Below are 49,038 nucleotides of genomic sequence, written 5' to 3'. Positions count from 1 at the left end.
GTGATCACGCCGACGCGCAGGCGGGTTGAGCTGGGTCCTTCGATCAGGCGAACCGGTGCGAGTCGTGGATTGCGGTAGTAACTTTCGGCCGCTGACATCCATCGTGCGGTGTCGCGAACCGTGCGGGTGACGGCGCCCTGAGAGATCAGCCGGATCGGCATCGACTTGTCGGCCGGATCGGCGATGGTACGGCCGCGAGTGGGTTTGAGTCCGACCAGTCCGCAGGCAGCGGCGGGAATGCGAATCGATCCACCACCGTCGTTGGCGTGCGCGATCGGGAGGACTCCGGCAGCAACCAGTGCAGCAGCGCCACCCGAGGAAGCGCCCGACGAGTAGGCCGGGTTCCACGGGTTGTGCACGGGTTCTTCCGTCATGTACTCGGTGGACGCACTGAATCCGAACTCGGGCAGTCGGGTCTTGCCGATCGAAATGGCCCCGGTGGAGAGGAACTGATTCGCGAAATCGCTGTCAGCCTTGGCGGGGACTGCTGTGAAGGCGGTGCTGCCCTGCTGGGTGGGAAGGCCGGCGCTGTCGGTGTTGTCCTTGATCGCGGTGGGGACGCCGGCGAAGATGCCCGCGGCCGGCCGGTTGCTCCTGGCAAGGGCGCGCTCGAAGTCTGTGCAGGCCAAACCGTTCAATTGCCCCTGCACTACCTCGGCGCGCGCGATCGACGCCTCCATGACTTCCCGTGCGGTCACCTCGCCTGATTCGATCCGGGCGGCGACGCCGGTGGCGTCGAGATCGCCCAGGGCGTCATCGGTGAATGCGTGGACGGGGGTGTTGGGGCTCATGGGGATCCTTGTCAGGCGGAGGCACTCAGGTCGTCCGTCCAGCATATTGGACGGACGACCCCTGAGTGGCGCTATCTGTGGATTGCGGTATCAGCTACCGAAGATCGTCACAGCCTGCTCTGCTGCCTGCGGTGCCTGCTGGAACAGGCCCTGAGGGATGAACTGCTGGGGAATGAACTGCTGGGGATCCAACTGCTGGAAGTTCGTGACCATCGGGTGGATGACGTTGTTGAATACATCGTTGAACATGTGTTGTGTCCTTCGGTTACAGCGTTTTTCGAACTTCTGACTCCATCGACACTAAGCACGGTTCGGGTGGATTTCAACGAAAATCACTGATACACAGTCAAGTTCAAGTTCATTGCCAGCTAGGGGCCAGGAATCGGCGTTTCTTCACAGCTTCGACGCGGTGCCGTGCAGATTCTTGGCTGTCGGGGACGTCTCGACGGATTTTGGATCGGGGTACGTGCCCAGTACGCGATCGGCCGTTCCCGCGGTGGTGACGGTGAACCAGTAGTGCTCGTTCTTGAAGTGATGGTTGCGATGGTTGCGCCAAACCGACCGGTAGAGAGCAGTTTTCGGCTTGTAGTCACTGTGGATGAGGAAATGAGTCCACTCGTAGCCGAGGCCGAGTACGGAAATACAGGTCAGGAAGGTCAGACCGAGTTCGACGCGGGGAAACGCCTGGAGTGCGACGGCAGTCAGGACGGGAATCACGATCAGGAGCGTCTGCCACGGAATGAAGATGAGTGAGATGGTTCGCGGGGCGAAATGGTGCTCCCGATGGCTGCGCGCCAGGCGTGAATCGAGGGTGACGCCAGCAATGGTCCGCGGCTTCCAATGGAGAACGAAGACGTGAATAATCCACTCCACGAAGGGGAATGCGGCAAGCATCACGAGCGGAACAAGGGCGTCGGTGATCTGCCAGTTGCCCAGCGTGAAGCGCGCTGCCGCAGCGACCACCAACATGGTGCCGATCATCCACGGCGTCGGTGACTTGCGGAACGTCCGTGCTGCGTCGGACAGAGTGAGAGGCTTGCTCATGGTTTGAGTCCTTCCAGGAAGGTGAGAGCATCGCCGATTGCCGTCGTACCGGTGTGAAGGAGCTGTGCGGCTGACGCCTCGGCAGTTGACTCGTCGTGTGAAGTGATGGCGGAGGCCAGTTTTCGATACAGGTCGGTCTGGCCGACTTCGGCGACCATGACGGAGGCAAGTGCAGTCATGGCCGGTTCGTATGCAGCGCGCAGGCTGTTGAAGATCAAACGGAAGGCAATGGAATCCGCGCTGTCGACGACGACGTCCCAGAACGCCAGAGCGCGGTCTTGCAGCTCTACCGGATCTTCGGTGGCGCCTAGTTGATCCACGGCCGTGTCGAGTTCTCGGGCGGATTCCGCGGAGATGCGACGGGCGGCCAGCACCGCGATCTGCGGTCCCATCAACTCGCGAGTTTCCAGGACGCTGCGCACCACGGTCAGGTCGGGGACGCCGTCTCGAACCAACAACTGGGGGAGAAGTTCGGGTCCGGCCTGGCGTCGAAAATCTCGCACGGACGTGGACTCGCCCTGGCGGACCTCGACGAGCCCGGCCTGGGCGAGCTTCTGAATTGCCTCGCGGACTGCGGGCCGCGAGACACCGAATGCCTCGGCGAGCTTGCGCTCGCTGGGTAGCGCCTCACCCGCGGCCAACTCTCCGGCCAGCACTTTCACTGAAATCTGGTCGAACACTGCGCCGGAAGCGGAGGTACGTGCAACGGGTTGGAACATGTACCGACCGTAAACGCTAACTGGTGAGAGGTCAAGTGGTATGACCAGTTATCGTCACTGCAGGTTGCGAGTGGTGTCCGCCAACTTGTTCAGGAAGTCCGTGTAGGTGAGTGCGAATCCCACCTTGTCGTCGTAGTCGAGCGGTGCAACATTGCCGGCGGCCACGGCTGGAACACGATCCCACGCCGGGTTGCCCGGCCAGGAGTCGAGATTCTGGGCGACGACGACATCGGCGTCGGCGAGCACATCCGCATTCTCCCAACCGAATTCGGCGCTGTAGCCGCCGATCGCGGCCGACTGGGCGGCGGTGATCGCGTCGTTGGACAAGATCGTGTAACCGAGTGACGACGCTACGTCGACGGTCAGGTTGTTCGGGGTGTTGAACACGAAGAACTTGTCCTCGATCAGCGATACGAAGGCGATCGTCTTGGTCTGCGCGACGGAACCGACGTCGTCGCGGGCAGTGGCGAGAGCGTCTTCGTACCGCGCCTGTGCTGCCGAGGCGGCGTCGGTCTTGCCCAGTAGTGCCAGTTGCTCGCCCATGAATCCCAGAGGCCCGCCGAGTGATTCGGTCTCCTTGTCGGGCGAGCTGCCGTCCTGGATCACCAGAACCGGTGCGATGTCCTCGAAAGTGAGGTTCTGTGACTTGTAGCTCTCGTACCAGCCGACGGAGATGAGGATCAGGTCCGGGTTGTAGCTCAGCACGTCCTCCTTACTGAGATTGCCGCCCAGATGCCCCGCATCGGCAGGGACCTTGGATGCGAGATGGCTCGACTCGTCGTAATCGAGGGCGACGATCGGGTAATCGGCGAGAAGTGCGAACTCGAGGGACGTCCGGGAGTCGATGACAACCACTCGCTGCGGGTCGGCAGGTATCTGGGCGGAGTACCCCGCGAAGCTGTAGTCGATGGTCTCGGCCGAAGGCGAGGGCTGGTCGTCGGACGAGCTGCACGAGGCGAGCGTGCCGATCAGGATCGCGCCGACCGCGAGCGCGATAGACCTGGCAAAACGGCGGCGGTGGTGCATCTGTGGTGTTCTCCAACGTGTTCGGGCAACATGGTTTGCCTTGCCTAACAACGCTAACGTGTCACCCGTGCGGGTTTGGTGCCATTCTGATGCGGTTTCATGACAGGTGAGAACGAGCGGAAGTACGCGGCGGGGGTGTGGCCGATGACCTGCCTGAACAGGTCGATGAACGTTCCAGGGTTGGCATACCCGAGGCCGCGGGCCACGGCGACGACAGGTTTGCCTGCGGCAATCTCGATCAATGCAACGCGGACGCGCACCAGAATTCGCCATTGAGTGAGCGTCGTGCCGGTGTCGGCCTGGAAGCGGCGCATCAAGGTCCGGCCACTCACGCCGATGGTGCGAGCCCAGTCGGAAGTGGTGCGGTCGTCCGCCGGATCGGCGATGATCTGCTGGGCAATCGAAAGAAGGTCAGGCGTTCTCGGCAACGGAATGTCGAGACTCGCGGCCTGAACGGGATGGATGAGGTCGATTGCCACCTGCTGTAGCCGTAGTCGCTTCAGGTCGGGCATGGCGTTGTTCTCGTTGTGTAACAACACCTCCCGAAGTGCACCGGTCATGGGTATGCCGACTATCGAGTCCCAATCGGTGTCGATTCGATCCGGCGTCAGGTACGTCGCGAAGATGACGGCACCGTCGTCGGAGCGGACACGGTGCGCAGTGCCGGCAGGAATCCAGATGCCGAGCATCGGCGGAACCATCCAGAGGTGTTCGGACGCTTCGAGGGTGACGGTCCCACCTGCCGACCACAGCAGTTCATGTTCGCGGTGGGTATGGAAATCCCAGACGCCAGTTGCCGTGCTCTTGAACCGGATGGTGCTGACGGACCACGGCTCCGCGACGATCCGGTTCGGGGTGGACACCGGCTCGTTCCACGTCGACGGTTCCAGGGTCGGCGCTCCCCACAACATGATGCCGGGGAAGTCCTGTCGCGAAGGCGTCACGAACCAAGAACGTACCGGCTTCCGGCCGTCGACCGAGGGGGTGCGCGTATCGATGGCTCGATCGAAACAGTGGTTGGCCATGACGCTTCACCGTAACGGTGCAGGTGAGAGTAATTTTAGGTAGCCCTAATTCGGATACCGTCAGGAAACCCATGACATCACTTCTCTTGCCTACCGCTGATACCGATGCCGAGTTCGCTCGCATCACCGCAGCACTTACCCGACGCGGTTTCTTCGGGGCTGGTGCCTTGGCGGGGATCGGATTGCTCACGGCCTGTGGAACCAGCTCCAGTGAATCGGCCGAGGGCTCGATGCGCACCATCAACACGGCACTGGGGCAGGTGGAGGTTCCCACCAACCCGCAGCGAGTGGTCAGCGCCGATTACTACACGGGCCCCGCGATGTTCGACGCCGGATTCACGCCCGTCGGATTGCCGGTGGACTACGAGAACGCCGACGGTGTCCCGGAACCGTATGCGTCTGCCCTGCGGTCTCTTCCGAAGGTGGGACGCTGGTACGAGCCCAACGCCGAGGCGATAGCGGCTTTGTCTCCCGACTTGATCGTGATGACCAACCTCCTTTCGGAGAACAACCCGGATCTTTACGAGCAGATCCGGTCGATTGCACCGACCGCAGTTTTTGCCGAAGACGGCCAGTACGCGTGGAAGGAGCGCGCCCTCGGGGTCGCGGACGCACTCAACCAGAGTGCGAAGGTTCAAGAGTTGGCAGACCGGTACGAGGCGCGGATCGCGAAGTTCCGCAGCGACAATGCTGACGTGTTGAGCAAGGTGAAGGTCGTCTACACCACGTACTTCGAGGAGAGTGGTTTCTCGCTGTACTCGCCGACCAAGTATCAGACGACGGTCATCAGCGAGGCCGGGTTCCAGTTCAACGACCGCTCACTCGCAATTCCTGCCGGCAGCAACGAGTGGTTCCCGAAGGAGCAGTTGGAGCTACTCGACGAAGCCGACGTCATCATCACCAACAGTGGCAAGGGCCCCATCAACGAGAAGTTGGCGAACGACACCATCTTCCAGCGTCTGCGCGCCGTCAAGAACGATCAGGTGTACTCGTTCGACTACGAGGGCGTCGCGTCGTTCGGTTGGGCCCTGACGTTCCTCGAGCAGTTCCAGCCGATTGCTGAGGAGATCAGAGCCAAGCTCTGATCTCCTCAGCAATCACGAGGAAGCCGGCGCCACCACGTCCAGCCTCGGTTGATGCTGGTCGGTGTATGCCCACGGGCGGATCTTCTCCAGTGCTTTGCCGATCCGGAACACGGTCGGTTCGTCGTACGTATGGCCGACGATCTGGACGCCCGTGGGAACGCCGTTGTGTGCGTGTCCACTGGGCACCGCTAGTACGGGGCACCGATTGGCGACGTTGAACGGCAACGTGAGAAGTGCTTCGGCGGTGGTGTTCACGTGCTGGCCCGCAACCGTGAGGCCGTCGAGCAAAGACTCGCCTGCCGGGAAGGCGATGGTGCCCGAAGTCGGGCAGATCAGCGCATCGAATGGAGCCATCGCCTCGGCGAGCTCTCGTTGCATCTGGGTTTCTTTGCGAAGGCCGTCCAGAAATGACATTTCTGCAGCGCCCTTCGACGTGATCGCGACGTTGTCGAGCGTGTAGTCGGCAAGAAGATCACCGTGGACGCGAGCAACTTCCGCGACGGATGCACCCATGATCGTTCCGAAATGGACTTTCACCGCTGCTGCCATCGAATCACGAGTCCACGGCAACTCGATCTCCTCGACGATCGCGCCGGCATCGACCAACGACTGTGCGAGAGCCCGGGTGTTCGCCTCGATGTCAGGCTCGATGGGGAAGTCACCGAGCCGCAGGCACAGGGCAATGCGCATTCCCTCGACCGACGGGTACTCGTGTGGCAGCGTGATCGCCGGCCTGAGGGAAGAATGGTCACGCGGATCCGGCCCGATCAGAACGTTGGCCAAAAGAATTGCGTCGTCGACAGTTCGGGCCATCGGACCGTCGCCACGGTAGGAATCCATGGACAGCGGGGCGACCCCGGGAATGCGGCCGTACGACGCTTTGAGCCCGACGGTGCCGGTGAAGCCTGCCGGGCCCCGCGTCGACCCGCCGATATCGGATGCTGTTGCCAGAGTGGTAGTTCCGGCAGCGAGGGCGGCGCCCGCGCCTCCGGATGAACCGCCGGGACTGTAATCGAGGTTCCAGGGATTGCGAGTCACGCCCCACAGTGGAGAGTGCGTGAACGCCGCAACACAGAACTCCGGCGTCGTGGTGCGTGCGTGAATCAAGCCGCCTGCTGCCAGAACTCGATCGATCACCGGTGCGTTCTCGCGGGCGATGTTTCCGCGCGCCGCCAGCGAACCTTCGGTCAGAGACTTTCCGGCAATAGCGTGTTTTTCCTTGGCAGCTACCGGAATTCCCTCCAGCGGCCGCGGATCGGGTCCGTGGCCGAGATATCGGCTCTCAGCTTCCCGAGCGCCGATGAGTGCCTCCTCGAACATCTCTTCGGTGAAGGCATTGATGTGAGGTTCGAACTTCTGGGTTCGGTCGACGACTGCTTGTAGCAGCTCGACCGGAGACAATTCTCGCGTGCGAAAGTGTGCAATAGCTTCGGTGGCGCTGAGGTAATGCAGGTCGTCTGACATGGCGTTATCTCCCTGGAGAAGTATGTGTAGGAATCACGCGCTTCGCGCAAGGGCGCCCAGTGCGGCCGCAGTCATAGCCGTGACACCTTCGGGTAGTGCCGCGGCCGGATCCGGCGCGAAGCGCGGTGAGTGATTCGAGGGTGTGCCGGGAGGAATCCGTCCCTCGGCGAGTGCGGCGAGAGCCCTTTCGTCGAAACTCCGAAGCGCCGTCCCGCCGAAATGCCAGAATACGGAGGGGCATTGGGCAGCAGTGCCGAAGACTCCGAAGTCCTCGCTGCCTGAAAGCGGTTGCGGCAGGGTGTGCATTCCCAATCCGGCCCGGCGTAGGTCGGACATCACCGTGGACGTTGCGTCCGGAGTGTTGACCGTGGCCGGAAAGCCGTTGTACGCATGAACGTCCGGCGCGTCGGTGGCGCCTGCTCCGTCCGCTTCTGCGCGAGCGATCCGGCCTACAGATTCGAGCATGTGTTCTCGCGACGATGCACTGAAAGTTCGCAGACTGAGTAGTAGTTCGGCGTCGTCGGCAATGATGTTCGCAGCTGTGCCGGCGTGCAATGCTCCCACCGTGAGCACCGGTGCTGTCGGGGTTGCCGCTTCATGAGCGACCAGACTTTGAATGCGCAGCGCGAAAGATGCTGCCATCAACAAGGGGTCGATGCACGCGTACGGCGATGACGCATGTCCACCACGGCCGTGAAAAACCACTCGAATCGTGTCGGATGCTGCCATCAAGATGTCGGGTTTGCTGACCAGCATCCCAGCCGGAGTCGGACCCACGTGTTGTCCCAGGCAGAGGTCCGGTCGCGGGAAACGGTCGAAGATTCCGTCGTCGACCATCGCACGAGCGCCGGACCCGGTCTCCTCGGCAGGCTGGAAGACCGCGACAACAGTGCCGGTGATCGACGTCGGATCCGCGGAAAGTGCTGCGCACGTGGCAAGTAGCGCGGTGACGTGGACGTCGTGGCCACACGCATGCATGACGCCATCCGTCTTGGAGGCGTATGACAACCCGGTGTCTTCTGCGACCGGCAACGCGTCCATGTCGGCGCGTAGCAGGATCACCGGCCCGCTGCTCCCTTGGAGAACACCGACGACACCCGTGCCGCCGACTCCGATCGTGACGTCCCAGCCGCCGATCCGCCGAAGCTCTTCGGCAACAAGTGCGGCAGTGCGAGTTTCGTTGCCGGACAACTCGGGGTGTGCGTGCAGGTCCCGGTACAGATCGAACCAGTGCGGCTCGACGGTTCGCAACCGCGACGGGTCTCCGAATTCAAGATTCGAAAGCAGTTGGTTCATGGTCGATCTTCTTTCGGTTGGTGATGATCAGTTGGCGGTCTTCAGTTGCACCAGGTTCAGCATCTTTTCTCGGGTCTGCGGTGCTGCCATTACCGCGATGATCGCCACGACGGGCCCGAGCGCGAGCGATACGAATGCCGCTGACCAGGAGAGATGGTCCACGATGAATCCGAACACCAGCGGCGCGACAATCCCGGCGACCATGCCGCCGAAAATGATCATCGACGAGGCGGCTCCGACCACCGAAGAAGGCAGGCTACGAAGTGGGAGTGCAAAACACGGCATGAAAGCGAAAGAGGCAGCGGCAGATCCGAGGGTGACGAGAACGACGAACAAGGCCGTGTTGGAGGCGAAAGGAACTGAAACGAGCATCACGATGCACGCGAGCATGGACGGCACTACGACGATGCGGCTGTTGCCTGCCAGTCGATCCGAGATTCGGCCGCCGATGACGGTGGTCACGGCGGCCACCACGGTTGCCGGGATGAGAAGGAGGCTCGCACTCGAGAGGGCGATTCCACGTTCGTCATGGAGGTAGGACGGAACCCAGGACGACATCCCCCAGATCACGAAGTCGTAGCCGAAGAACATCAAGGCGAAGAGCCACATCGCGCGGGAGCGAAGTACGGTGCGCATGTTGTCCCAGGAGGAATCCGGACCGTGGTCGATCTCCGCCGGAAGTGCGGGCGGGAGCCACAACTTGATGCTGACGAGCGAGAGTACGCCGAGCGCCGCGACGGCCAGAAACATCCCACGCCAGCCGATCAACGGGAGAAGCGCTGCCGCAACGACAATGGCGAGAAGCGTACCGACGGCGTTGGAACTGTTCATCCATCCGGTTGCGGTGGCACGTTGCTCCAGGATGCTGCGTTCGGCAACCAGCTTTACTGCGGCTGCCGGAAACACGCCCTGTGCGAGACCGAAGAGAAAGCGAACAACCAGAAGCGTCCCGAACGACCACGCAAGGGCGGTGAGGCCGGTGAAGACACTCCACGCCACCAACCCGATCAGAGCCATCCGGACTGCGCCGTATCGATCGGCGAGCAGTCCACCAGGCAGTTGGGCCAGTGTGTATGCAATGAAGAACGTGGAGATGATCAATCCACGCTGGGAGTAGTCGAGATCGAACTCCTCACCGAGCAAAGGGAGGGCGAGGTTGATCGCCAGCCGATCTATGTAGTCGATCGCGTAGGCGACGAACAGCAGCGCGACCGTGACTTTGGTGGAGCGAAGCACTGGGCCTCCAAGTGGTGAACCTGTGAAGTGATTCACATATCTTCGGCAAACAGGCAGGGATCACCGGCCAGAATGCAGTAATCCAGCAATACTTGGCAGATGAAGCCGGAATCCGACGCATTTGTGATCGCGGAATCTGATCTGGAGATCATCAATGCACTCCAACTCAACCCCCGCGCGTCGTGGACACAGTTGTCGTCGGTACTCGACATGGATTCGACGACGATCGCCCGCCGGTGGCGTCGCCTCGTCTCGAACGGTCATTCGTGGGTCAACGCGGTCGCAATCGGTCGAACCCACATATTCGGCTATCTCCTGATCAGGACCACTCAGGATGCGGTTGCCGACGTGGGGGAGCGGTTACGTGAGCTGGCCTGCGCTTATCTGTTGGCCAGGACGGAAGGTGAGTACGAGTACTTCGTCGGAGTTGTGGCCGCCGACCAGAAGAGTTTGGACGCCTTGGTGTGTGAGCACCTTGCTGCCGATCCTGGAATCTTGTCGATCAGAAGCCGGGTCGGGGTGAAGGTGTACCGGGACGGCTTCAGTTGGGAGCCGGGCGCTCTGGGGCAAGCAGGTCGCGCTCAGCTGGCAACCGCTGCGGCGCCGGCAGATCCGACAGTGTTCCGTGAGTCCGACGGTGCCCTGTTGGAGGCGCTCGGCCGTGACGGACGTGCCAGCTATGCGCGTCTCGCCGCGATTTGTGGAACGAACGAGACTGCGATTCGACGGCGCTTGGCCCAGCTGACTGCCTCGCAACAGTTGATTTTCCGCTGCGATGTCTCGCAACAGGCTGTCGGTTCACCGTTCGAAGTGATCTTCGATGTCGCTGTGGACGGTTCCACCGACGAACTCGGCAATCTTGTGTCGAGTTGGCCGGAGATCAGATTGTTGGTGGCGACTACCGGAACAGCGAACATGTTGATCAGCGTGTGGCTGAGCAGCCTCGCGCAGAGTCTTGTCGTCGAGGATCGACTCCGCCGAATCGGTAGTGTGCGGATCCTCGATCGACGTGTCTCGCTGTACCCGATGAAGCGGTTCGGGCAGCTACTCGGACCGAGCGGAGTGGCGGAAGGTCATGTCCCGGTCGCGATTTGGGGCGCCGGCGACGTTATTCGTTGAGCGTCAGTCGATCGGCGTCCGATTGTCGTCGACGAGGTGTGTATCGGAGTCGGTCGCACGGGAGCGCTTCCAGATCATCCGAGCCAGCGCACCCAGTACGGACACTGCCAGGACAACGCCACCGCCGATGATGCCGGCCGACGAGTCGGGGAAGATGCCCTCGAGCAGCAGCCAGACACCGAAGACGAAGAACAGCACCGCGGCGCCGATCTTGATGAATCCGTCTGGGAGGTGCTTGCCCAGTACCGAGCCGACGATGATGGCGAGAGCGTCGGCCGCCACCATGCCTACCGTCGACCCGATCCAGACGCCGATCCAGTCGTTGTCGGTCGCAAGGGTGATGGTGGCGAGCATGGTCTTGTCGCCGAGTTCTGCCAGGAAGAAGGCCGACGCGACGGCGATGAAGGCGGATCGCGTGACGCGACCGGCCTTGTTCTGCTCGTCGTCGGTGAGATCGTCACCGCGCAGGGTCCAGAGGCCGAAGATCAGGAACGCGATCCCGCCGACGATGGAAATTGCCGCGGTGGGGAGTGCGACGCCCAGGTAGTGGCCGACGGCGACCGAGACAAGGTGAACAAGGGTGGTGGCGACGGTGATTCCGCCGAGAACGACCCACCAGCGATATCGCAAGGCAAACGTCATTGCCATCAGTTGCGACTTGTCGCCGAGTTCCGCGACGAAAATGACGCCGAAACTCAAAAGTGTTGCGGCAAGCAAGGTTTACTCCTCCGGTCGGTGTAGGTCGGAGGAAAAATGCGAGCCTCCGGCCTGGGCAGGCGCATAGTGCGCTTGTCCGGCCGAAGGTCTCGCCCACCGAGGCCACAGGACCTTCGGTTCGCCAGGCCGGGTGCTTCGCGATCCGCACCAGGCGGAACGCGTCGAACCAGTATGTCGACACAGGCGATTGGGGGCTACTCCCCTTCGTTGCTACCCACATTAGCGCGGTCGGCTCGAATTGGCAAAGCGCACAGCAAGTTTGGGAGTCCAAACTTATTGCTTGCCGCGGCCGTCACGAAGCGAGGAGCATGGCCAAAACAGCGGTGTCGGGATCGCTGATCAAATCGATGCCGACGCGGCTGATCATGGAGACGACCGTGCCGTCCGGCTCTGCCTCCACCCAGGCCGCACGATGCTCCAAGCCCAGGTAGGGAAGTCCTGGCAGTAGTACGCACCCCGACGCGCTTCCCTCGCATTCCGGCAGGCTGGGGGTAGTTTCCGACGGCGGGTGCAGCATGATCAGTGCCGGCGGCTGATGGTCGGAGAAACGGCCGGGTGTCAGTGCAAAATCGCCGAGCACCGGACCTTCGGCAACCACCAGACCGACGGTGCCGGGTTGCGGATCCTCGGGAACGTCCTCACGCACTCCGAAGACCGTCGTCGTCGGCAACAATCCCGGCATCGAGGCCACTCGGACAGCCAGGGCGAGAAGCTGCGCCCACTCCTGGGTGGTGTCCGGCCAACGGCCGGAAATGACGAAACCCTGCAAAGACCCAGCGGCTTGGAACGGAGAAATGCCTATTGCTTCGTTTCTGTTCATTTCTGTTCCTCCCTCGGTGCTGGGGCAAATCTCGGTCTGACGCGCATGCGTCGGTCCGGCACACCTCGTTGGGTAATCGAAATATGCACCTATTCGGTACTGGCACACAAGACAGGGAGAGTGCCAGCCAGGTTTGCGCTGGTGAGAGCGGTGGTATGCGCAGGCATGACTCTGTCGAAGAACCGTTCTCGGCTCGAAGACCTGGCAACGCAGGCGTGGATCTTCGGGTATCCCCTGTTGATTGCGGCGGTATCGCGTGACGTCATGACGGCGACGCCGACCCCGGTGGCGATGAAAGCCCCGCTCAACCAGTTCGCTTATGCGCGTACGACGCCCGACGCGAGCTTCACCGATGTCGTCTCGCCCAACGCGGATACTCTTTACTCGTCGGGGTGGCTGGACGTCTCGACGGAACCGCAGGTGCTCTCGCTGCCGGACTTCGGCACCCGGTACTGGTTGGTCCCCATCCTCGACGCGTGGAGCGACGTCTTCACGGTGCCGGGATCTCGGACGGTAGGACGCACCGGGGGGCCGTACCTGGTGGCCGGACCGAATTGGAAAGGCAACGTGCCCAAGGGTTTGACGCTGCTGCGGTCGCCGACGGCGATGAATTGGATAGTCGCCCGCTACGCGACGTCAGGGGGAACAGACCTGGCCGAAGTGCACAGCCTGCAGGACCGGACGCGGCTCACACCACTGTCGGAGTGGACAGGTGATCCGCAGGACTACACGCCCGGAGAAGTTCCGGTGAACTCTGCTGTCGATACGCGCACACCGCCGGTGGACCAGGTGGCAGCAATGGACGGCGAGGCCTTTTTCACCACGCTCGACGCACTTCTCGACGACAATCCTCCGCGTCCGGAGGATACCGAGATGATGAAACAGCTGTCCGACATCGGAATCGGCTCCTCGTTGCCCTGGAAATCGCGTCCGCAAGAGGTGCGTGATGCCCTCGACCGAGCTGCGCGAACCGGAATGGACGTGCTGAGCGAGATCGCCAAGGAGGCGGAAGGCAACCCGAAGAACGGCTGGACGATGCACCGCGGCTTGGGGCATTACGGAACTCATTACGCTCAGCGGGCGCTGATCGTCTGGCTCGGTTTCGGGGCCAACCTCGACGCAGATGCCGTGTACCCGCACGCCACCACCGACGTCGACGGTAAGCCTCTGACCGGTGAGAAGAAGTACGTACTTCATTTCGAGAAGGACGAGCTCCCGCCGGTCGAGGGATTTTGGTCGCTCACGATGATGAACGAGCGACAGTACTTCGTGGACAACCCGATCGATCGATATGCCATCGGCGATCGAAGTGATCTGGTGTTCGCCGACGACGGCTCGTTGGACATCTATCTCCAGCACGAGTCGCCTGGTGGCGAGAAGGAGCGGAACTGGCTGCCGGCTCCGTCCGGTGACTTCAACGTCTTTCTGCGCCTGTACTGGCCGAAGGCTGCAGTGCTTTCGGGATCGTGGACTGCGCCCGGTATTCGGGAAGCAAGTATTCGGGAAGCAGGCTGAAAGTCCCCTCGCTTCGTACCCGAAGAGCACAACTCGGTATCAGCCGCGCGTTTCGATGGGCGGAAAGGTCACGATAGCCATACGATCTGTCGGTATTGCCCTGTTTGAAAAGCTGTTGAATCGGTCAGAGACACCCGCTTGCTTCGGAGGCTACTGATGGTCACGCAGAATCCGTTCGTGCAGTACGGCAAAGAGATCTGGTGGATGATCCTGATCCGCGGAATCTTCGGCGTGATCTTCGGAATCATCGCGCTCGTGTGGCCGGGAATTACCGTGGTGGCCTTGGTTTTCCTGTTCGGTATCTACTCCATTGTCGACGGCTTGATCACGCTCGTTCGAGCCATCCGGGACCGCGAACACCTGAGTTCGTGGGGATGGTGGGTGTTCACCGGCGTCGTTTCGGTGGGAGCCGGTATCGTCGCGCTGGTCTGGCCAGGCATCACGGCGCTGGTACTTCTGTACATAATTGCCTTCTACGCCATCATGTTCGGAATCTTCGGAATTGTCGGCGCCTTCAAGATGAAAGCGCTGCCCGGATCCAGTTGGGGATGGCTGCTCGCCGCATCGGTGCTCGCGGTCATCTTCGGCATCATCCTTCTGATCGCACCAGGCGAAGGCATCATCAGCCTCATCTGGCTGTTGGGTTGGTACGCAATCTTGTTCGGCCTCTTCATGATCGTGGGCGCATTCCAGATCAGAAGCCGGGCAAAGGAAGCCGGTGTTCTCTAGGAAGGGCAAGCCGGCCGCCGCGGCTCCCGCTCCGATCCCCACGCTTTCCGGTAGTGAGAACTGGTCGATCCCGCGCGGTCTGATCGTCCTGCTCGGTCTCGCGGCCACCGTGGTTGCCGTCGGCGGAATGAAGGTGTTCGGCGGCATCCTCGGACCGGTATTCCTGGCCCTCGTGCTGACGATTGCCGTTCAGCCCATTCAAGATTGGTCACAGCGCCGAGGGTGGCCCAAGTGGGTCGGGATGCTCGGCTCACTGGTCACCGTGTACCTGATTCTGCTCGGGTTGGCGGCGTCGTTGATCGTGTCGACGGCCCAGTTGGCGACAATCCTGCCTCAATACTCCGAGGAGATGACCAACCTCCTCAACGAGGGCCGCGACAAGTTGGCCGACTTCGGAGTCAGCACCGAACAGATCCAAAGCACACTCAGCAGTATCGATCTCACGAAGGTCGTGGGCGTACTCGAAAGTGGGCTGGAGGGTCTGCTCGGCATTCTGTCGGATCTGGTGTTCATCCTCGCGCTGTTGCTGTTCATGGCTTTCGACGGCATGAGTATCCGCTCACGGTTGAATGTGCTGTCGGAGCAACGTCCCGAAATCTCCTACGCGCTCTCCACCTTTGCCGCCGGCACTCGCAAATATCTGGTCGTCTCGACGGTCTTCGGCCTCATCGTGGCGGTACTCGACGGTGGCGCGCTGTGGCTGATGGGCATTCAGCTGCCCGTCCTGTGGGCGTTGCTGTCCTTCATCACCAACTACATCCCCAACATCGGGTTTGTCATCGGCGTCATCCCACCGGCGCTCCTGGGACTCCTGCAGGGCGGGCCGTGGCTGATGCTGTGGGTGATCGTCGTCTACTCCGTCATCAACTTCGTGATCCAGTCCATCATCCAACCCAAGTTCGTCGGCGACGCCGTGGGGCTGTCGGTGACGATGACCTTCCTCTCGCTTGTCTTCTGGGCGTGGGTTCTCGGAGCACTCGGAGCATTGCTGGCGATTCCGCTCTCGTTGCTGGTGAAGGCCGTCCTGCTCGACATCGACCCGGCCACACGCTGGGCGGACATCCTGATCAGTGGTCCTCGAACCGAACCGGATGAAGACCCGAAAGAAGAAGCGAAACCGACCCCGGCGCCCACCTAGAACTTCTCAGTGTTTCTACAAGTTGTTGCTTTATCGTCTCGCCCATGAGCGCCGAGAACACCACCGAGAACTCCCACCGCCAGCCGTCACGCCTCGGTCGACGGCTGGCAGTGGGTGGTGTGGCCGCGATTGTCGCGGCTGCGGTGGCGGGGATCGGGTTCGTGATCTTCGCGGGCGGTGCCGATTCCTCGAACACCGTCGCGATCGTGAACGCCGACGCGGGAACCACGCTCGACGGCAAGGAACTTCGGGCCGGCGACACCCTGGTGGACACGTTGGGCAAGAACGAAGACTTCGACTTCCAGGTGGTCGACAACCCCGGCGGGAACTACTTCGCGACGTTGACGGTGCCGGAAGACTTCAGCGAAACCGTCGCGTCGATGTTCGGCACTGATCCCCGCCAAGCCAGTGTCGAACTGGCGGTGAATGGCTCGGACTCGGAGAAGTCCGCCGAGTTGACTCGGGCCGTATCGGCGCAGGTCGGCGCGGACGGAATCAAGGGTTTGCTGGCTCAGACTTCGGCCGCGCGGCGCTCGATCGATCAAAACCTCACCACCGCACAGATTCTGGTCGCCGGCACCAACGAGGCCGGAAAGTCCATCGATCAGGTGAAGGCAGGCGCAGGCACTCTGCTGCCGTATCTCGAGACCGCACGCTCGGGAGCGTTGGAGTTGATGAGCGTGGCGGACCAGGTATCCGGCGTGGTCGATCAGGCGTCGGGGTCGGCGGAAGAGCTGGCCACGCGCGCTGACTCACTGGGCCTGACGCTGGGGGAGGCGTCGTCGTCGACCGCGGAATTGAAGACACGGATCGACACGTTGCAAACTGCGTTGAACGGCCTTCCGATCCCGCCCGACGTGACAGCGCAACTGGCCGGTGTGAGTTCGGATCTCGGTGCGCTGAATGCGCAATTGGGCACCGTTCCGGCACTGTTGGGTGGCTCGGTCGGACCCGATACGGAGCTCGGTGATCTAGTCCGCACCGCTGTCGGGCAGCTGCAAGGCGCGAGCGATCAACTGAGCAGTGCTGCCGGACAATTGAACGACGGACTCATCCCCATCGCCGATCAGGCACCGCAGATGCTCGGCGACGTGACCGATCAGATCACCCAGGGATTCACGACGCTGCAAGGGATCGCCAAGTCATTGGTCACGGGCCTCGACGGCGCAAAATCCGGTATTCCGGCGATGACCACTCCGCAGCAGGTTCAGTTGACCTCGGTGCTGTCGGATCCGGTGGCCGTGAATCAGACCAGCGCGAACAGTGGTGACTCCGGAACTCGCACACTGGCATTGGTCTTCGGAGCCACGACGGTCCTGCTCGGTGGCGCTCTGCTGACGCGAACGGCGGCGCCCCTGGTGAGGCGCCGCCGTTCGCAAGAAGAGCTGTGACTAGACGATCAGACCTGCGGTCTGGGTACGTGCACGGTCGAAGCGAGCCGAAACGTCGTTCCAGTTGACGATGTTCCAGAATGCCTTGACGTAGTCGCCCTTGACGTTCTGGTAGTCGAGGTAGAAAGCGTGCTCCCACATGTCGAGGAGCAGCAGCGGCGTGAGGCCGATGGAGATGTTGCCCTGCTGATCGTAGAGCTGGACGATGATCAGACGCTGTCCGATCGAGTCCCACGCGAGGATGGACCAGCCGGAGCCCTGGATGGCGTTGGCGTTCGCGGAGAAGTGAGCGCGGAAGAGATCGAACGAACCGAAGTTGTCGTCGATCGCTGCGGCGAGCTCGCCTTCGGGCTTGTCGCCACCGTCAGCGCTGAGGTTGTTCCAGAAAACGGTGTGGTTGGTGTGGCCACCGAGGTGGAACGCCAGGTTCTTCTCGAGCAGGTTGGCCTGCGCTGCGATGGTGTCGTTCTCACGAGCCTCGGCCAGCTTCTCGAGTGCAGCGTTGGCGCCGGCAACGTAAGCCGCGTGGTGCTTGTCGTGATGCAGCTCCATGATCTTGCCCGAGATGTGCGGCTCGAGGGCTGCGTAGTCGTAGGGGAGTTCCGGCAGCGTGTAAACAGACACGAGGGTCCCTTCTTTGCGGGCTGGTGAGCCCTGGTGCTTTAGAGTGCGTCGATCACCGGTCACGGCGTGACGTCACTCGCGTATGTGCAAATCATTCTTCGGGTTTCCACCCAATAACATTCGTACACCGTCCGCAACAGTCCGGCTCAGGTAGTAATCACCAAAGAATAAAGTTTGGTTAACCGAACTTAGTCGGATCTAAGGGTAAGCTAATATGCGCAAATTCGTCGTAAAGGTGAACGGAACCTTAAACTTGCGCGATGCCCGCACCAGTTTTCCTCCCGGAATCACCAGAGGCGGCCGCGCCTCGGGTGAATCTTCCGGGCGCTGACCTGCTGCGAGCACTGGCGGTTGCCGCCGTGATCTACTCCCACATCTCTTTTTACGTCATCGACGATCTCGGCTCGGGCTGGTGGGTGATCGACGTCGTTTACGGCGTTCTGATCGAGCCCGCCGAACTCAACCAGCACCTCTCTTTTGTCGGCGTCGCGGTATTCATGATGCTGACCGGCGCTCTGGTGACGCGGTCCGCGATTCGTGACGGCCCCGGAAAGTTCTTGACCAACCGATTCAGCCGCCTGCTGCCCGCATTCTGGGTGGCAACCGCGATTGCCATTCTTCTGGTCCGCCTCGGAATCAACGGAATGTTCAGCGGTCAGGAAGGTATTTCCGATACCGAAGCGTTGATGAGCTTTTTTCTCGGCGGATTCTTTCTCAAGCCCGAGGTAGCGGTTCTCGGAGTGACCTGGACGCTCACCGTCCAGTTCCTCTTCTATCTCGCCTGCGTCGCGGCTCGACCGATATTGCGTCTGCGTCCAATCGTCATGCCGCTCGCCGGCGGAGCACTGTGCTCACTGGTGCTGCTCTACAACGTCTACGCGCCGTTGCCGTACACCGTGCCGATGCTGTCCAAGATCGCCGCGACGCTGCCGGCTGTCTTCCTCGGTCAGATCATGTACCTCGCGTGGGCCAAGCTCGCTCCCGGCCGCTGGCTGATCGTTGCCGTCCTCGTTCAGATGCACGTCATCATCGTGGCGACCCAGTTCCGCGTCTACTGGGCCGGCGAGCACTACCTGTGGACCATTTCGGTAGTCGCCGCAGCGGTAGTTCTCATCGGCCGCTACGACGGTGTCCCGACGCGCTGGTCAGTCGTGAAATGGCTTTCGACGCGCAGTTACATCATCTATCTCGTGCACACCCTGATCCTGTACCGCGTTGTCGAGAACACCGTTTTGCACGTCGGACCGACGCTGGCGTTCGCGCTGTTCCTTCTGGCAACGGCCGCGGTAGCAGAAATCGGCTACCGGTGGGTGGAGCTGCCCGGCGCCCGCGCGGTCACGGCGTGGCGAAACAGCCGCTCACGCGTAGCATCGAAGCATGAGCTGGTACGACGACATTCTGGGACGAGCGTCCGCAAAATCCACGCTGATCGCGCCTGAGGACGCCCTGCCCGGGCGAGAGCAGAAAATGCCGGTACCTACCGCGCACTACGTCAACGGGCATCCGTTGACGCCGCCGTTTCCGGCCGAACTGCAGACCGTCGTCGTCGGGATGGGTTGTTTCTGGGGCGCCGAGAAGGAGTTCTGGCAGCTTCCCGGTGTGTACACAACCGCTGCGGGTTATGCGGGAGGCTTCACCCCCAACCCGACGTACGAAGAAACGTGCTCCGGACGTACGGGTCACACCGAAGTGGTGCTGGTGGTCTTCGATCCCGCAGTGATCTCCTACGAGCAGATCCTGGCGCACTTCTGGGAGAACCACGATCCGACGCAGGGGATGCGTCAGGGTAACGACCAGGGCTCGCAGTACCGTTCGGCGATCTTCACGACGTCCGCCGAGCAGGAAGAAATCGCTCATGCGTCGGCCGTCGCTTTCGGTGAACGACTTGCCGAAGCCGGATACGGCGCGATCACCACCGAAATCGGTCCGCTGCGCGACTTCTTCTACGCGGAGGATTACCACCAGCAGTATTTGGCGAAGAACCCCGGCGGCTACTGCCCGGTGCATGCCACCGGCGTCAGTTGCCCGGTCGGATTGCTCCGTCAGGATCAGGTTCCGGCGCAGACGGACATCCTTCCGCCGAGTGAATAACTGGACAGGTGTTGGAGGACACATGTGATTCAGCTCGTTAACACTTGCAACTAGATCGAAACAAAGGGAATCTCGATGTAAGAGTGTGTCGTCGAGAGAACTGAGCTAATAATGTCAGGTAGTACGCGAGGAACTGCGTCGCTGCTCCGACGCACCATTCATGTAGGCCACGATCCGATGGTTCGCCGCAGTGATCGGATCGAAGGATTCATGTCCTTCGGTCTGATCATTTTCGCGATTCTTCTGCTGCCTCTCGCGGTATGGGCAGGGGCTGCGACGGCTTCGAGCCAGAACGCACTGATCGCCAAACAATCCGCCGAACTACACAGCATTTCGGCGACGACGACTGCAGACTCGACGCAGGCCACCCCCTCGACAGCCGATTACATTGCACCGACCACCGAAATGGCCAGCGCGCAATGGAACTGGAACGGTGAGGTTCACACGGGTGATGTCACTGTCGACTCGGCGACGCCCGTCGGCACCGAGGTCCCCATCTACGTCAACGATCACGGCGACAAGACCGTAGCTCCGATCACACAGAGTGCTGCCGACGTCGCAGCCGTGGTGACCGGGGTTTTCACCTGGTTCAGCGTGATGTCCCTGTTGGTCATCGCGTTCATGCTGGTGCGGGTCTTTCTCGATCGTTCCCGCTCGGCCCAGTGGGACCGAGACCTACGCGCGTTCCTCGACGCGAACGCGCTGTAGATCCCGGACCTTTCCTCACTGCAGTTGGGGCATGACCTCGCTTGCGACGAGTTCGAGATGATCCAGATCGGCCAGATCGAGAGTCTGCAGGTACACGCGCTGTGAACCAGCCTCGGCGAAAGTGCCGATCTTGTCGACCAGCTCCGAAGGTGTTCCGGCCAGACCGTTCTCACGTAGCTCGTCCACGTCGCGTCCGATCGCTTCGGCGCGCTTCTTGATCTCCGCCTCGTCGCGGCCGCAGCACAGGACGAGAGCGTTGGAGTACACCAATTCGTTCGGATCGCGCTCGTGCTCGACGCAAGCCTGACGAACCCGCGCAAAGATGTCCTTCGTTTCCGCGAGGGACTTGAACGGGATGTTGAACTCGTTCGCGAACCGAGCGGCGAGCGCCGGAGTCTTCTTCTTGCCCGTGCCACCGATCAGGATCGGCGGACCGTCGACCTGGTGCGGTTTGGGAAGCGCGGGAGAGTTCTTGATCTGCACGTGCTTACCGTCGTAGTCGAACGTGTCGCCGACCGGCGTACGCCACAGTCCGGTCACTACGTCGAGAGTTTCCTCGAGCAGTTCGAAGCGATCCTTGAGCGCCGGGAACGGGATGCCGTACGCCTGGTGCTCTTCCTCGTACCAGCCGGCACCGATGCCGAGGTCTACGCGGCCACCACTCATCTGATCGACCTGTGCGACCGAGATGGCCAGCGGTCCGGCGTGACGGAACGTAGCCGACGTCACCAGAGTGCCGAGGCGGATGGTGGATGTTTCGCGGGCGATTCCGGCGAGCGTGATCCACGCGTCGGTGGGTCCGGGAAGGCCGTCGGAATTCATGGCGAGATAGTGGTCCGAGCGGAAAAATGCGCCGTAGCCGAGTTTTTCGGCGGTCTGGGCAACAGTCAGTAGTTGTTCGTAGGTAGCGCCCTGCTGGGGTTCGGTGAATATACGCAGCTCCATGACTTCTACTCTGCCACTATTTTGCGGAGGTCGGGACGACGGCACCGACTTGTCCGGCGCCGAAACACAGCGTCAGTCCCGGCGTTGTCGGCGTGATCTTCACACTGTTTCCGTGGCCGACCAGGCGCACGAATGCCGAGTGCAAACCCTGCGTCACGGGTACCGATACTGCGTCACCGGACTCCAACGCAACATCGATCGTTCCGTCGGTGCTCGCGAGGTAATTGAGCTGCACCGTCCATTCCCAGCCGGCCAGGGGGCCGTCGAGGGGGAGTTCGGTCGGGCCTTCGGCACGGGTGCCGCAGTTCGGTGCCGCTCCTTCGGGAATCCTTCTCGTCCAGGTCACTTCGGCATCGACAATCCGTCCGCTGTCGTCGATGGTGCGCAGAATCGGAGTGCTGGAAGAAAATTCGGGGCGATCAGGCAGTGGCGCGAGAACATTGCTTGCCAAATTGTTCGGAAAGGCGACGGGAAGGAGCACTTCGATCGCGACGGGTTGCTCGAGCAGTGGAGCATCCTCATTCTGTGACAACGACATTCGCGCGTTGGCGAGGTAGTCGCGAGTCGGGTTCTCGCGCCAGATGTCGACGAACGTGACGGTCGAGACGAGCGAACTGACCACGAAGAGCGCCGACAGGCCGGCGGCGACTGCGACGGGTATCCGGGCCGGACGCCGCCGAGGTGTAGCGAGAATCAGAGCGGCGGCGAGGGCGAACACCGTCGCCGAATCCGTGAAGTAACGCAAGGTCTGCGCCAACTCGTACGTGGTGTCGGCGTCGGATCGGGTAGCGGTCATCGCCACGACAGAGGCCAGGAAGTACAGCGCCGCGGCGGCCCAGATCCAGGCAGCGCCGCGTCGGGCACGCACGGTCATCACGACCGTCGTCAGCAGCGCGGCCCAGGCCGCGGCCACCAAGACCGTCGGCGGATCGGCCCAGGCGGGGCTGGGGATCCACCGCTCCCAGCGCCAGGGGCCGCCGAGAAGGGTGGGAAGCATCCCCAAAGACGTGCCGTGATGCAGCAGTTCGGTGGACATGGAACGGCCGTTGCCGGTGATCGGAGATTCGACAGTTGTCAGATACACCGGAATCCAGATCGCGAGCACGGCGGCGCAGGCCGTCCACAGGCGTCGGCACTTCGTGACCGCACTTCGTATCGGCGTTCCTTCACCTTGTGTGCGCAAGTACAGCACCAGAAAAGCGAGTGCTACGAACGGAACGAGCACTGCCTTCTCGAAGAACAGCAGAGAGACGACAAAAACCGCGGTGCCCGAGAACACGTAGCGCACATGCCCGGTGCGGTACAGCTTGATCGCGTCGCCGCATGCCCAGGCAAGCGCGATCTGAAGCGGCAAGGCGTTGAGTGCGGCCGCCCACCACGAGAACGACGGAAGGGTCAGCGGGACGAAGAGATACAGGATCAGCGGAATCAACAGCGCCGGTCGCCAACCAAGGACCAACCGAAGAGTGCGCAGAAGCGCCAACGACGCCGCGGCCTGGCCGATGACGAGCAGCGTTGCCGACAGCGCCCAGTTGTACGGCGCGATGCGGGTGATCAACCCGGTGAAGAAGAAGGCCGCGGGCATGAAGTGACCGTCGTGGTCGTAGAGCAGGAGTTCGCTCGAGAAGAGAGGGAAGCGTCCTCCGCGGCCCATCAGGATGAGGTCGTCCCAGTAGAAGTAATTGCTCGCGGCAACCCAGGCGCGAATGACGAGCTGACATCCGATCAACACGAACGCGAGCTGCGCGACCCGTTTCGGGGTGAACGTCAGAGTTGGCTCGGGCTGTGGAGAAGTCATCGACGGTCATGCTTCCAGGTGTGTCAAAAACCGACTTCCCGCAAAAAAGGGATAACGGTCTTTTCTGTCTTTTCGGGAGCAATTTCTGAATGGATTGTGAACTTTGCCGGGATAAATGACGCCGACGCCCAAAAGTTCACTGACCTGCGGTGTCAAATTCATCCTCGAGCCTGTGCATCGTTCGCTAACACCTGTCAGCAAATTCTCAGGGTCTTGCCCGTGACCTGTGGATAAAGCCCGATTCATTCATCCAGAACTGTGGATGAACCTGTGGAAACTGTGGATAACTCGAGTTTTTAAGTGGCGGAGGTCACATTATTCGAACAATGCAGGTGAACGCGGTGGAGGTTCGATCACAAATCGGGAGTGAATCCATTTGCTGCCGTTACCGATACGGCGTGACAGAATCGAAGTTGTGAGTGTCGTTCAGGTCTGCGCCCGGTGCGCCGCACGATGGCCTGTCGTCGGCGGCCCAACGCAGTGGTGCCCGCGCTGCAGCGGCGTCCTGCTGATCCCCACCCGCACCGAGATCTACCAACCACCCAACCGTCGTGGCTTCCGCTGGATCGCGCGCTCACCGTCCGACCCACGCGGCGTGGGGGACGCACCAGTGCGTCGTAGCCTCACCACCCCGCGCTACGACGCCGTCCCGCAGTGGGGACTCCAGGACATCGTCGACACCTCACCGGTGCCGCCCTCGCGAGCGGACCGGATGGCCGACCGAGTCGGGCCGTTGCTGACACTCGCGACGATTCTCTACGGACTCGCTGTGTTCGCCGAACTGGGCAGATACGCGATCCTGGTGCGTAACCGCGCCACGCTGATCCCGCAGTGGCTTCTCACGGTCTCCGACGCCGCCGTGTACTTCACTCAGTTGGGTGGACTGCTGATCTCGGTCTTCGCGGCTGTCGCCGGTGTGTGCTGGCTACTTCGTCGGCGTCGTGAACACTTCGCAGGTGCCGGGGAATCCGATCCGCGCACAGCGTCGGAAGTTGTCGTCGGCTGCGCTGTGCCGATCCTCAACCTCGTGATGCCGGCGGTTTATCTCTTCGAGTTGGTCCGCCGCGATCCGCGCGGAACTCTGCTGGTGAAGATCTGGTGGGGCTTCTGGGGATTCAGCGCTCTGCTGCTGGTGGTCAACGCGTACTGGCGATCACGCCCGGGGATTCAGGCAATGGCCGACGGGGTTCTGCTGAACGCCTTCATCGCATTGGTCGCAGCCGTCACCGCGTCGTTGACGCTCGTCGTGATCCGACGGATCGAGCGCAAGAGCTGGCGCGGCGAACCCGAATCGGAAACTCGATGGGTGCCAGTGCCGCGCTCGGTGCTGGAAGAGAAGACGGTGCTGGAAGAGAAGGAGACCGCTGCCCTGTGAGCCCAGATCGTCGAGGTCCACTCGTCGTTGCGCACCGAGGTGCGTCGGCTGCGCGGCCGGAGCACACCCTCGCCGCCTACGAACTGGCCCTCGAGGAGGGTGCCGACGGGCTCGAATGCGACGTCCGGCTCACCCGCGACGGGCACCTGGTCTGCGTTCACGACCGCAAGGTCGATCGCACCTCCAGCGGCACCGGGATCGTCAGCGAGATGACGCTCGATTCGCTGAACGCTCTGGACTACGGGTCGACGAGCGAACCGGCCGAACTGCTGACTCTCTCCGACCTCATCACCCTCGCCCTGGATTTCGCGCGCCCGGTGAAGCTGTTCATCGAAACCAAACACCCAGTGCGGTTCGGCGGCCTGGTCGAAGCAAAACTTCTCGCGGAACTGCACCGCTTCGGGATCGCGTCACCGCCGTCGGCCGATCACTCTCGCGCGGTGGTCATGTCTTTCTCGGCTACTGCGGTCTGGCGAGTGCGCCGTTCGGCACCGCTGCTGCCGACGGTCCTGCTCGGTGACGCGTCGCGATACCTCGGCGGTGGTGCGTCGACGGCTGTCGGCGCCACGGCGATCGGGCCGTCGATCAAGGCGTTGCGCGAACATCCCGATCTGGTCGATCGGGCTGCCGCTGCGGGTCGCGCGACGTACTGCTGGACCGTCGACGACAAGGCGGATGTGGACCTGTGTCGTGAGCTCGGGGTCAGTTGGGTGGCCACCAACCATCCCGGGCGCACGAAGCAATGGCTGGGCAGCGTGTAGATTTTGCCCTCGTGGCCAAGAAGAGCAAAAGAAACAGTGGACCGAAGCAGGGCAGCGCACGCGCAGAGAAGCTGGCGGCACGCCAAGCAGAGCGTGAAGCCGCTGCCGGCGCAGTGAACCGCCCGTTCGAGGGCCTTGCCGCCGAGTGCGATCTGGTCGCGCTGCGCGAATTCGTTCCGTCCGCCACGGCACCGTTGCCGGTCATCGGCTCCGACCGTCCCGTCACGTTGGCGACGGTCCTCCCCGGCGCTGTTGCCGCCCTCGTCCGCGACGAGGGCGAGACGGCCACCGGATTTGTCGGTGTCCAGGTTCAGGCGCACTCTGCAGACCTCGGCGCAGACCTCGCCGCTTCGGTGAACTGGATCAAGGACGCGGCCCCCGGCGACGCGCTTTCTGCCGCGAACCCCGATTCCGAGACACCCGCCGTCACCGAGGTTGTCGATCCATCGGCTCTGCTCGACATCACGGTGCACCAGAACTTCAACTGGTGGATTCCGGAAGGCGTCGAAACCGATCCTGAGGTTGCCGCCACCGTGCAGCACGCCAACTCGGCGATCATGCCCTCTGCACGCCTCGAAGGAGACGGCCTCGTTGCCGCGTGGTGGGTCGACGCCGGCGAGAAGGCGCACCTGCGTTGGGTTCGCCCCGAGAGCGAAGACGACCTGATGCTCGCGTTGGCGCGCGTGCACGCGACCGGTGGACTGCACCTGGGTGAGGGCTCGCGCTACGCAGGCTCGTTCCGCACCCACGGCCTGTTGGTCCCCGTCTTCGACCTCGACCGCGAAAAGCATGCAAACGAGTGGGTAGCGGCAACCGTCGAGCTCGGTGAGCGTCTTGCCGAGGCTCTGGCCGTCGACGCTCCACTGAACTCGGCCGAGCTGCGCTCGCGCGACGGCCTGCGCGGACGCCAGGTCACGCTGCGCTGATTTTTTCGCCAGAACTATAGGCGTTACGCAAAGTTACGGTTAATGTTGGCGGCATGACTTTGTCGCACGACATCTCCGGTAGCGGTCCCACGCTTGTGCTCGTCCATGGCATCGTCCATCGACGGCAGGCGTGGGATTCGCTTTTGGACCAGCTGACGCCGTATCGCCGTGTGGTCACGGTCGACCTGCCAGGTCACGGAGAGTCCGTGCTGCCCGAACTCGGTCCGGACGTCATGGGACAGCTGATCGACGACGTCAGTGAGTTCGTCAAGGAAGTGACTCCGGCGGGGGAGCGCGCCCACGTCGCCGGAAACTCACTCGGCGGATGGATTGCACTCTCGCTGGCAGCGCGCGGAGACGTCGCGTCGGCGACAGCTCTGTCGCCGGCCGGGTTCTTTGTCAATCACCTCGATCAGGTGCGGGCGATCAACACGTTCCGTGCACTGCGCGGCACGGCCAAGCTCATGGGCGATGGTCTGCCACGTGCATTGCGGTACAAGCTGATTCGCTATCCGGCGCTCGCCGCGTTCTTCGCTCATCCGAGTCATGTCGGTTATGCGGCGGCGTTGGCCGACTGCCGTTCGCTCGTGTCCAACGAACTCGTCGATCTCGGTCTCGAGATGGACTTCGTATTGCCGCCCATCGTGGATCCCACTGTGCCGGTGACGGTTGCGTGGGGTCGACGCGATCTCATTCTGCCCGTGTACCAAGCGCAGCGCGTGAAAAAGCCGTTCCCGCAGGCGAAGTTGATGGTTTTGCCCGGACTGGGGCACGTACCGATGACAGATGCCCCCGAGCTGATCAGTTCGATCCTGCTGGCAGGAAGCGAACCGTTCGGCTCGAGGGCAAAATCCGTGAGTGCTGCAGGCTAGATGGTTCCGCCTGCTGCGTTCGGCGCACCGGTGGTGTCACCGACGGTGCTCATCTCGCGGGACACGAAGTCTTCGAGGTCGAACAGGTTGGCGCCTGCGCGGTCCGCGATGGTGAGAAGTGTTGTCATGCTGGCAACTTCCTCGACCTGCTCCTTGAGGAACCACTGCATGAACTGCTCGCCGAGGTAGTCGCCTTCTTCGCGGGCAGTGCTCGCGAGCTGGACGATCTGCTCGGTGACCGTCTTCTCCTGCGTCAGCGCGAGAGCGATGGGCTCACGGGCATCCTTGAAGTCGGCCTTCGCGGCGTCGACGCCGGTGAGTTCGACGTTGATGTCGCGATCGAGGAAATACTGAACGATCATCATGGCGTGGTTACGCTCTTCCACAGCCTGCTTGTAGAAGTGCTTTGCCAGCTGTGGCAGGTCCGCATTGTCGAAGTAAACCGCTGTCGCGATGTACTGATGCGAAGCGTTGAACTCGTTGCGAATCTGGTCTCGGAGTAGTGCGTGGAATTTGGTCATGTGAGTCTCCCCAGAAGTCATGAATTCCAAGATAGTGCAGGTCAGAGGCCCTGTCATCCCAGTCTGACCTTATTGTGGTAAGCGTTCCCAAACTAAAGAAGACCTAATTTCTTTTCGAATTCGGTGCGGTTATCCATTGGCCCGAAAGCGAATGTTTCATTTAGGAATGTCCTTTTCACCAGGCGAGTTCCGTGCATTTACCGTCACTTCCCTGGAGTTCCACCTGCACGGTGGCGTGCTCCAGTTCGAATACCTCGGCCAGCAAGGTTTGGGTGGCCGCGAGCACCGTAGTGGGATCGGCGTCACTGGCCGCGGTGACGTGAACGGAAGCAACTTCCATCCCCGAGGTGAGTGTCCAGACGTGCAGATCGTGCGCGTCGACGACTCCCGGGAGTGTGTTGATCTTCTCGAGTATCGAGGTGACGTCGATGCGATCGGGAGCCTGCTGGAGCAAGATGCGGACGGCATGGCGGCCCAGGTTGAAGGCGCGCGGCAAGACGAAAAGGCCGATGGCGACGCCGATGACGGGGTCGGCGTAGCGCCAACCGAAAGCGAGCGTGACCAAGCCGCTGACGAGGACGCCGATGGACCCGATCATGTCCGCCATGACTTCGAGGTAGGCGCCGCGGATGTTGATGCTTTCCTTCGCGCCGCTGCGGAGCATCAGGAAGGCGATGACGTTCATCGCCAAACCGACGACGGCGACTATCGCGACGGGGAGGCCCGGAACCTCGGGCGGATCCGAGAATCGGCTGGCCGCCTCGTAGAGCACCCACCCGGCGACTGCGAAGAGCAGGATCGCATTGGCCAGTGCCGCAAACACTTCCGTGCGGTACATGCCGAAAGTGCGATCCGGGCGCCGTGCTGCGCGCTGTGCGACGAGGATCGCGGCGAGCGCCATGAAGATGCCGAAGATGTCGGTGAACACGTGCGCCGAGTCCGAAAGCAGCGCCAGCGACGAGGTGAAGAAGCCGACCGTCACCTGCAGCACGAACGTCACCAACCCGAGGCCGGCGGCGATCCACAGTTTGTTGACATGCTTGCCGCTGTTGCTGGTCGCAGCCTCGGCGGGAGAGATTCCGTGCCCGTGTCCGTGTGACATCGAAGGTCCTTTCGTCGACGTCAGCCTAGACACATATGCATATATGCGCAATAGTGCATGTCTTAAAAACTATGCAACATAGTTGTAAGGTGGCGGCGAAGACCTTCATTTGTCATCGACGCGAGGACCGAGAAGTGGGAAGACATCGAAAATCCGAGCCGACCAGACCCGGCGGGCGCATGGCCGCGGTTTCCGTGGCGACGGGCGCAATCCTGGCGTCCGGCACTTCCATCGGGCACGCATCGCCGCTTCCAGTTGCAGCGGAAGGTCCAGCGCTGGTGTCGGTGCCGGAGATACTCGACCTTGTTCGGACGACGGATCTTGCCGGGATAGCCGAACAACTCGGTAAAACGAGGCAACTCGAAGCCGAACGGGCGGCGTTGGCGTACGAGGCAGAAAAGCCGCGGGTGATGGCCCCCGTCAGTGGGACGATGACGTCCAACTTCGGTCCACGCTGGGGAACAACCCATTACGGTCTCGACATCGCAAACTCGATCGGTACGCCCATCGTCTCGGCGACCGACGGTGTTGTGATCGAATCCGGTCCCGCCGCGGGATTCGGGCTCTGGGTCCGCATCCAGCAGGACGACGGGACCGTCGGCGTCTACGGGCACATCAACGAGGCGCTCGTGGTTGCCGGTCAGAAGGTGCGGGCGGGTGAACTGATCGCGACCGTCGGCAATCGTGGACAATCGACGGGACCGCACCTGCACTACGAGGTGTGGCAATCTGACGGGCAGAAGACTGATCCGCTCGCGTATCTGAATTCCCGGGGCGTGTCGTTCGGGGAGAAGGCCGCGAGCGGCTGAAGTTCTGTCACGACGCGATGGAGGAGCAATGCAGGGGCTGGGCGGACTCGAAGCCGAGGTCATGGATGTGCTCTGGCAGTCCGACGACGCGCTCTCGGTCAAGGATCTGGTCGAGATCCTGGGTGAGCGTCGACAACTCGCGTACACCACCATCCTGACCGTCGTGACTCATCTCTACGACAAGGGCTGGGTGAGTCGTGAGAAGAAGAGTCGCGCCTACTTCTATCGGCCGAGTCGCAGCCGTGAAGAGGCCACATCCAGGGCACTGCGCGAATTGTTGGACAGCAGTTCCGATTCCGCTGCCGTGCTGTTGCACTTTGCGAAGACTATGACGGACGCTGAGAACGAGGCCCTGCGCCGGGGACTTTCCGGGGAAGGTGCGCAATGACACTGGCCTTGCCGATGCTTCTCGGTGCGGTATTCGTCGGATTTTTGGTTCCGAGAGCGTTACGGGCCGTTTCCTCGACGTTGTCACCGACGGTGCTGCTCGCGGCGTGGCTCGGCAGTATGGCGTCGGCTCTGTATCTCGCTCTCTCCGCGGTCTTGGTTCTGGTGTGGCCGAGCCACGCGCCGGTCGAGGGGCTGGTCGACGGTATCGCTCGGTGTTTCAGCGCCTTCGCGCACGGCACGAGTTCATGGGTGGGTGAACTGATCACCGGCACAGCCGTTGGTGTGGTGGGTTTGATCGCTGTTCGGATCGTGCTGGCCGGCCGCAAACAGGCACGTGAGCACGCGAGAGTCCGAGAGTTCCATCGTGATGTTCTCTCGATCGTCGCGCGCCGCGACAACTCGGAGTCCGACGTGTTGTGGTTGGATCATCCGCTGCCGATGGCCTACAGTGTCGCCGGAAAGCCTGGATTTGTTGTTGCGACACAAGGCTTGTCATCCGCTCTTACCGGGGGCGAGCGTGACGCGGTCCTCGCGCACGAGCGTGCGCACCTGAGCGGCGGTCATCACCGAATCGTCGGTGCCTGTGAAGTCTTGGCCGCTGTTCTGCCGGGAGTGCCGTTGTTCGCGGCGGCACCTGCTGCCGTCGGCGCGATCGTGGAACTGTCGGCGGACCGGCACGCCGCTCGCGTCACCAGCCCGGCTGCAGTGCGTTCCGCCCTTGCCGTGGTGTCGAAATCGCCGCTTCCTCAGCCGGACTGGAGCTTGGGCGATCGCGGCGGCGCGACCGCAGTGCGATTGCGTTCCCTGGTCGACGGCGACGTGGCGTCGCCTCGGCGACTGACCTGCGCGGTCGCGGCGTGCGTGCCGGCGGCCATCACGACGGCCGTTGCCGCAGCCGTGACGGTGGCCGTCTCCGCCGGTATCTGCGCTGTTCTGACCTGATCATTGCTCCAAGGCTGAGTCGATCTGGGCTTTCAGATCGTCGTAGCTCGGCATCTGGGCCAGCTTCACGTCGTTGAGGAACAGCGTCGGGGTGCCCTGGACGCCAAGGCGTTTGCCCTCGTTGAAGTCGCGCTCGACCCGCTCGCGGACGCCGCGGCTGCTGAGGTCGGATTCGAATCGGGTCATGTCCAGGCCGAGATCTTGTGCGTAGGCGCGAAACAGTGCCTCCTGCGATTCGGCGGATTCACCCCACTGCGATTGCGTCTCGTACATCCGCCGATACATCTCGACGAACTTGCCCTGGCGAGATGCGGATTCGACGACCTGCGCCGCGAGAGTGCTGTTGGTGTGACTCGGAATCGGAAAGTATCTGATACCGAATGTGATTCGATCCTCGTACTCGGCTCTGATTCGCTCCATCGTCGGGTACAGCGCGAGGCAGGCCTCACATTCGAAGTCGAGGAACTCGACAAGATTCACTTTGTCGTCAGCGGCCGAGGTCAATCGGTACGCGTCGTCGGTCAGGACGGCGGTGGATTGTGCTGCCCGATCGGTGCTCTCGTTGTCCGCTCTGATCGGATCGACGGTGATGAACGTGATCAGTGCTACCGCGAACAATGCGATCAGGGCGGCGGATATCTTCATGCTTCTGGACACTGCTGTGTACCTTGACCTTCCGTCGATTACTTAAATACTATCCAACATAGTATTTAGGTGTAGAGTCGACGGTACCCGAAAGGATTCGAAGGAGGGTTCGCCCGTGAATCGGAGGTGAACGGTCTGGCGCCGCCGTCGATCGGACAGATGTTGACCTGGGACTCCTCGTCCCTGTCCCCTCTTGTTCTGCTGGGAGCTGTTCTGGCGCTTTGGTATTGGTGGTCAATGCACCGTGTGCGTGCGCGGGGACGGCTATGGCCCTGGTATCGAACTGCGTGTTTTCTGGCCGGATGCTTGCTGTTGATCGCCGTGACCGGTTCGAAGGTCGAAAGTTACGGGAACGAACTCTTCAGTGTCTGGATGTTCCAACATTTGACGCTCTCGATGGCGATCCCGCCGCTGTGGGTGCTGGGCTCGCCAGGACTGCTGCTACTGCGTTCGACGTCGCATCGAGGTCCCGGGAGAAATGTTCTGGCGCTTGCACTGTCGGCATTGCGCAGCCGTCCGGCGGCCGGACACGTCTTTCTCGAAATCTTCTTTCTCGCCAGCGGTCTGCTCTTCATCATGCCCGTGCTCGCCACCGGACCACTGCCGGTGCGGCAAAGCTATCTCGGCCGGTGTTTCGACCTTTTCGTGGAGATGCCGCTGCACGTGTTCATCGGAGTCGTTCTCATGATGGCGACAAAGCCGCTGCTGACCACGTTCGTGAATCCGCCTCCCGAGTGGGGCGTGGACGTGATGCAGGACCAGCAGTTGGCCGGTGCCCTTGCGTGGTCGTACGGTGAGCCCGTCGCGCTGGTGGTGGTCGTGATCTTCGCGATGCGCTGGAACCGGGACGACAAACGGATGAATGCCGCCCAGGACCGCCGCGCCGAGATCGACGGCGACAGTGATCTGGAGGCATACAACAACTTCCTCAGATCACTGAGCGCCGCCGAGCGGCCGGAGACTCGGTAGGCCGGTGGCCCTCAGACGCCGCCGCCGGCGGGTGTCGGCGCCATTGCGTCGGCAGCTGCCGGTGTGTTCATCTCGCGTGCGACAAACGTTTCGAGGTGGAAGAGGTTGTCGCCGGCACGGTCGACGATGGTGAGAAGTGTTGTCATGCTTGCAACTTCCTCGACCTGCTCCTTGAGGAACCACTGCATGAACTGCTCGCCCAGGTAGTCGCCGGTATCGCGCGCGGTGCGCGCCAACTGCGTGATCTGCTCGGTGACCGTCTTCTCCTGCTCGAGTGCCAATTCGACCGGAGCCCGGACACTGTCGAACTTCGTCACGACGTCGTCGACACCCGGTACGTCCACGTCGAGGTCGTTGTCGAGCAGGTACTGGATCATCATCATCGCGTGACTGCGTTCCTCGGTGGCCTGGCTGTAGAAGCGCGCGGCCATCTGCGGAAGATCGTGTGCATCGAAGTACACCGCTACCGCGATGTACTGCTGCGATGCAGTGAACTCGTTACGGATCTGCTGACGCAGCAGAGTGGTGAATTCGCTCGAGTTCTTCGCCTGTGTCATCCCAACAGATTACTGGGTCGGCGGCACGGACAGGGAGCTACTTGTTGTCGAGCTGATCGATGATGAAGTCGAGAGTTTCCGGCCGGTATCCGTAGACGAACGAGTCCTTTTCGCCGACGTACCAGTCGCCGCACTGGAAAGAACTGCCCTTCTCGACCCCCGTCGGCCACCACTGTGCGGACAGCGATGCCGGACGAGTTTCGACGGTAGGTCGTGCGATGCAGCTGTTGTGATCTATCTCCGTGATGTTCGCAGTCATGCGCAGGATGCGTTCGTTGCCGGTGGTGCGGATGACCTCGTCGATACCCGTCGCGCCGGCGGGAACCCAACTCGGCAGTGTGTCGATTCCGTTGGATGCTTTTGCAAAAGAGAAGGTTTCGGTTTTCTTGTATGCCTTCGACTCGTCGAACTTGTCGAAGGTGCCCGAGCAGGACGTGGCCAGTAAAGCCGCTCCGGCCGAGGCGGCGATGACGGCGGCGGTGCGGAATCGGCGGTGTGCTGTGTTCATACCTTCACGGTATTTTTCCGCCGGCCGTTCCGCGTCCTGCCGGAAAGCGATTTGTTCGCTCGGCCTGTCCTCCCGGGGTACTACCGAAACTCAGGGCAATCACCCCGTGGTGATCAGATCCTGCGGAATCTGCTGATCGTTGGCCAGGGCGTCGAAGAATTGCGAAGCGCGTGCCTTGTCCCACAACAACACGTTGCCCGACCCGTCCACGTCCTCGAAACCGGCGACGGGAACCGTCGTGGTGGTCATCCCGCCGCGAAGCGCCCAGGCGAGTGAGGCCAGATTCCAGATGTGATCGCCCTCGTCGACCTGCAAAGACTTGGCCGTATCGGAGACGAGCGGCCACAACCGGAACGGATTGAGGAACGTACTCGGACTCGTCGCCTTCGACAGCAACGCCGACATGAACTGGCGCTGGTTGTTCATGCGGTCGAGGTCTGCGAGCGCGGTTGCTCGGGTCCGCACGAACCCGAGTGCATCCGAACCCTTCAAGTCCTGGCATCCAGCGGGGAGGTTGATTCCGGCCAGCGGATCGTCGATCGCCTGCGTCAGGCATACATTGACGCCACCGACGGCGTCGACGATGCCGGCGAACCCGCTGAATCCGATCTCGGCATAGTGGTCGATGCGAAGTCCGGTTGCCTCCTCGACGGTCTGCACCAGCAAGGGGGCACCACCGAAAGCGAAGGCGGCGTTGATCTTGTCCGAGCCGTAGCCGGGAATCGGAACGTACGAATCGCGAGGGATGCTGACCATCGTCGTCTTCCCGCTCTTGGGAACGTGGACCAAGATGACCGTGTCAGTGCGCTTGGGGCCGGTGTCACCACCTGTCGCAAGCGCTTGCTCCTGCTCGGGTGTGAGTCCCTCACGACTGTCGGAGCCGACGATCAGCCAGTTCGTGCCCGGAGTATCGGCGACGCGTCCCGCGTAGTCGGGCAGCGCGTCGATTCGATTGAGCGAACTGTCGACGTAATAGACCGCGCCGGCCAGCGCGAGCAGCAAGACCAACAACGTGATGCCGATACGTTTACCCCAGCTGCGACGCTTGCGTGGGCGTCGCTGCTTCGGGGGTTCAGGAGGGCGAGGCGGGGCGTTCGGCGGGGTTCGGCGCGGCGGCGCGGGTGCGTACTTCGCCTGGCGTTGCGGATCCTGACGCGGCGGCCCCTGCCTGCGGGGGTCGTCCTGGAACGGCTGCGGGCGTTGGGTCGGCGCCCAGTCCTCACGCCTGGGTTGCTGCGGCGCTTCTGGTGGGACCTGTGACCAGGCCTGATTGGCCGGATTCTGCTGCGGTGGACGTCCGTCGCGGCGAATGACCGTCGGCCCTTCGGGCGGCATCGGTGGGCGCCGCTGCGGGGGTGGGCCCTGACGGGGTGGCATCGGTCCACGCGGGGGCGGCTGGCGCCGCGGAGGTGGCCCTGGCGGCTGGCGCCGCGGAGGGCGCTGAGGATATTCGGAGTCGCCGGTCACCAGTTCACGGTACCGGTCACGGCAGCCAGGAGACGTGATCGCGCAGGAGGGCGTAACCGATGAACGCCACCATGTCGATGAGCGCGTGGGCGATGATCAGCGGCCACAGCTTGCCGGTGCGCTGCCAGTATCGACCGAACACGAGCCCCATGATCACGTTTCCCACACCGCCGCCGAACCCTTGGTAGAGGTGATAACTACCGCGCAGGAGCGAGGACGCGAGCAGAGATTTGTTCTCGCTCCAGCCGAGTGTTCGGAGGCGAGTGATCAGGTAGGCGACGACCAGTACCTCTTCGGCGCCCGAGTTCGCGATTGCGGACAGTACGAGGATCGGAACCCGCCACCAGTGGTCGTCGAGCGCGCTGGCTTGGACGGTGAGGTTGATGCTCAGTGCCTGAGCGACGAGGTAGAACAAGAGTCCGGGGAGGCCGATCACAGCGGCGAGGCCGAATCCCGGAGCTATGTCGCGACCGAATCGAGGTTTGGGAGTCAGGCCCGCAGCACGTGGACCGATCCCCGAACGCCACAGTAGATAGAGTCCCAGCGCTGCCCACGCGAGAAGCTTTGCAACGCCCAGTAATTGGCGCGCCAGGTCGATCCAGTCGATGGCAGCGCGCGACGGGTTGAGTGCAACCGTCTGATCCGAGAGCGCAACCGGCGTCGCCAAGGATTCGGCGAGCGAAAGGATCCCGGACAATCCGCTGAGCCCGAAGGTGACCAGCAGAACGATAGTGATCTCGATCCGGATTCCGCGTCTGGCGGCGGGATCTAGTTCCGGGTCCGTTCGAACGGGAGACGGCGGCCGTAACCAGGTGCGGACGGTTTCGCGGGCATTCACCCGCGCAACGCTAGCCGTTTGCAGCGCCACCCGATCGGAGGCCGTTGAGGAAAGGGCACCCGACAAGCATTCGGATGGCACGGCTCAGCGCGGGAGCGTCGTCGACGGGGTTGGCGAACGGCATCCACACGTCGCGGTCGCCGGTGTGATCCTCGACCCGCAGGCGCAGTCCGTAGCGGTCGATGCCGAGTGGGCGAACGCGTCCGGTGCGCATGTACGGGGGAAGCTTGCGCACGAGCAGGTCCACGAGATCGCGGTGGTCTTCGTCGAGATGCTGCAGCCACGCCGTCTCCATTTCCCAGAAGGGATCGGGGCTGGCGTTCAGCAACTCGTCCACGGCGACGGGTTCTGCCCCCGTCGAGTCGGCGACAACGGCCGAGGCCAGGCTCAGGCGAAGGAGGACCGAGGTGTGGCCGATGTCGAGGAGCCCCGGGTGGGGATGTTCGGATGCGACGTCGTCGGCGAGAACGCGTGCCTCGTAGTCAGGCACGGCGTGCAACGAGCCGCGAAGCCACACGAGGGAGCGCACGGGCTCACGCAGCCGCAGTGGTGCGTGATCGGTGATCTCGAGGACGGCAGGCAGTCCGCCGCCGCCGGAGTTCCAGGCCAGGGCCGCAGCTGCGGAGGCATGTGGGACTGCAACGACGACGTCACCGTTCGAACGCAGGTGATGCACCGACGTGACGGTGGGATCGCTGCCTTCGATGGCGAGAACTGCGTCCTGTGCGCGCACACAAGCGCTGCGGACGCGTTCGGCGGTGGACGGGCCGGTGCTGGTCTTCGTTGCCATGCTGCCCCCTTGGCGGGTGTTCTCTCGAACTCCATCGGATGATGAGGTAACCCTAACCTAAGGCGCTTCGGTGTGAATCGCAAGACTTTTGCGCAACTCGCGTGGAATCCGCCGCCTGCGCCGGGGTTACGGTTTGTCTGTGGCCATTCCTCTTTCACTCGGGCTGCCCGCCCCGAGAAACTCGCGCGGACTCCTCGAAGCACTCTTTCTCCCGGTCGTTCCGGCTTCGGCCCTGATCGGTGGCGAAGCAGCAGGCCGGGTTGTCGTCCGCCTCGATATCGATCCGGAAGAACTGCGCGCGGACACGGAAGCGTCGTACGAGGCCGTCCGTTTCGACGTCGACGTCACCACCGACCAGATCGACGACGCGATCGCGCTACGTCTGCCCGCTCCGCTCGCGGTGTACGTCGACGGCGGCGAAGAGGATCTGACACCCGCCGAAGCGGCGCTGCGCCTGTGCGAAGGTGGACGGATCCCCGGACTCGCCGCCGGTCTCGCGCCCACCGAAGTGGCTGATTTCCTGGCGGTACTCGCGCACGAGTCCGTCGGTTTCGTAGCCCGCGCAGCCGACGGCGACGAGGTGATCGCCCTACTGTGTGGCACCGTCGCTGCACTGCGCGGCGACGACGTGCGCGCCGCGATAGTCGATCCGAAGCCCGAAAAACTCGCCGCGCTGATCCCGGAAGCCGCGTCCGCGATGCGCGAGGTGCTGCTCACGATCGAGGTTGCAGATCTGCCTGCGGTGGAAACGGCTCTGCGTGCCGCGGGTTTGCAGTGACCGGCGTGGGTCGATGCGTAATCTTTTAGGCGTGCCAAGAATCGCGTATTTCGGTCCGTCGGGAACCTTCACGGAGATAGCTCTCGCCCAGTTGGAGGCTGAGGGCGCGTTCGGCGAAACCGTCGAGCGAGTACCGGCCGGCAGTCCGCCGGCGACTCTCGACATGGTTCGCGACGGTTCCGTGGACGGGGCCGTAGTTCCCTTCGAGAACTCGGTGGAAGGCGGCGTAGCGCCGACGCTCGATTCACTCGCTCTCGGTTCGCCCCTGCAGATCGTTGCCGAAACCGATCTGGACGTGAGTTTCTCCATCCTGGTTCGGGCCGGGACGACCGCCGACCAGGTCCGCACGATCGGGGCCTATCCGCATGCGGGCGCACAGGTCCGCGGATGGATCGCCGAGAACCTGCCCCAGGCCGAGGTGGTGTTGGCCTCGTCCAACGCCGGTGCGGCGCTGGACGTGCAGGCTGGAACGGTCGACGCCGGTGTGTCCACGGCTTTGGCCGGTCAGATGCTCGGACTCGACAGCCTGGCGGACAACGTCGCCGATGTGGGCGGCGCCCGTACACGCTTCGTGCTGGTCACCAAGCCGGCTCCGGTTCCCGAACGGACCGGTGCCGATCGCACCGCGCTGGTGCTTCACCTCGACAACGCTCCAGGCTCCCTGGTGCGCGCACTCTCCGAATTCGCCGCTCGCGGTATCGATCTGACTCGGATCGAATCGCGTCCGATGCGAACGGAATTGGGTACGTACCGGTTCTTCGTGGACTGTGTCGGACACGTCGAGGACTCGCTGGTGGCCGAGGCGATGCGTGCACTGCATCGCAAATCCGGAGTCCGCTTCCTGGGGTCGTGGGCGACAGCGAATTCGACCGGGCCACAACCTCCTTCGGACGAAGAAGCGATTCGGTGGATCGACGAACTCAAGCATGGAGGGGGAGAACGATGACCGGAAGGCTCATCCTCGTTCGGCACGGTCAGACGGAGGCGAATGTCGCCAAACGTCTCGACACCGCTCTGCCCGGAGCAAAGCTCACGCCGGAAGGGTTGGCGCAGGCCGAGACGTTGGGCATCGGCCTGGCTTCGGCTCCTCCTCTGGCGCTCGTATCGTCCTTGGCTTTGCGTGCCCGGCAGACAGCAGGTTTTGTGGAGCAGGCCGCCGGTGTATCCCTGGATGTGCGGGACGGACTGCACGAGGTCCAGGCCGGTGACCTCGAGGATCGCACCGACGAGGCCGCGCACCGACTGTTCATGGAGACGTTCCATCACTGGCACACCGGCAACCTCGGCGCTCGCATTCCCGGCGGTGAAACGGGATACGACGTCCTGGAACGGTACGTCCCCGTCGTCAATGCGCTGCGCGAAGAATTTCTGGAAGGCTCACGAGACGGCGGCGACATCGTCGTGGTGAGTCATGGTGCTGCGATTCGTCTTGTCGCCGCCCAGCTTGCCGGTGTCCCCGGACTGTTCGCAGCCAACAACCACTTGGCCAACACCGAGACCGTCGAACTGTTGCCCTCAGCTGATGGCGGCTGGGAATGCCTACGCTGGGGAGCCGTCAACCCGCCGTTCGAGCACCGACTCATCCCCGGCGCCGACGACGTGATGGGCTGACAGCCGGTTTCACCACCAACCGGTCTGGACGCTCAGTTGGCGCCCCAGTTCAGCCGACAGTGTGCTCACGTAGCTGGCTGTCAGGTGGTGGGAATCGTGATACACCAACACATTTCCCTCTACGACGCGGCACAACTCCGGTCCGCACACACCGTCGCTGAGATCGAGTAGGCGGACGTTGGTCAGATCGGCAATTGCCGACGGCGCCGGATTGACGTCGCTGAGCATTTCGGACCGTGGCATCGCGCAGTGATCGGGTGACGTGGTTGTCGCCAGACAGTCGATCGCGCGGTAGGCGACGCCGTCGTGGTGCAGCCAGGGGGTATCGCGAATGGCGAGGACGTCGATACCGTCGCGCCCCAGTTCCTCCCATACGTGAACGTACGATTCGGGCGTCACGTCACCAGGGCCGTCGGAACTCGGCCTGGTTGCCGTCGTGAACACGAAATCGGGTGAGGCGTCGGCCAACTCGGTCAGCACTCCACGCGACCAGTCGACACAATCCGGATAGTCGTTGTCCGACAACGTCTGCATGGAGTCGACGGTGAGCGGGCAGCCCATCTTCAGATACGTGTCGACGCGGAACCCGTGACTCTTGCCGAGTTCGTCGAGCGCAGTGAGCCAGTGCTCGGAGTGCGAACCACCCGCGAGCGCGATGGTTCTGTCTGCATCGGCGTCGCCATAGGTGCAGTGGACGACGTCCCGCTCGAGAAAATCGGCGATACAGCCGTCGAGCGTGCTGGCCGGAAGGTCCAGTGGCGCATCGAAGATCGAGGGAACCATCGACGCCTTGGGTACTTCGGCACCGTCGGTGAGCGCGAGTGCGCCGGGATGGGTCGGGAGGTCGAGGGTGTCGACCGCCCGCTGGCCCGTCGTCTGGCTGCTCGCGTACGACTGCCAGGCGACCGAAGCGGCGAGGACCGCGGCAGCGGTGACGACGCATGCCAGGACGGTATACCGGCGCGAGCGGCCTCCGCGCTCCACCGGAACCTCGACCAGGCGCCGGAGTGCAAGCGCCCCCGCGACGGAGAGGGCGATGATCAGTGCCCCGCCGAGCAGGCCGGCTTCGGGGCGTCCGGAGATCACGAGTGCAAACACCAGAATCGGCCAGTGAATCAGGTACAGCGCGAATGCGAACGAGCCGAGCCACGTCAGTGCCGGATGGGCGAGCGTCTTCGACGTCCAAGGTGTGTCGTCGCCGACTCCGGACAGTATCAACGCAAGAGTGGCCAGCACCGGTACCAGCGCCCACGGGCCGGGGAACTGCTGGGCGCCGTCGAGCACTATGCCGCACAACAGGATCGACGAAAGCCCCGCCCAGCCGATCGTCGCTCTGACCGAGAACGGCAGGGATGCGATCTGCCGACTGCGCGTGCTGGTCATCAGAACGGCCAGCAGACCACCGAGGGCCAATTCCCACAACCTGGCGCCGGAGTCGTAGTACGCCCAGGCTTGGTGACGCGAAGATTTGGCGAGTGCGTAGAGAAAAGATCCTGCGGTCAGAACCAGAAGGGTGACCGCGAGTGACGGGCGGAAATAGTTGGGATTCACGCGTGAAGCCACATAAGCGATCACGGAGACGAGTGCGATGGCCAGGAGATAGAACTGACCTTGCACGGCCATCGACCACAGGTGCTGCAGGGGAGTGACCGAGCCGTCAGCGGCCAGGTAGTCGCTTGCGGTGCTGGCGAGCTGCCAGTTCTGGAAGAACCCGAGCACCGCGATCAGTTGATCACCCAGATCGGCCCAGCGTGTGCGTGGCAGCAGCAACGCGGTCCCCAGTGCGGTCAAAATGCTGACCACCGCGATCAGGGGGAACAGCCGCAGAAACACCCGCCGCAGTGCCGGGACCGGGTTGAGTGAACCCCCGGCTTCGGCGCGTCGAACCAGTGAGCCGACGAAGAAGTATCCGGACAGAACCAGGAAGACGTCCACCCCGCCCGATACCCGTCCGAACCACACGTGGAATACGACCACCAAACCGATGGCGAGGCCACGCAGTCCGTTCAGGTCTTGTCGGTGCGGTGTTGTTGCCCGTTCTTCGTTCGGCCGGTCGATCGTGGCGACCGAGCCTTGTTCGCCCGGTGACGACGGTTGACGCGAGAACTGCATGCTGAAGTAAGGCTCCGGGCGTTGAAGGGACGCCCCGAGGTTACCCGGAAGTCTCCGGCGTCGATTCCTCGAGTTCGGTTACCAGCGCGTTCACGGCTTGTCGCAGGCGATGCGGTGTTCCGGAACTGATGGACGTCCACTCGGTGCCGTCGGCAGCCCGAGTAGTCGAACCCACGAGCCGGCCGGCCAAGGTGTCGTACACAGTCACTGCGCCGGTCATGAGCGTCGTCGCTCCCAAACTGTGTGGTATTCCAACCAATTCGGCGAAGGCAGTGCATGTGACGATTGCGCTACCCAGTTGGCGCGCGTCGTCTTCGGGTATCCCGGCGTTGATCAAGGCCGCGGTCACGCTGTCTGCATCCGGGCCGGCGCCGAATGCCAGGCTGAGCATCTCGGTCGGTGCGTTGATCACGGCAATCGGCATTGCTTCGGCGCTGCCGAGCGCGGTGACAACGGGTGCAGCTGGTTCGGCGGTGACGCTGCACAATGTGAACGAAGAATCGGTTGAAGTTGCTTCGACACAAAGGAACTCGCCCTGTGCGACGCAGAGGCGTGAAATCCTTCCACCGACATGCCGACGCAGCGCCAACTCCCATTTGGGGTGGGTCAGGACGCGCAGGCGGGCACTGAGTTCGTGATGGATCTCCCCGCCGGGGAGGAGATCGCGCTCGGAGAGCGAATCTGCCGCGGACTGCATCGCCGTATGGTGAGCGCTCGCACTGGCGTGAACCGTCGCGCCACCGAGAACCACGGGAAGCGCATCGAGCCCGAGTCGCTCACGTACATAGTCGATTTCGTCCTGTGACAGGGCGACGACAGGCAAATTCCACCCATCAGGTGAGGTGCCGAGGTCCACCATCAACGCTCTGCAGTTTCGAGTGCGCCACCGATCACGGACGGGATGACTGTTCGGCCGTCGGCGAAGTGCTCGAAGTGCTTCAGGTAATCGGGTGTGTCGTGCTCGGTCTCGTCTTCAGATTGGGCCGCATGACGGCCGCCGGCGATCGGCGCAGATCCGCCTGCGGTTCGGGACGGATCCACTTTGACGGTATCCACGGTGCCCTGAACCGGCGAGGTCACGGGGTTCTGGCGCGCGGCGCTCTGGCCGGTGGAGGGATCCGGAAGAGCGTGCCGGCCGGTGCTGCTGCTCGACGACGAGCCCGCGAATGCTCCGGCTCCGGTGGTCGCGGAAGCTGCGCTGACCTGTGCCGTTGCCCGACTTGCCGACGGGGTGCCGAACAGTGATGGTGTGGAAGCGCCGAGTCTCGCGCCACCGAGCCCTGCGCCGCCCAGTCCGGTGAGTCCTGCTCCGGCCGTCGCGAGAGTTGATCCGGCAGTGGTGGCGCCCGTGACGGCGGTGGTCGCGGCACTGACGGCGGCCGACGCTCCACCGGAGATGGCACCGGCCTGTGAGGCAGAGGCGGCAAATACCGGGTTGGAAACTACGGATGCGACAGCAGCGGTTGCGGCGCGCACGGGATCCGCGATTACGTCAGCGAGCGTTGATGCCGCTTGCGCGACGGACTGTCGTGCGGCGTTGCCTGGGCTTTCGGCCGAAGCGGATGCCCCAGCTGTGGGTTCCGCTATGGACGGTGGTGAATCGAAGTTCTGCTGCACGGCCAGATGCGTCGTTGCGGCGTCGTACGTTTCCATCGTCACCGCCGCTCGAATTTTGAGAGCTTCTTCGGCAGCCTCGGCGGCAGCGGCACCGCCGACCAGGGCCCCACCGATGGAGTACGCGGCGACCTTGGCCGCTTGAACCGCCGCGATCTCCGCCAGGGACGGCATGGCCAGGGTGGCAACGGTGTAGGAACCGGACTGCACTTGGGCTTTACCAGCGGTTTCTCCCGCGAGCAGCGCGGCCGAGGCAGCCCATTCCTGGAACGGTGCGAACTTGCTCAACGCGGCATCCGCGGCTTCGCCTGACCACCCGGTGCGAAGGTCCGCCATCACGCGAGAGAGGGACGCAGCGGTGTCGGTCAGTCCGGACGACACGGTGGACCAGGCCCCGGCCGCCACACCGAGAGGGACCGGCCCGGCCCCGGCGACCAGTGCTGCGGAGTTGGGTGCTGCGCCCCGTGGATACCAGATGACGCCGGTGATGCCGACCATTGTTCTTCCCCCCAGGAAGTGTGACTGTGTTGCCGAGTTGCCGAGTTGCCGTGTTACCGAGTTCGATTTCTGTCGATCAGATCGGTGCGGCTGCCAGGCTGGACTTGGTGAGCTGGTCTTCGAGCTCGTAGGCAGCTGCATTCTTGCGCAGAGCTGCCGCAGCCGCGGTGAGCTCCTCGATTGCCCGATCGGTGGACGAGGCAAGGCTGCCCGAGATGGTGTTGAAGTAATTTGCCGCGCTACCGGACACTTCTTCGGATCCGGCTGGGAGAACGCGTAGCGTCGGCTGCGCAGTAGAGACGATTCCGCGCAATCGCGTCGCCGCAGACTCGAGTTCCATTGCGGCGGCAACTAGGGCTTGAGGGTCGACGTACATAGTGCCGACCTCCTTCCTGACCAGGGCGGATAAGAGGTCGGGAGGTCGTGCACACAGCCGTCGAAATCCCCCCGCACATAGTTTGATGCATGCCGGCCGCTTTTGGTTCCCCCGGAATCGGACGACTTTGCCCTCAGCCCCAGCCGAGTTCGTGCAATCTGTCTTCTTCGATACCGAAGTAGTGCGCGATCTCGTGGATGACGGTCACGGCAACCTCGTGAACAACCTCGTCCTCGGATGCACAGATGTCGAGTATCGAATCGCGGAAAATAGTGACCGTGTCCGGCAGGTACCCACCGTAATGAGAATCCCGCTCGGTCAGAGCGACACCCTGATACAAACCGAGCAGCCCCGGTTCTTCCTCGTCACGCGCTTCGACAAGCACCACGACGTTGTCGATGGCCTTGGCAAGTTCGGGCGGAATCAGATCGAGCGCCTCGCCGACCAGTTCCTCGAACCGGTCGGGCGTCATAGTCACCGTCATGGCTTACGACGGCGGAGCTGCGCCGGGCAACGGCGTCGGCAACGACCGACCTTCCGGTGCAGCGGGTGGCGGGACCGGAGCGGCGCCGTTGATCAGGATTTCGCCCTTGGCGCTTCCGGTGATCGCGGCAAACCCGCCGGTTTCGACCTCTTTGCCGATCGAACAATTGACTCGGCGGCTACCGGCCAACCAGCTTTCCAGTGAAATGTTGTCCCAGAACAGCGTCAGTGTCTTGTCGCGAAGCGCGTCTGCGGAACCAAGGTACTCGTTGGACGCCTGAGTGCAGACGCCCTCGAGGTAACGGTCCTGATCTTCGACAGACGGCATTGCGCCCGGGAATTGAGTGCCGAGGTCGATCACCGAAATAACCTCGTATGCATGCGGTTTCGCGCAATCGACCGGATCGGTCGGGAGGTTCTGGTTGATGCCGATGCACGTGCCGACGTCCCACACGTTCGACTGGTCCTGGTCCGCCACGCGGCCCACGAACGGTTGTAGTTCGCCGGTCGTGGTCGAGAACTGCAAGCCGCAACGCAGTGCGCGCTCGCCCGAAGCCCAACCCGATTCGCTCGGGAACATCAGGCCGACGCTGAACTTGCCCTTGGGATCGAACTTCGAATCGAGGTAGGACATGACGATGGGTGTGCAGTGCTCGTCGCGGAGTTCGGCGAATCGAAGGGCGCCCGGGTACCGGGAACCGGGGCCGAACTCGGCGCCGGGGAACACCGACAGGTCGAGTGGTCCGGCAACCTCGAAGCGGTGTTCAGTTCCGCACTGAACCTTTGACATGTCCGTGCGGTCCCCGCCCGACTCGGTCGCAGGCGTCCAGTTGAGGCAGTCGCCGGCCGCAGCCGCGGTGAAGGCGTCGTCGCGAGTAGATCCCGTCGCTGCTGGACCGCCACCACTGACACTGACCGAGGACGAGTCGTCCTTGTTCAATCCACCGGAAATCGCGATCGTTGCGATCGCGGCGACCACCGCACCTACCGCCACAGCAGCCAGGACCCGACGGGTGCGACTCGCTGAGACAGTTTTCTTCGCCGGCGTCCCCTGGGGATCTGCCGGATCTGGCGACTTCTCGATCTTGTCTTCGGACATCGATTCCATCATGCCTGTTGCCGTGGCGATATCGAACCTTCACTACAAAACTCACAAACGCGTCTGTGAGTATTTTGTAATCATGAGCGAAAACACCCCACTCGATCCCGAGGCTGTCGAGCTGGCGGGCCGGCTCTTCGACATGGCACGAACCGGCGACGCGGCCGGGCTGGCGTCGTATGTCGATGCTGGAGTTCCCGTCAATCTGACCAACGAGAGTGGCGACACGCTCGTCATGTTGGCGGCGTATCACGGTCACGCTGACGCCGTCGTTGCCTTGATCGAGCGCGGCGCCGACGTCAACCGGCCCAACGACAAGAACCAGACACCCCTCGCCGGAGCCGTCTTCAAGGGCGAGGATGCGGTGGTGAAAGCGCTGGTGAGCGGGGGAGCCGACCCGAAAGGTGGACACCCGACTGCCGTCGACGCGGCTCGGATGTTCGGACGCGAGGACTACCTGAGTCTGCTCGAATCGTGATCTCTCCCTCTCCGACATGGACGTGACCGTCGGCGAGCTGCGGTGAGTGGGTAAAGTTCGAAGTCGTGATTGACCTCAAGTTTCTCCGTGAGAACCCCGAAATCGTCCGCGAGTCGCAGCGCACCCGTGGAGAAGATCCAGGACTGGTCGACGCTCTGCTCGAAGCCGACGCGTCCCGACGCGCTGCCGTTCTGACCGGAGACAACCTCCGCGCAGAGCAGAAGGCCTTCGGCAAGAAGGTCGGACAGGCATCTCCGGAGGAGCGTCCCGCGCTGCTCGAGGGTTCCAAGGAACTGGCGGCCAAGGTCAAGGAAGCCGAGGCCGCGCAACATGAGGCGCAGGCCGCGCTCGACGCCGCACACCGCGCGATTTCCAACGTCGTACAAGAAGGTGCGCCGGCCGGCGGCGAGGACGATTACATCGTGCTCGAACACGTCGGTGAGATTCCGAAGTTCGACTTCGAGCCGAAGGATCACCTCGAGCTGGGTGAGTCGCTCGGCCTGATCGACATGGAACGCGGCGCCAAGGTTTCGGGTTCGCGCTTCTACTTCATGACCGGCTACGGAGCCATGCTCCAGCTCGGACTGCTGCAGTTGGCTGCGCAGAAGGCGATCGCCAACGGATTCACGATGATGATTCCGCCGGTGCTCGTACGCCCGGAAATCATGGCGGGTACCGGCTTCCTCGGTGCTCACTCGGACGAGATCTACCACTTGCAGGATGACGACCTGTACCTTGTCGGAACTTCCGAGGTACCCATGGCCGGCTACCACTCGGGCGAGATCCTCGAACTGAACGAAGGCCCGAAGCGTTACGCCGGTTGGTCCTCGTGCTTCCGCCGTGAGGCCGGCAGCTACGGGAAGGACACCCGCGGCATCATCCGTGTCCATCAGTTCGACAAGGTAGAGATGTTCACGTACTGCCGTCCCGAGGATGCCGACGCCGAACACCAGCGTCTCCTCGGCTGGGAGCGAGACATGTTGGCGGCCATCGACGTTCCTTACCGCGTGATCGACGTCGCCGGCGGAGATCTCGGTTCTTCGGCTGCGCGTAAATTCGACTGCGAGGCATGGGTTCCGACGCAGGGCACCTACCGCGAGCTGACATCGACGTCCAACTGCACGACTTTCCAGGCCCGCCGCCTCGGAGTTCGGTACCGCGACGAGAACGGCAAGCCGCAGACGGCTGCCACTCTCAACGGCACCCTGGCAACGACGCGCTGGATCGTGTCGATTCTCGAGAACCATCAGCAGGCCGACGGCTCGGTGCGAGTGCCCGAGGCATTGGTGCCGTTCGTCGGCACGGATGTGCTTCGCTGACACACTGAACAAACACAATCAGGGCCGCGACGGACTCCGTCGCGGCCCTGATTCGTACTTTCGTACTGGTAGGTTTGGAACTTTTTCTGAACTGGCGGAATATCATATTTTTCCCGCCGATTGACGAGTTGACCACCAAAAGCGTTGTCGATAGACCGCTTTGGCGTTAGTTTTGCGTTCAATCGGGCTTCCATACCCTGCTTTTCCATCCCCCGTCAGGTGATGTGAGGGTGAGTCCGGGGTGAATTGGACAAGTGTCTTGCCAAAAGTAGTACACGTACTAGTTTTTTCGTTATGTTGTGACGGCGCGCACACGTTTTGTCCGAATCCACTGCTTATGTTTGCCCTTCCGAAGGAAGTGCCCATGCCCCAAATCTCTCAGTTGCGGCGATTCGCCGTGCCCATAACCGGAACCGCCATGGTTGCGGGGATGCTGCTGATCGGGTCCCCAGCCTCAGCAGTTCAAAGCCAATTCAACTTCTCCACCTCATGCCAGGCGAAAGCACTCATCACTGTCGACAAAGTGACTACGAGTTTTGTCACCGTGGATGCCCCCACATCAGTTGCTCCGGGTGAAACCTTCACCATCCGAATGCAATCCAATGGCCAGTCCTTTCCGAACTCGGATTCGGGCGCCACAACAACCAATTTGTCGCGCTTGAAGAACGATTTCGATGTCCCGGCAAATGCCACCTTCATCAGTGCGGCGATCGTGCCCGGAACCTCGTTCAACTTGGAGAACGTCGCCCCCAGTGTCATCCGCATCAACGAGGCTGGAAGCCCTGACGCGGCGGGTCCATATCTCCGAATCTCGGGTAACAACGAGGTGATCGGAAACAGTCCCAGTACCAGCACGAACAGCGAGGGTGGGATCCGCGCACCCAAGACGAAAAAGAACCTCGACGGGAGCACCAACACCAACGGTGACAGTTGGTTCAGGATGCCTGCAATCGATATTACGATGATCGCCGGCGCATCCGGCGTGATTCAGCCGAAGGTCAGAACTGCCGGTGACGCTGCTACATACGGCAACGACAAAAATTTCAATACACAGCTTGCAAAAGCGAGTCTCCTCGGCACGCAATGGGCCCCGACCAGATGCACGCCTCGAGATGCGAAGGGTAGCGCTCTCAACGCTGGTGCAGGTCCGCTCGCGACAATCAGCATTGCTTCGGCTCCGGTCGATGTCGAGACCACGACGTCGCTCTCGGTTCCCGCTACGGCAATTACGGGTGCGGCTGTTGATCTGACGGCGACCGTGGCTCCGAACAATGCTGTCGGTACGGTGCAGTTCAAGTCGAACGGCACGGCCATTGGTTCGCCGGTGACAATCACGTCGGGTGTTGCGACGCTCTCGCACATCTTCGATGCTGCTGGTGCTCAGAGCATTACCGCGGACTTCACCGCCGGTGCAGGGTTTGTCAGCTCCTCGGCATCTGCTCAGACGGTGACGGTCTCGGATCCGGCTCCGGTGGATGTCGAGACGACGACGTCGCTCTCGGTTCCGGCGACGGCAATCACGGGCAGCGCGGTTGATCTGACCGCGACCGTGGCTCCGAACAATGCTGTCGGTACGGTGCAGTTCAAGTCGAACGGCACGGCGATCGGTTCACCGGTGACGGTTTCCGGTGGAACCGCGACGCTGTCGCATTCCTTCGATGCTGCTGGTGCACAAAGTGTTACCGCTGACTTCACTGCCGGTGCTGGCTTTGTCAGTTCGTCGGCGTCGGCTCAGACGGTGACGGTTTCTGATCCGGCTCCGGTCGATGTGGAGACGACGACGTCGTTGTCGGTTCCGGCTACGGCGATCACGGGCAGCGCGGTTGATCTGACGGCGACCGTGGCTCCGAACAACGCTGTCGGTACGGTGCAGTTCAAGTCGAACGGCACTGCCATCGGCACTCCGGTGACAGTCTC

Annotated in this window: 51 protein-coding genes; 23 read left to right on the top strand and 28 right to left on the bottom strand. The window is 62.6% G+C overall.

From position 1 onward, the window contains the following. The 6 genes from AC2ETI_RS31425 to AC2ETI_RS31400 form a co-directional block, all read right to left on the bottom strand. The coding region (locus tag AC2ETI_RS31425) for an amidase (protein WP_483634921.1) at positions 1 to 791 on the bottom strand (791 nt) is incomplete at its 3' end. Positions 792 to 881: 90 nt separating this feature from the next. Next, on the bottom strand, positions 882 to 1,040 hold the full coding sequence (locus AC2ETI_RS31420) for a hypothetical protein (protein WP_483634920.1): 159 nt from the start codon (positions 1,038 to 1,040) through the stop codon (positions 882 to 884). A gap of 144 nt (positions 1,041 to 1,184) precedes the next feature. Beyond that, positions 1,185 to 1,835, bottom strand: a complete 651-nt coding sequence (locus tag AC2ETI_RS31415; RefSeq protein WP_483634919.1) for a sterol desaturase family protein — start codon at positions 1,833 to 1,835, stop codon at positions 1,185 to 1,187. Then, positions 1,832 to 2,554, bottom strand: coding sequence for a FadR/GntR family transcriptional regulator (locus tag AC2ETI_RS31410; protein ID WP_019746349.1), 723 nt, complete (start codon positions 2,552 to 2,554; stop codon positions 1,832 to 1,834). Before AC2ETI_RS31410 ends, AC2ETI_RS31415 begins: the two co-directional genes overlap by 4 nt. A gap of 54 nt (positions 2,555 to 2,608) precedes the next feature. After that, positions 2,609 to 3,580, bottom strand: a complete 972-nt coding sequence (locus AC2ETI_RS31405) for an ABC transporter substrate-binding protein (RefSeq protein WP_141487988.1) — start codon at positions 3,578 to 3,580, stop codon at positions 2,609 to 2,611. Positions 3,581 to 3,633: 53 nt separating this feature from the next. Further along, positions 3,634 to 4,524, bottom strand: coding sequence for a helix-turn-helix domain-containing protein (locus AC2ETI_RS31400; RefSeq protein WP_198538398.1), 891 nt, complete (start codon positions 4,522 to 4,524; stop codon positions 3,634 to 3,636). Positions 4,525 to 4,676: 152 nt separating this feature from the next. Between AC2ETI_RS31400 and AC2ETI_RS31395 the strand changes: the two genes are divergently transcribed. Then, positions 4,677 to 5,690, top strand: coding sequence for an ABC transporter substrate-binding protein (locus AC2ETI_RS31395; RefSeq protein WP_141487987.1), 1,014 nt, complete (start codon positions 4,677 to 4,679; stop codon positions 5,688 to 5,690). Between the two features lie 12 nt (positions 5,691 to 5,702). Here AC2ETI_RS31395 and AC2ETI_RS31390 read toward each other — a convergent pair whose 3' ends face one another. From AC2ETI_RS31390 to AC2ETI_RS31380, 3 genes are read right to left on the bottom strand one after another with little or no spacing between them, the layout of a single operon-like run. Further along, on the bottom strand, positions 5,703 to 7,154 hold the full coding sequence (locus tag AC2ETI_RS31390) for an amidase (RefSeq protein WP_134998610.1): 1,452 nt from the start codon (positions 7,152 to 7,154) through the stop codon (positions 5,703 to 5,705). A 33-nt stretch (positions 7,155 to 7,187) separates the two neighbouring features. Then, complete coding sequence (locus AC2ETI_RS31385) at positions 7,188 to 8,450, bottom strand: amidohydrolase (protein WP_021342406.1); 1,263 nt, start codon at positions 8,448 to 8,450, stop codon at positions 7,188 to 7,190. 27 nt (positions 8,451 to 8,477) lie between these two features. Continuing rightward, positions 8,478 to 9,686: an MFS transporter gene (locus tag AC2ETI_RS31380; protein WP_483634918.1), complete on the bottom strand. Its 1,209-nt coding sequence runs from the start codon at positions 9,684 to 9,686 to the stop codon at positions 8,478 to 8,480. A 99-nt stretch (positions 9,687 to 9,785) separates the two neighbouring features. Here AC2ETI_RS31380 and AC2ETI_RS31375 point away from each other — a divergent pair, with 99 nt between their 5' ends. Then, positions 9,786 to 10,805, top strand: coding sequence for an Lrp/AsnC family transcriptional regulator (locus AC2ETI_RS31375; RefSeq protein ID WP_021332694.1), 1,020 nt, complete (start codon positions 9,786 to 9,788; stop codon positions 10,803 to 10,805). Positions 10,806 to 10,808: 3 nt separating this feature from the next. On the opposite strand, the gene AC2ETI_RS31370 is transcribed toward AC2ETI_RS31375, so the two are convergent. Continuing rightward, positions 10,809 to 11,522 carry a TMEM165/GDT1 family protein gene (locus tag AC2ETI_RS31370; protein WP_483634917.1) on the bottom strand — a complete coding sequence of 238 codons (714 nt, stop codon included), beginning with the start codon at positions 11,520 to 11,522 and terminating at the stop codon, positions 10,809 to 10,811. A 292-nt stretch (positions 11,523 to 11,814) separates the two neighbouring features. Then, the gene (locus AC2ETI_RS31365) at positions 11,815 to 12,342 is read right to left on the bottom strand and encodes a hypothetical protein (RefSeq protein ID WP_019746359.1); all 528 of its coding nucleotides are present in this window, start codon (positions 12,340 to 12,342) and stop codon (positions 11,815 to 11,817) included. A 165-nt stretch (positions 12,343 to 12,507) separates the two neighbouring features. Between AC2ETI_RS31365 and AC2ETI_RS31360 the strand changes: the two genes are divergently transcribed. From AC2ETI_RS31360 to AC2ETI_RS31345, 4 genes are all read left to right on the top strand, one after another. Further along, complete coding sequence (locus AC2ETI_RS31360; protein ID WP_046377720.1) at positions 12,508 to 13,857, top strand: DUF1254 domain-containing protein; 1,350 nt, start codon at positions 12,508 to 12,510, stop codon at positions 13,855 to 13,857. A gap of 156 nt (positions 13,858 to 14,013) precedes the next feature. Then, positions 14,014 to 14,586, top strand: coding sequence for an HdeD family acid-resistance protein (locus tag AC2ETI_RS31355; RefSeq protein WP_019746361.1), 573 nt, complete (start codon positions 14,014 to 14,016; stop codon positions 14,584 to 14,586). Next, positions 14,576 to 15,724 carry an AI-2E family transporter gene (locus tag AC2ETI_RS31350; protein ID WP_019746362.1) on the top strand — a complete coding sequence of 383 codons (1,149 nt, stop codon included), beginning with the start codon at positions 14,576 to 14,578 and terminating at the stop codon, positions 15,722 to 15,724. The genes AC2ETI_RS31355 and AC2ETI_RS31350 overlap by 11 nt, the downstream gene beginning before the upstream one ends. Positions 15,725 to 15,768: 44 nt before the next feature. Next, positions 15,769 to 17,115 (top strand): YhgE/Pip domain-containing protein, encoded by a 1,347-nt coding sequence (locus AC2ETI_RS31345; protein WP_021342413.1) that lies wholly within the window; start codon positions 15,769 to 15,771, stop codon positions 17,113 to 17,115. Here the strand turns inward: AC2ETI_RS31345 and AC2ETI_RS31340 are convergent, their stop codons facing one another. Continuing rightward, complete coding sequence (locus AC2ETI_RS31340; RefSeq protein WP_003944189.1) at positions 17,116 to 17,739, bottom strand: superoxide dismutase; 624 nt, start codon at positions 17,737 to 17,739, stop codon at positions 17,116 to 17,118. A 260-nt stretch (positions 17,740 to 17,999) separates the two neighbouring features. Here AC2ETI_RS31340 and AC2ETI_RS31335 point away from each other — a divergent pair, with 260 nt between their 5' ends. The 3 genes from AC2ETI_RS31335 to AC2ETI_RS31325 all read left to right on the top strand — a co-directional run bounded on the left by AC2ETI_RS31335 (position 18,000) and on the right by AC2ETI_RS31325 (position 20,538). Then, a complete protein-coding gene (locus AC2ETI_RS31335; protein WP_166655136.1) occupies positions 18,000 to 19,178 on the top strand; it encodes an acyltransferase family protein in 1,179 nt (392 codons plus the stop codon). Beyond that, entirely contained in the window at positions 19,117 to 19,830 is a 714-nt protein-coding gene (gene msrA / locus AC2ETI_RS31330) for a peptide-methionine (S)-S-oxide reductase MsrA (RefSeq protein WP_020905733.1), read from the top strand. The genes AC2ETI_RS31335 and msrA overlap by 62 nt, the downstream gene beginning before the upstream one ends. A 111-nt stretch (positions 19,831 to 19,941) precedes the next feature. Beyond that, positions 19,942 to 20,538 (top strand): Rv1733c family protein, encoded by a 597-nt coding sequence (locus tag AC2ETI_RS31325; RefSeq protein WP_252858520.1) that lies wholly within the window; start codon positions 19,942 to 19,944, stop codon positions 20,536 to 20,538. A 15-nt stretch (positions 20,539 to 20,553) separates the two neighbouring features. Here AC2ETI_RS31325 and AC2ETI_RS31320 read toward each other — a convergent pair whose 3' ends face one another. Next, positions 20,554 to 21,483 carry an LLM class F420-dependent oxidoreductase gene (locus AC2ETI_RS31320; RefSeq protein ID WP_070384785.1) on the bottom strand — a complete coding sequence of 310 codons (930 nt, stop codon included), beginning with the start codon at positions 21,481 to 21,483 and terminating at the stop codon, positions 20,554 to 20,556. Positions 21,484 to 21,499: 16 nt separating this feature from the next. Further along, complete coding sequence (locus AC2ETI_RS31315; protein WP_483634916.1) at positions 21,500 to 23,281, bottom strand: hypothetical protein; 1,782 nt, start codon at positions 23,279 to 23,281, stop codon at positions 21,500 to 21,502. A 415-nt stretch (positions 23,282 to 23,696) separates the two neighbouring features. Here AC2ETI_RS31315 and AC2ETI_RS31310 point away from each other — a divergent pair, with 415 nt between their 5' ends. The 4 genes from AC2ETI_RS31310 to AC2ETI_RS31295 are packed head-to-tail and all read left to right on the top strand — an operon-like array spanning position 23,697 to position 27,215. Next, a complete protein-coding gene (locus AC2ETI_RS31310; protein ID WP_483634915.1) occupies positions 23,697 to 24,656 on the top strand; it encodes a DUF4328 domain-containing protein in 960 nt (319 codons plus the stop codon). Beyond that, on the top strand, positions 24,653 to 25,417 hold the full coding sequence (locus AC2ETI_RS31305) for a glycerophosphodiester phosphodiesterase (protein ID WP_019746370.1): 765 nt from the start codon (positions 24,653 to 24,655) through the stop codon (positions 25,415 to 25,417). Before AC2ETI_RS31310 ends, AC2ETI_RS31305 begins: the two co-directional genes overlap by 4 nt. An 11-nt stretch (positions 25,418 to 25,428) precedes the next feature. Continuing rightward, complete coding sequence (locus AC2ETI_RS31300) at positions 25,429 to 26,343, top strand: DUF5926 family protein (protein WP_024487903.1); 915 nt, start codon at positions 25,429 to 25,431, stop codon at positions 26,341 to 26,343. 53 nt (positions 26,344 to 26,396) lie between these two features. After that, positions 26,397 to 27,215 (top strand): alpha/beta fold hydrolase, encoded by an 819-nt coding sequence (locus AC2ETI_RS31295; RefSeq protein WP_020905739.1) that lies wholly within the window; start codon positions 26,397 to 26,399, stop codon positions 27,213 to 27,215. On the opposite strand, the gene AC2ETI_RS31290 is transcribed toward AC2ETI_RS31295, so the two are convergent. Both AC2ETI_RS31290 and AC2ETI_RS31285 read right to left on the bottom strand, forming a co-directional pair. Further along, positions 27,212 to 27,757 carry a ferritin gene (locus tag AC2ETI_RS31290; protein WP_024487904.1) on the bottom strand — a complete coding sequence of 182 codons (546 nt, stop codon included), beginning with the start codon at positions 27,755 to 27,757 and terminating at the stop codon, positions 27,212 to 27,214. The genes AC2ETI_RS31295 and AC2ETI_RS31290 overlap by 4 nt on opposite strands. A gap of 154 nt (positions 27,758 to 27,911) precedes the next feature. Next, the gene (locus AC2ETI_RS31285) at positions 27,912 to 28,838 is read right to left on the bottom strand and encodes a cation diffusion facilitator family transporter (RefSeq protein ID WP_019746373.1); all 927 of its coding nucleotides are present in this window, start codon (positions 28,836 to 28,838) and stop codon (positions 27,912 to 27,914) included. Between the two features lie 179 nt (positions 28,839 to 29,017). Here AC2ETI_RS31285 and AC2ETI_RS31280 point away from each other — a divergent pair, with 179 nt between their 5' ends. The 3 genes from AC2ETI_RS31280 to AC2ETI_RS31270 are packed head-to-tail and all read left to right on the top strand — an operon-like array spanning position 29,018 to position 30,979. Continuing rightward, positions 29,018 to 29,647 carry a M23 family metallopeptidase gene (locus AC2ETI_RS31280; RefSeq protein WP_021342425.1) on the top strand — a complete coding sequence of 210 codons (630 nt, stop codon included), beginning with the start codon at positions 29,018 to 29,020 and terminating at the stop codon, positions 29,645 to 29,647. A gap of 28 nt (positions 29,648 to 29,675) precedes the next feature. After that, entirely contained in the window at positions 29,676 to 30,035 is a 360-nt protein-coding gene (locus AC2ETI_RS31275; protein WP_019746375.1) for a BlaI/MecI/CopY family transcriptional regulator, read from the top strand. Next, positions 30,032 to 30,979, top strand: coding sequence for a M56 family metallopeptidase (locus AC2ETI_RS31270; RefSeq protein ID WP_020905741.1), 948 nt, complete (start codon positions 30,032 to 30,034; stop codon positions 30,977 to 30,979). Before AC2ETI_RS31275 ends, AC2ETI_RS31270 begins: the two co-directional genes overlap by 4 nt. Here the strand turns inward: AC2ETI_RS31270 and AC2ETI_RS31265 are convergent, their stop codons facing one another. After that, on the bottom strand, positions 30,980 to 31,624 hold the full coding sequence (locus tag AC2ETI_RS31265; RefSeq protein ID WP_172932443.1) for a DsbA family protein: 645 nt from the start codon (positions 31,622 to 31,624) through the stop codon (positions 30,980 to 30,982). A 126-nt stretch (positions 31,625 to 31,750) separates the two neighbouring features. Here AC2ETI_RS31265 and AC2ETI_RS31260 point away from each other — a divergent pair, with 126 nt between their 5' ends. Continuing rightward, complete coding sequence (locus tag AC2ETI_RS31260) at positions 31,751 to 32,593, top strand: cytochrome c oxidase assembly protein (RefSeq protein WP_166501623.1); 843 nt, start codon at positions 31,751 to 31,753, stop codon at positions 32,591 to 32,593. 11 nt (positions 32,594 to 32,604) lie between these two features. Here AC2ETI_RS31260 and AC2ETI_RS31255 read toward each other — a convergent pair whose 3' ends face one another. The 5 genes from AC2ETI_RS31255 to AC2ETI_RS31235 form a co-directional block, all read right to left on the bottom strand. Then, positions 32,605 to 33,150: a ferritin gene (locus AC2ETI_RS31255; protein WP_172932444.1), complete on the bottom strand. Its 546-nt coding sequence runs from the start codon at positions 33,148 to 33,150 to the stop codon at positions 32,605 to 32,607. Between the two features lie 37 nt (positions 33,151 to 33,187). Next, entirely contained in the window at positions 33,188 to 33,658 is a 471-nt protein-coding gene (locus AC2ETI_RS31250; RefSeq protein ID WP_020968095.1) for a hypothetical protein, read from the bottom strand. Positions 33,659 to 33,757: 99 nt separating this feature from the next. Beyond that, positions 33,758 to 34,993, bottom strand: coding sequence for an LCP family glycopolymer transferase (locus AC2ETI_RS31245; RefSeq protein ID WP_020968096.1), 1,236 nt, complete (start codon positions 34,991 to 34,993; stop codon positions 33,758 to 33,760). A gap of 148 nt (positions 34,994 to 35,141) precedes the next feature. Then, complete coding sequence (locus AC2ETI_RS31240) at positions 35,142 to 35,963, bottom strand: CPBP family intramembrane glutamic endopeptidase (RefSeq protein ID WP_020905746.1); 822 nt, start codon at positions 35,961 to 35,963, stop codon at positions 35,142 to 35,144. Between the two features lie 10 nt (positions 35,964 to 35,973). Beyond that, positions 35,974 to 36,753 (bottom strand): DUF2470 domain-containing protein, encoded by a 780-nt coding sequence (locus AC2ETI_RS31235; protein WP_019746383.1) that lies wholly within the window; start codon positions 36,751 to 36,753, stop codon positions 35,974 to 35,976. A 139-nt stretch (positions 36,754 to 36,892) separates the two neighbouring features. Between AC2ETI_RS31235 and AC2ETI_RS31230 the strand changes: the two genes are divergently transcribed. Genes AC2ETI_RS31230 through AC2ETI_RS31220 form a run of 3 tightly spaced genes read left to right on the top strand, consistent with a single transcriptional unit; the run spans position 36,893 to position 39,142 of the window. Then, positions 36,893 to 37,531, top strand: coding sequence for a hypothetical protein (locus AC2ETI_RS31230; protein WP_172932445.1), 639 nt, complete (start codon positions 36,893 to 36,895; stop codon positions 37,529 to 37,531). Positions 37,532 to 37,544: 13 nt separating this feature from the next. Next, complete coding sequence (gene pheA, locus AC2ETI_RS31225; RefSeq protein WP_020905747.1) at positions 37,545 to 38,477, top strand: prephenate dehydratase; 933 nt, start codon at positions 37,545 to 37,547, stop codon at positions 38,475 to 38,477. Beyond that, positions 38,474 to 39,142, top strand: coding sequence for a histidine phosphatase family protein (locus AC2ETI_RS31220; protein ID WP_019746386.1), 669 nt, complete (start codon positions 38,474 to 38,476; stop codon positions 39,140 to 39,142). Before pheA ends, AC2ETI_RS31220 begins: the two co-directional genes overlap by 4 nt. Before the next feature lie 9 nt (positions 39,143 to 39,151). Here the strand turns inward: AC2ETI_RS31220 and AC2ETI_RS31215 are convergent, their stop codons facing one another. The 6 genes from AC2ETI_RS31215 to AC2ETI_RS31190 all read right to left on the bottom strand — a co-directional run bounded on the left by AC2ETI_RS31215 (position 39,152) and on the right by AC2ETI_RS31190 (position 45,336). Then, positions 39,152 to 41,254 carry an acyltransferase family protein gene (locus tag AC2ETI_RS31215; protein ID WP_047889373.1) on the bottom strand — a complete coding sequence of 701 codons (2,103 nt, stop codon included), beginning with the start codon at positions 41,252 to 41,254 and terminating at the stop codon, positions 39,152 to 39,154. 40 nt (positions 41,255 to 41,294) lie between these two features. Continuing rightward, entirely contained in the window at positions 41,295 to 42,113 is an 819-nt protein-coding gene (locus AC2ETI_RS31210; protein WP_133728281.1) for an ESX secretion-associated protein EspG, read from the bottom strand. Next, a complete protein-coding gene (locus AC2ETI_RS31205) occupies positions 42,113 to 43,366 on the bottom strand; it encodes a PPE domain-containing protein (RefSeq protein ID WP_483634914.1) in 1,254 nt (417 codons plus the stop codon). The genes AC2ETI_RS31210 and AC2ETI_RS31205 overlap by 1 nt, the downstream gene beginning before the upstream one ends. 76 nt (positions 43,367 to 43,442) lie before the next feature. Further along, on the bottom strand, positions 43,443 to 43,742 hold the full coding sequence (locus tag AC2ETI_RS31200; protein WP_029254193.1) for a PE family protein: 300 nt from the start codon (positions 43,740 to 43,742) through the stop codon (positions 43,443 to 43,445). A 133-nt stretch (positions 43,743 to 43,875) separates the two neighbouring features. Further along, entirely contained in the window at positions 43,876 to 44,226 is a 351-nt protein-coding gene (locus AC2ETI_RS31195) for a metallopeptidase family protein (protein WP_007736028.1), read from the bottom strand. A 3-nt stretch (positions 44,227 to 44,229) separates the two neighbouring features. Further along, the gene (locus AC2ETI_RS31190) at positions 44,230 to 45,336 is read right to left on the bottom strand and encodes a septum formation family protein (protein ID WP_019746391.1); all 1,107 of its coding nucleotides are present in this window, start codon (positions 45,334 to 45,336) and stop codon (positions 44,230 to 44,232) included. Between the two features lie 70 nt (positions 45,337 to 45,406). Here AC2ETI_RS31190 and AC2ETI_RS31185 point away from each other — a divergent pair, with 70 nt between their 5' ends. From AC2ETI_RS31185 to AC2ETI_RS31175, 3 genes are all read left to right on the top strand, one after another. Continuing rightward, the gene (locus tag AC2ETI_RS31185; protein WP_003945404.1) at positions 45,407 to 45,802 is read left to right on the top strand and encodes an ankyrin repeat domain-containing protein; all 396 of its coding nucleotides are present in this window, start codon (positions 45,407 to 45,409) and stop codon (positions 45,800 to 45,802) included. Positions 45,803 to 45,867: 65 nt separating this feature from the next. Next, positions 45,868 to 47,121 (top strand): serine--tRNA ligase, encoded by a 1,254-nt coding sequence (gene serS / locus AC2ETI_RS31180; RefSeq protein WP_007736032.1) that lies wholly within the window; start codon positions 45,868 to 45,870, stop codon positions 47,119 to 47,121. 364 nt (positions 47,122 to 47,485) lie between these two features. Continuing rightward, positions 47,486 to 49,038 (top strand): Ig-like domain-containing protein (locus tag AC2ETI_RS31175; RefSeq protein ID WP_483634913.1); only part of this gene is annotated, 1,553 nt, incomplete at its 3' end.

The organism is Rhodococcus sp. MurmanLake-1, from assembly GCF_056945715.1.
This window is presented reverse-complemented; position numbering and strand designations above follow the sequence as displayed.

Coding starts and splice junctions, on each gene's coding strand:
- AC2ETI_RS31245 (WP_020968096.1), bottom strand. CDS start 34,993: ATGCCGCCCGAAGGGCCGACGGTCATTCGCCGCGACGGACGTCCACCG.
- AC2ETI_RS31315 (WP_483634916.1), bottom strand. CDS start 23,281: ATGACTTCTCCACAGCCCGAGCCAACTCTGACGTTCACCCCGAAACGG.
- AC2ETI_RS31415 (WP_483634919.1), bottom strand. CDS start 1,835: ATGAGCAAGCCTCTCACTCTGTCCGACGCAGCACGGACGTTCCGCAAG.
- AC2ETI_RS31270 (WP_020905741.1), top strand. CDS start 30,032: ATGACACTGGCCTTGCCGATGCTTCTCGGTGCGGTATTCGTCGGATTT.
- AC2ETI_RS31420 (WP_483634920.1), bottom strand. CDS start 1,040: ATGTTCAACGATGTATTCAACAACGTCATCCACCCGATGGTCACGAAC.
- AC2ETI_RS31210 (WP_133728281.1), bottom strand. CDS start 42,113: ATGGTGGACCTCGGCACCTCACCTGATGGGTGGAATTTGCCTGTCGTC.
- pheA (WP_020905747.1), top strand. CDS start 37,545: ATGCGTAATCTTTTAGGCGTGCCAAGAATCGCGTATTTCGGTCCGTCG.
- AC2ETI_RS31320 (WP_070384785.1), bottom strand. CDS start 21,483: ATGGAGCTGCGTATATTCACCGAACCCCAGCAGGGCGCTACCTACGAA.
- AC2ETI_RS31195 (WP_007736028.1), bottom strand. CDS start 44,226: ATGACGGTGACTATGACGCCCGACCGGTTCGAGGAACTGGTCGGCGAG.
- AC2ETI_RS31360 (WP_046377720.1), top strand. CDS start 12,508: ATGACTCTGTCGAAGAACCGTTCTCGGCTCGAAGACCTGGCAACGCAG.
- AC2ETI_RS31185 (WP_003945404.1), top strand. CDS start 45,407: ATGAGCGAAAACACCCCACTCGATCCCGAGGCTGTCGAGCTGGCGGGC.
- AC2ETI_RS31385 (WP_021342406.1), bottom strand. CDS start 8,450: ATGAACCAACTGCTTTCGAATCTTGAATTCGGAGACCCGTCGCGGTTG.
- AC2ETI_RS31255 (WP_172932444.1), bottom strand. CDS start 33,150: ATGACACAGGCGAAGAACTCGAGCGAATTCACCACTCTGCTGCGTCAG.
- AC2ETI_RS31285 (WP_019746373.1), bottom strand. CDS start 28,838: ATGTCACACGGACACGGGCACGGAATCTCTCCCGCCGAGGCTGCGACC.
- AC2ETI_RS31325 (WP_252858520.1), top strand. CDS start 19,942: ATGTCAGGTAGTACGCGAGGAACTGCGTCGCTGCTCCGACGCACCATT.
- AC2ETI_RS31355 (WP_019746361.1), top strand. CDS start 14,014: ATGGTCACGCAGAATCCGTTCGTGCAGTACGGCAAAGAGATCTGGTGG.
- AC2ETI_RS31200 (WP_029254193.1), bottom strand. CDS start 43,742: ATGTACGTCGACCCTCAAGCCCTAGTTGCCGCCGCAATGGAACTCGAG.
- AC2ETI_RS31375 (WP_021332694.1), top strand. CDS start 9,786: ATGAAGCCGGAATCCGACGCATTTGTGATCGCGGAATCTGATCTGGAG.
- AC2ETI_RS31265 (WP_172932443.1), bottom strand. CDS start 31,624: ATGAAGATATCCGCCGCCCTGATCGCATTGTTCGCGGTAGCACTGATC.
- AC2ETI_RS31345 (WP_021342413.1), top strand. CDS start 15,769: ATGAGCGCCGAGAACACCACCGAGAACTCCCACCGCCAGCCGTCACGC.
- AC2ETI_RS31405 (WP_141487988.1), bottom strand. CDS start 3,580: ATGCACCACCGCCGCCGTTTTGCCAGGTCTATCGCGCTCGCGGTCGGC.
- msrA (WP_020905733.1), top strand. CDS start 19,117: ATGAGCTGGTACGACGACATTCTGGGACGAGCGTCCGCAAAATCCACG.
- AC2ETI_RS31250 (WP_020968095.1), bottom strand. CDS start 33,658: ATGAACACAGCACACCGCCGATTCCGCACCGCCGCCGTCATCGCCGCC.
- AC2ETI_RS31290 (WP_024487904.1), bottom strand. CDS start 27,757: ATGACTTCTGGGGAGACTCACATGACCAAATTCCACGCACTACTCCGA.
- AC2ETI_RS31365 (WP_019746359.1), bottom strand. CDS start 12,342: ATGAACAGAAACGAAGCAATAGGCATTTCTCCGTTCCAAGCCGCTGGG.
- AC2ETI_RS31205 (WP_483634914.1), bottom strand. CDS start 43,366: ATGGTCGGCATCACCGGCGTCATCTGGTATCCACGGGGCGCAGCACCC.
- AC2ETI_RS31215 (WP_047889373.1), bottom strand. CDS start 41,254: ATGCAGTTCTCGCGTCAACCGTCGTCACCGGGCGAACAAGGCTCGGTC.
- AC2ETI_RS31280 (WP_021342425.1), top strand. CDS start 29,018: ATGGCCGCGGTTTCCGTGGCGACGGGCGCAATCCTGGCGTCCGGCACT.
- AC2ETI_RS31275 (WP_019746375.1), top strand. CDS start 29,676: ATGCAGGGGCTGGGCGGACTCGAAGCCGAGGTCATGGATGTGCTCTGG.
- AC2ETI_RS31190 (WP_019746391.1), bottom strand. CDS start 45,336: ATGATGGAATCGATGTCCGAAGACAAGATCGAGAAGTCGCCAGATCCG.
- AC2ETI_RS31295 (WP_020905739.1), top strand. CDS start 26,397: ATGACTTTGTCGCACGACATCTCCGGTAGCGGTCCCACGCTTGTGCTC.
- AC2ETI_RS31335 (WP_166655136.1), top strand. CDS start 18,000: ATGCCCGCACCAGTTTTCCTCCCGGAATCACCAGAGGCGGCCGCGCCT.
- AC2ETI_RS31220 (WP_019746386.1), top strand. CDS start 38,474: ATGACCGGAAGGCTCATCCTCGTTCGGCACGGTCAGACGGAGGCGAAT.
- AC2ETI_RS31390 (WP_134998610.1), bottom strand. CDS start 7,154: ATGTCAGACGACCTGCATTACCTCAGCGCCACCGAAGCTATTGCACAC.
- AC2ETI_RS31395 (WP_141487987.1), top strand. CDS start 4,677: ATGACATCACTTCTCTTGCCTACCGCTGATACCGATGCCGAGTTCGCT.
- AC2ETI_RS31235 (WP_019746383.1), bottom strand. CDS start 36,753: ATGGCAACGAAGACCAGCACCGGCCCGTCCACCGCCGAACGCGTCCGC.
- AC2ETI_RS31410 (WP_019746349.1), bottom strand. CDS start 2,554: ATGTTCCAACCCGTTGCACGTACCTCCGCTTCCGGCGCAGTGTTCGAC.